The organism is Flavobacterium sp. Root420 (assembly GCF_001427905.1).
GTDB lineage: Bacteria > Bacteroidota > Bacteroidia > Flavobacteriales > Flavobacteriaceae > Flavobacterium.
The window spans coordinates 268394-326064 of sequence record NZ_LMEF01000023.1 but is presented as its reverse complement, the minus strand read 5'-3'; the positions used below and the strand labels follow the sequence as shown (position 1 = coordinate 326064).

56 protein-coding genes and 1 tRNA gene (2 of these 57 running past the window's edge) are annotated in these 57671 nt (G+C 33.3%); 38 read left to right on the top strand and 19 right to left on the bottom strand.

What is annotated here, in order from left to right; translation table 11 throughout:
• Positions 1-185, top strand: partial view of a DGQHR domain-containing protein gene (locus ASC72_RS13480; protein ID WP_056191534.1) — the 3' portion only. Its footprint begins 1018 nt before the window's first position; the window shows 185 of its 1203 coding nt (coding positions 1019-1203); its start codon lies beyond the left edge, outside the window; the stop codon is at positions 183-185.
• Positions 186-267: 82 nt separating this feature from the next.
• On the opposite strand, the gene ASC72_RS13475 is transcribed toward ASC72_RS13480, so the two are convergent.
• The 7 genes from ASC72_RS13475 to ASC72_RS24520 all read right to left on the bottom strand — a co-directional run bounded on the left by ASC72_RS13475 (position 268) and on the right by ASC72_RS24520 (position 10010).
• Positions 268-3096, bottom strand: a complete 2829-nt coding sequence (locus ASC72_RS13475; RefSeq protein ID WP_056191532.1) for an HNH endonuclease signature motif containing protein — start codon at positions 3094-3096, stop codon at positions 268-270.
• A gap of 41 nt (positions 3097-3137) precedes the next feature.
• The gene (locus ASC72_RS13470; protein WP_056191530.1) at positions 3138-3533 is read right to left on the bottom strand and encodes a DndE family protein; all 396 of its coding nucleotides are present in this window, start codon (positions 3531-3533) and stop codon (positions 3138-3140) included.
• Positions 3517-5619: a DNA sulfur modification protein DndD gene (dndD, locus tag ASC72_RS13465; protein WP_056191529.1), complete on the bottom strand. Its 2103-nt coding sequence runs from the start codon at positions 5617-5619 to the stop codon at positions 3517-3519. Before dndD ends, ASC72_RS13470 begins: the two co-directional genes overlap by 17 nt.
• Positions 5616-6980, bottom strand: coding sequence for a DNA phosphorothioation system sulfurtransferase DndC (gene dndC, locus ASC72_RS13460; RefSeq protein WP_198528497.1), 1365 nt, complete (start codon positions 6978-6980; stop codon positions 5616-5618). The genes dndD and dndC overlap by 4 nt, the downstream gene beginning before the upstream one ends.
• Before the next feature lie 227 nt (positions 6981-7207).
• Positions 7208-8266: a hypothetical protein gene (locus ASC72_RS13455; protein WP_056191527.1), complete on the bottom strand. Its 1059-nt coding sequence runs from the start codon at positions 8264-8266 to the stop codon at positions 7208-7210.
• A 65-nt stretch (positions 8267-8331) separates the two neighbouring features.
• Entirely contained in the window at positions 8332-9072 is a 741-nt protein-coding gene (locus tag ASC72_RS24525) for an AraC family transcriptional regulator (protein ID WP_241775699.1), read from the bottom strand.
• Positions 9015-10010 carry a hypothetical protein gene (locus tag ASC72_RS24520; protein WP_241775698.1) on the bottom strand — a complete coding sequence of 332 codons (996 nt, stop codon included), beginning with the start codon at positions 10008-10010 and terminating at the stop codon, positions 9015-9017. Before ASC72_RS24520 ends, ASC72_RS24525 begins: the two co-directional genes overlap by 58 nt.
• A 336-nt stretch (positions 10011-10346) precedes the next feature.
• Here ASC72_RS24520 and ASC72_RS13445 point away from each other — a divergent pair, with 336 nt between their 5' ends.
• From ASC72_RS13445 to ASC72_RS23670, 20 genes are all read left to right on the top strand, one after another.
• On the top strand, positions 10347-11036 hold the full coding sequence (locus ASC72_RS13445) for a hypothetical protein (protein WP_131725815.1): 690 nt from the start codon (positions 10347-10349) through the stop codon (positions 11034-11036).
• 307 nt (positions 11037-11343) lie between these two features.
• Positions 11344-12231, top strand: coding sequence for an AraC family transcriptional regulator (locus ASC72_RS13435; RefSeq protein WP_056191521.1), 888 nt, complete (start codon positions 11344-11346; stop codon positions 12229-12231).
• 36 nt (positions 12232-12267) lie between these two features.
• On the top strand, positions 12268-13464 hold the full coding sequence (locus tag ASC72_RS13430; RefSeq protein ID WP_056191519.1) for a hypothetical protein: 1197 nt from the start codon (positions 12268-12270) through the stop codon (positions 13462-13464).
• 30 nt (positions 13465-13494) lie between these two features.
• Positions 13495-14055, top strand: coding sequence for a hypothetical protein (locus ASC72_RS13425; protein ID WP_056191517.1), 561 nt, complete (start codon positions 13495-13497; stop codon positions 14053-14055).
• Between the two features lie 206 nt (positions 14056-14261).
• Positions 14262-14732, top strand: coding sequence for a hypothetical protein (locus ASC72_RS13420; protein ID WP_131725814.1), 471 nt, complete (start codon positions 14262-14264; stop codon positions 14730-14732).
• Between the two features lie 174 nt (positions 14733-14906).
• The gene (locus tag ASC72_RS13415; RefSeq protein WP_241676577.1) at positions 14907-15197 is read left to right on the top strand and encodes a DUF4134 domain-containing protein; all 291 of its coding nucleotides are present in this window, start codon (positions 14907-14909) and stop codon (positions 15195-15197) included.
• 11 nt (positions 15198-15208) lie between these two features.
• Complete coding sequence (locus tag ASC72_RS13410; RefSeq protein ID WP_056191511.1) at positions 15209-15523, top strand: DUF4133 domain-containing protein; 315 nt, start codon at positions 15209-15211, stop codon at positions 15521-15523.
• Positions 15524-15556: 33 nt separating this feature from the next.
• The gene (locus tag ASC72_RS13405) at positions 15557-18025 is read left to right on the top strand and encodes a TraG family conjugative transposon ATPase (protein WP_056191509.1); all 2469 of its coding nucleotides are present in this window, start codon (positions 15557-15559) and stop codon (positions 18023-18025) included.
• An 11-nt stretch (positions 18026-18036) separates the two neighbouring features.
• Positions 18037-18720, top strand: coding sequence for a hypothetical protein (locus tag ASC72_RS13400; RefSeq protein ID WP_056191507.1), 684 nt, complete (start codon positions 18037-18039; stop codon positions 18718-18720).
• A 15-nt stretch (positions 18721-18735) separates the two neighbouring features.
• Positions 18736-19350, top strand: coding sequence for a hypothetical protein (locus tag ASC72_RS13395; protein ID WP_056191505.1), 615 nt, complete (start codon positions 18736-18738; stop codon positions 19348-19350).
• An 11-nt stretch (positions 19351-19361) separates the two neighbouring features.
• Positions 19362-19997, top strand: a complete 636-nt coding sequence (locus tag ASC72_RS13390; RefSeq protein ID WP_056191503.1) for a hypothetical protein — start codon at positions 19362-19364, stop codon at positions 19995-19997.
• 97 nt (positions 19998-20094) lie between these two features.
• On the top strand, positions 20095-21204 hold the full coding sequence (gene traJ / locus ASC72_RS13385; protein ID WP_241775697.1) for a conjugative transposon protein TraJ: 1110 nt from the start codon (positions 20095-20097) through the stop codon (positions 21202-21204).
• 17 nt (positions 21205-21221) lie between these two features.
• A complete protein-coding gene (traK, locus tag ASC72_RS13380; RefSeq protein WP_056191501.1) occupies positions 21222-21842 on the top strand; it encodes a conjugative transposon protein TraK in 621 nt (206 codons plus the stop codon).
• 6 nt (positions 21843-21848) lie between these two features.
• Positions 21849-22115, top strand: coding sequence for a hypothetical protein (locus ASC72_RS13375; RefSeq protein ID WP_056191500.1), 267 nt, complete (start codon positions 21849-21851; stop codon positions 22113-22115).
• 4 nt (positions 22116-22119) lie between these two features.
• Entirely contained in the window at positions 22120-23415 is a 1296-nt protein-coding gene (traM, locus tag ASC72_RS13370) for a conjugative transposon protein TraM (RefSeq protein WP_056191497.1), read from the top strand.
• Positions 23416-23426: 11 nt separating this feature from the next.
• Positions 23427-24269 carry a conjugative transposon protein TraN gene (traN, locus tag ASC72_RS13365; RefSeq protein ID WP_056191494.1) on the top strand — a complete coding sequence of 281 codons (843 nt, stop codon included), beginning with the start codon at positions 23427-23429 and terminating at the stop codon, positions 24267-24269.
• Positions 24270-24305: 36 nt separating this feature from the next.
• A complete protein-coding gene (locus tag ASC72_RS13360) occupies positions 24306-25451 on the top strand; it encodes a hypothetical protein (protein WP_082564303.1) in 1146 nt (381 codons plus the stop codon).
• A gap of 48 nt (positions 25452-25499) precedes the next feature.
• The gene (locus tag ASC72_RS13355) at positions 25500-25784 is read left to right on the top strand and encodes a hypothetical protein (RefSeq protein WP_056191493.1); all 285 of its coding nucleotides are present in this window, start codon (positions 25500-25502) and stop codon (positions 25782-25784) included.
• 64 nt (positions 25785-25848) lie between these two features.
• Complete coding sequence (locus ASC72_RS24250; RefSeq protein ID WP_198528496.1) at positions 25849-26016, top strand: hypothetical protein; 168 nt, start codon at positions 25849-25851, stop codon at positions 26014-26016.
• A complete protein-coding gene (locus tag ASC72_RS23670; protein ID WP_082564302.1) occupies positions 26013-27560 on the top strand; it encodes a recombinase family protein in 1548 nt (515 codons plus the stop codon). The genes ASC72_RS24250 and ASC72_RS23670 overlap by 4 nt, the downstream gene beginning before the upstream one ends.
• On the opposite strand, the gene ASC72_RS13350 is transcribed toward ASC72_RS23670, so the two are convergent.
• Positions 27526-27599: transfer RNA gene (locus tag ASC72_RS13350), tRNA-Arg, on the bottom strand. The genes ASC72_RS23670 and ASC72_RS13350 overlap by 35 nt on opposite strands.
• Before the next feature lie 114 nt (positions 27600-27713).
• Here ASC72_RS13350 and ASC72_RS13345 point away from each other — a divergent pair.
• Both ASC72_RS13345 and ASC72_RS13340 read left to right on the top strand, forming a co-directional pair.
• Positions 27714-28226: an adenine phosphoribosyltransferase gene (locus ASC72_RS13345; RefSeq protein WP_056191491.1), complete on the top strand. Its 513-nt coding sequence runs from the start codon at positions 27714-27716 to the stop codon at positions 28224-28226.
• 12 nt (positions 28227-28238) lie between these two features.
• A complete protein-coding gene (locus ASC72_RS13340) occupies positions 28239-29012 on the top strand; it encodes a hypothetical protein (protein ID WP_056191489.1) in 774 nt (257 codons plus the stop codon).
• Positions 29013-29033: 21 nt separating this feature from the next.
• Here ASC72_RS13340 and ASC72_RS13335 read toward each other — a convergent pair whose 3' ends face one another.
• The 4 genes from ASC72_RS13335 to ASC72_RS13320 form a co-directional block, all read right to left on the bottom strand.
• Positions 29034-29684, bottom strand: a complete 651-nt coding sequence (locus tag ASC72_RS13335) for a response regulator transcription factor (RefSeq protein ID WP_056191487.1) — start codon at positions 29682-29684, stop codon at positions 29034-29036.
• Positions 29668-30333: a sensor histidine kinase gene (locus ASC72_RS13330; protein ID WP_241775696.1), complete on the bottom strand. Its 666-nt coding sequence runs from the start codon at positions 30331-30333 to the stop codon at positions 29668-29670. The genes ASC72_RS13335 and ASC72_RS13330 overlap by 17 nt, the downstream gene beginning before the upstream one ends.
• A 98-nt stretch (positions 30334-30431) precedes the next feature.
• On the bottom strand, positions 30432-31079 hold the full coding sequence (locus ASC72_RS13325) for a hypothetical protein (RefSeq protein ID WP_056191482.1): 648 nt from the start codon (positions 31077-31079) through the stop codon (positions 30432-30434).
• Positions 31080-31085: 6 nt separating this feature from the next.
• The gene (locus ASC72_RS13320) at positions 31086-31523 is read right to left on the bottom strand and encodes a hypothetical protein (RefSeq protein ID WP_056191480.1); all 438 of its coding nucleotides are present in this window, start codon (positions 31521-31523) and stop codon (positions 31086-31088) included.
• Positions 31524-31805: 282 nt separating this feature from the next.
• Here ASC72_RS13320 and ASC72_RS13315 point away from each other — a divergent pair, with 282 nt between their 5' ends.
• The 7 genes from ASC72_RS13315 to ASC72_RS13285 all read left to right on the top strand — a co-directional run bounded on the left by ASC72_RS13315 (position 31806) and on the right by ASC72_RS13285 (position 37904).
• Positions 31806-32657 (top strand): hypothetical protein, encoded by an 852-nt coding sequence (locus ASC72_RS13315; RefSeq protein WP_056191478.1) that lies wholly within the window; start codon positions 31806-31808, stop codon positions 32655-32657.
• Between the two features lie 18 nt (positions 32658-32675).
• A complete protein-coding gene (locus tag ASC72_RS13310; protein WP_056191476.1) occupies positions 32676-33080 on the top strand; it encodes a hypothetical protein in 405 nt (134 codons plus the stop codon).
• A 19-nt stretch (positions 33081-33099) separates the two neighbouring features.
• Positions 33100-33828, top strand: coding sequence for a hypothetical protein (locus tag ASC72_RS13305; protein WP_056191474.1), 729 nt, complete (start codon positions 33100-33102; stop codon positions 33826-33828).
• Between the two features lie 64 nt (positions 33829-33892).
• Entirely contained in the window at positions 33893-34504 is a 612-nt protein-coding gene (locus ASC72_RS13300; protein WP_056191473.1) for a hypothetical protein, read from the top strand.
• Positions 34501-34968, top strand: a complete 468-nt coding sequence (locus ASC72_RS13295) for a hypothetical protein (protein WP_056191471.1) — start codon at positions 34501-34503, stop codon at positions 34966-34968. The genes ASC72_RS13300 and ASC72_RS13295 overlap by 4 nt, the downstream gene beginning before the upstream one ends.
• An 11-nt stretch (positions 34969-34979) precedes the next feature.
• On the top strand, positions 34980-36653 hold the full coding sequence (locus ASC72_RS13290; RefSeq protein ID WP_056191469.1) for a S8 family serine peptidase: 1674 nt from the start codon (positions 34980-34982) through the stop codon (positions 36651-36653).
• Positions 36654-36665: 12 nt separating this feature from the next.
• Complete coding sequence (locus tag ASC72_RS13285) at positions 36666-37904, top strand: peptidoglycan-binding protein (RefSeq protein ID WP_056191467.1); 1239 nt, start codon at positions 36666-36668, stop codon at positions 37902-37904.
• A gap of 51 nt (positions 37905-37955) precedes the next feature.
• Here ASC72_RS13285 and pheT read toward each other — a convergent pair whose 3' ends face one another.
• The 5 genes from pheT to ASC72_RS13260 all read right to left on the bottom strand — a co-directional run bounded on the left by pheT (position 37956) and on the right by ASC72_RS13260 (position 47078).
• Complete coding sequence (gene pheT, locus ASC72_RS13280; RefSeq protein ID WP_056191465.1) at positions 37956-40376, bottom strand: phenylalanine--tRNA ligase subunit beta; 2421 nt, start codon at positions 40374-40376, stop codon at positions 37956-37958.
• A gap of 174 nt (positions 40377-40550) precedes the next feature.
• Positions 40551-41414 (bottom strand): bestrophin family protein, encoded by an 864-nt coding sequence (locus ASC72_RS13275; RefSeq protein ID WP_056191463.1) that lies wholly within the window; start codon positions 41412-41414, stop codon positions 40551-40553.
• A gap of 28 nt (positions 41415-41442) precedes the next feature.
• On the bottom strand, positions 41443-42750 hold the full coding sequence (locus ASC72_RS13270; RefSeq protein ID WP_056191943.1) for a TolC family protein: 1308 nt from the start codon (positions 42748-42750) through the stop codon (positions 41443-41445).
• A gap of 52 nt (positions 42751-42802) precedes the next feature.
• Positions 42803-45898 carry an efflux RND transporter permease subunit gene (locus tag ASC72_RS13265; protein ID WP_056191461.1) on the bottom strand — a complete coding sequence of 1032 codons (3096 nt, stop codon included), beginning with the start codon at positions 45896-45898 and terminating at the stop codon, positions 42803-42805.
• Between the two features lie 118 nt (positions 45899-46016).
• Positions 46017-47078 carry an efflux RND transporter periplasmic adaptor subunit gene (locus ASC72_RS13260; protein WP_056191459.1) on the bottom strand — a complete coding sequence of 354 codons (1062 nt, stop codon included), beginning with the start codon at positions 47076-47078 and terminating at the stop codon, positions 46017-46019.
• A gap of 527 nt (positions 47079-47605) precedes the next feature.
• On the opposite strand from ASC72_RS13260, the gene ASC72_RS13255 reads away from it, so the two are divergent.
• From ASC72_RS13255 to ASC72_RS13245, 3 genes are all read left to right on the top strand, one after another.
• Entirely contained in the window at positions 47606-48202 is a 597-nt protein-coding gene (locus ASC72_RS13255) for a redoxin domain-containing protein (RefSeq protein ID WP_056191457.1), read from the top strand.
• 26 nt (positions 48203-48228) lie between these two features.
• The gene (locus ASC72_RS13250) at positions 48229-49089 is read left to right on the top strand and encodes a hypothetical protein (RefSeq protein ID WP_056191455.1); all 861 of its coding nucleotides are present in this window, start codon (positions 48229-48231) and stop codon (positions 49087-49089) included.
• A gap of 96 nt (positions 49090-49185) precedes the next feature.
• A complete protein-coding gene (locus ASC72_RS13245) occupies positions 49186-49791 on the top strand; it encodes a PAS domain-containing protein (protein WP_056191453.1) in 606 nt (201 codons plus the stop codon).
• A 263-nt stretch (positions 49792-50054) separates the two neighbouring features.
• Here ASC72_RS13245 and recG read toward each other — a convergent pair whose 3' ends face one another.
• Positions 50055-52163: an ATP-dependent DNA helicase RecG gene (gene recG, locus ASC72_RS13240; RefSeq protein WP_056191451.1), complete on the bottom strand. Its 2109-nt coding sequence runs from the start codon at positions 52161-52163 to the stop codon at positions 50055-50057.
• 382 nt (positions 52164-52545) lie between these two features.
• On the opposite strand from recG, the gene ASC72_RS13235 reads away from it, so the two are divergent.
• The 3 genes from ASC72_RS13235 (at position 52546) to ASC72_RS13225 (ending at position 55028) form a co-directional block, all read left to right on the top strand.
• The gene (locus tag ASC72_RS13235; protein ID WP_082564301.1) at positions 52546-53826 is read left to right on the top strand and encodes a phosphatidylserine decarboxylase family protein; all 1281 of its coding nucleotides are present in this window, start codon (positions 52546-52548) and stop codon (positions 53824-53826) included.
• 144 nt (positions 53827-53970) lie between these two features.
• A complete protein-coding gene (locus ASC72_RS13230; protein WP_131725813.1) occupies positions 53971-54402 on the top strand; it encodes a hypothetical protein in 432 nt (143 codons plus the stop codon).
• Between the two features lie 80 nt (positions 54403-54482).
• On the top strand, positions 54483-55028 hold the full coding sequence (locus ASC72_RS13225) for a DUF1697 domain-containing protein (RefSeq protein ID WP_056191939.1): 546 nt from the start codon (positions 54483-54485) through the stop codon (positions 55026-55028).
• A gap of 87 nt (positions 55029-55115) precedes the next feature.
• Here the strand turns inward: ASC72_RS13225 and ASC72_RS13220 are convergent, their stop codons facing one another.
• The gene (locus ASC72_RS13220) at positions 55116-55859 is read right to left on the bottom strand and encodes a diphthine--ammonia ligase (protein ID WP_056191447.1); all 744 of its coding nucleotides are present in this window, start codon (positions 55857-55859) and stop codon (positions 55116-55118) included.
• Positions 55860-55947: 88 nt separating this feature from the next.
• Between ASC72_RS13220 and ASC72_RS13215 the strand changes: the two genes are divergently transcribed.
• Positions 55948-56619, top strand: a complete 672-nt coding sequence (locus ASC72_RS13215; RefSeq protein ID WP_056191444.1) for a transposase — start codon at positions 55948-55950, stop codon at positions 56617-56619.
• Positions 56616-57671: the 5' portion of a M1 family metallopeptidase gene (locus tag ASC72_RS13210; protein ID WP_056191442.1), read on the top strand. 1014 nt of this gene lie beyond the right edge of the window; 1056 of the gene's 2070 nt are visible here — the first part of the coding sequence; it begins with the start codon at positions 56616-56618; its stop codon lies off the right edge, out of view. Before ASC72_RS13215 ends, ASC72_RS13210 begins: the two co-directional genes overlap by 4 nt.

The window sequence follows — 57671 nt, the reverse complement described above, 5'->3', positions numbered from 1 at the left end:
AAGTATTAAATCCTAGTATTATTGATTCAATATCTAATGTTGATTTTTCAGATAACTATTTTCAAGCTTCAGGTGTAGGAAAGACAAGAATTCGAAATATTATTTTCATTTTAAATAAATTAAAATCAATTGATCAAATAGAAAATGAAAGTGATAAAGTAGCAATTCTAAGATTAATAAAATAAATTTTAACTAAATAAAATACTTATTGAAGGTGAATAAAAAAGGAGGATTTCTCCTTTTTTATTCACCTTCAATCGTTGAAAGTCAATCATTATCTTTCTCGTCCCAATCCTCTTCTTCATAATTATCCCAAAATTCATTTTCTATTTCCGAATACAGTTTTCCTCTACTAATATCTTCAATATTTTTTTCTTTAAGCCATAATGATAACCAGGAAAAAGGCTCTAAAATTTCATGCTCTGCCTCACTTCCATTTAAGTCGCATAAGGACTTTAATTCTTGAAGTTTTTCACTATTATTTTTGTCATTTTCCAACTCATTTGAAACAATTGCAATACTCATAAAAAGATAAGGTAGTGACCATGGAGAAAGACACTTTTTTTCAAGTGTATGGACGAAACTTTTAGACCAATTAGCTAATATCAATGAATGTTCAGATAAAGCTACCACTCCAATTATTTTCCATAGTTTGTCCTCTAAACCAAAACTAACTTTTTCTGTTATTAAAATTTCATATTGAATATCATTTAATCCTGTTATAAGTAAATCTTTGGTAAGGAAAGAATAATCTAAATCTGGATTTGTAACTCTCAATTTTCCTATTTCATACAATGAATTACCAATATATTGCTGTTGTCCATAAAGGATGAACCCTTCAATTGCTTCTCGATAATATTTCAATGACTTTTCAAGAAGACCACTATTAGCATAACAATTTCCAATATGATGAGAATTGCAAAACATATTTGCATAATCTTTCATTTCTCTCTGTATGTGGTACCCTTGTAAATAATAATCTAAAGCGATTTTACTATCATTTAAATATCTTTCATATGTTCTACCTATTTCAGATAAAATAATACCAATATTAGCTTTAGATGCTTCTGCATTTTTATTTTTCCTCAAATCACTTTTGCAGATTGCAATTCCTTCCTCATATTTTTCGATTGCAACTTTAGGATTAGTTGATCTTAAAATTTCCCCTTCAATAATACAAACGCTCGAGAATTTTTCTCCACTTAGTTCTTCGCATTTTCGCATCTCTAAAAGTGCTCTTTCGGTTTCTTTTTTATTGCCAATTCTCCAATTTAGGGTAGCGACTTGTGTTAAATCATCTATAGCTAAATCAAATTCTTTTAATTCTAAGTGGGCTTTTGCTCCCTGCTTATTAATTTCTATACCATAAGAAAACTTACCTCTAGTAAATAAGTACTTATACAATCCTGCAGATAGCCCAGTTATAATTCTCAGATACTTTTCTCTATTGCTATACTTTTTACACTCTTCACAATATGAAGCATGAACAGATTTCTTAAATGCAAAAAGAAAATTTGAAAGTTCCATCTCATAGCGAACAATAGCATATTGTATTTCATCAGAAAGCATATATGTAGTATACAAGTGGATTGCTTCAAAAACTAAGTTTTGAAATGCTATTAATTGAACTTCATGAAGTAATTCTCGTGAACTATTACCTGTTTTTTTTCTAACAAAAACCCGGATTGGATTAAGAATTGACGTTCTCTCGTAGCCTAAATAATCCTCATGAATTTCAATCAAATTATATTGTGAAAGAAATGCTATCGACATTTTTAATTCCGTTTTAGACTTAAAGGAGCAGTCTTTACATACCAAGATTTCTAAAAATGGTATTTTACAACCAGCAGGAAATAGTGAAAGATACATTAACAACCACTTCTGTTTCTCACTCAGACTTGTATACGCTAAATCAAAACTCAATTCTAAGGAAGTTGATTTTTTTTGTTCTTTATTATTTGGATTTTTAATAAAATCAACTCCAGCCTCTTTGATAGATTTCAATACCTCTTCTGGAGATTTTATCATATAGATTAGTCCCGATATAAGGATTAAGGCTAAAGGATGACCACCTGAAAATGAAATTAATCCTAAAACGCTTTTATCATCATTTTTTATGCTTGAGTTTTTTCTTGATAGTAGATTAAAACTGTCTTTTTCACTTAATCCATCTGATAGCTTAAGTATGCCTACACTTGTATCAAATCCAAGAGAATTAAATTGTGTTGTGAAAATAATTTTTGCATTGTCTGCATAATCATTTAATTGCTTTAAAAGAAGCGTCACCTTTTCTTGAAACTCGCTCCATAATGTTTCAATTCCGTCAAAAACTAAAATTGCATTTTCATTATTGATGACCTCTAATAATTGATCAAAATTATTGACGTGAAATCGATGAAATAATTCACTTACAAAATCTTGAAATCCTGTGAAGGTCTCAATACTGAACCAATTAACGTCGAGTTTTTCTTTTTCAATAAATTTTAAGAGTAGTTGAGTCTTTCCCATTCCTCCAACTCCTTCAATACTAATCAAATGATTTTGAGCGTATATATCAGACAATTCATTCAGTTCAATCTCTCTGCCTTTAAAATCAGCAGTCAATTTTGGTAGTCTGTGATTTGACATTTCAATATTAAAAGATGTGTTTTCAGCTTTTAGTTTCTCAATTAATCGTTCTTTTAATTTGAGAATTTCTTCTTTAGAAATTATTCCATCATCATATTTAGTGTGACAATCAGTACAAAGTCTTATTAAGTTATGAGGGTGGTGTGAAAAGGACTCGGCCCATGGGTTGATATGAGCATTATCTAAACGATGCCCACTTCCACATCTTGCGCATTTTCCATTACTTTCAACTTTCAAATATTCTCGAATAGATAAGGGAATATCAGGTCTTTTTTCTATTCCATTTATTAATGGTTCATGTAAAAAAAAATTCCAATTTTGAAGATCATTTATATCAAAAAAGTTATTATTGATATTAGAATTGACTGTCAATTTCTTCCCATTATAACCTTTCTTTACAAAAGAAAATAAAAGTTCTTTTGTAATACCAAGATAAATAGCAGCTTCATCCTCATTAACTAACATCATTTTAAATAATACTTTTGTTAAAACAAATAGGTTTGCTTAAATTACTGTACTTCTTTTAAGCCTGCTGAAATTAATTCTGTAAGAAAATCAAAACCGTCAATGTTAGAGCGTTCATTGACTTCCTTATTTAAGAGTATTAAGCCATCATCAACATGCATTTTTATATAGCGACCAATATCTTTATCCGTTTTGTATAAATTGTAATGAACGCAAACTAATCCAAGATAGATGTCATAATAATCACCAAAAAGAACAGATTTTGAGTACTCTTTACCACCAGCATCTTGTATATTATTTAAATCAAGTTTTCTCTCCTGAGATAAAGAATATGAATATGCAATTCGGGCAATGACATTCTCTGCACCTAGTCCTAATTTTCGTGTTAACGCTACAACAATTTCTTTGTTTTCTTTACTGGTTTTAATTTGCGTAAACATTCTGCTCTTCTTTTAAATGTGTAAATAATTTGTTTACTTCTAGAGATTTAAATCTGGAACCATTGTTTTCATTTTCGATAATATAAACTTTATTTACATTAGGTTTCAAGTAATCATATTCGAATTCAGATAATTCTTTTTCTAATAGTGGAAACAATACAACTTGCTCAGATATCATTGGATAGAATTCCTTAATTATGTTTTTTGAATGATATTTGTCAAATTTTTGAAGAGGACTGTCAATAAATACTGGAAATTTAATTCCTGATTCGTCTACTAAAGCTTTTAATAGAGCAGTGGCATACAATTGCTGTTCTCCTTTCGACAAGCTGTCTTTATCAATTATTTCATTATTTTTATCAAGTAAATCAATATCCATTACATCATCCACAACGTTGACTCTAATGTTATAAATAAAATCGCTTTTATGCATGATTTTTTTTAGTCCAAGCATAATTGATTTTTGCAGGGAATATTTTTTATCATCTTTTATCTTCTGAATTATCAAATTAATTTTATCTAATAAATTTTCAGTAACCTGAAATTTCTTTTTATCGGTTTCAACTAATTTAAAGTTCTTTTCGTATTCTGAAAGAACCTTTTTAATTGATGATAACCTTGTATTCAGGCCATCCAATTCTTCAATCAATTTACCTTTATTAAGCGTCAATACACTAATTCTGTCCTCAGTGTCTTTTTTCTCCTCACGCAATTTTTTCGCCAAAGGATTGTCTTTTCTTACTTCTGCCTGTTTAATTAATTGATATACTTTAGAAAGTAAAATTCGATTGTTTTTTTCTTCTTGTACGACAGCAGTAAACTGGCTTGAAAAGGTACTTTTAATATTATTGTAAACAGCTTCAAAGTTTCTAAACTGTTCAGTTGAATAATCTAAAAGTATTATATTATGGCTATCAGAATTGTAAGCCTGGTTTTCTTTTTCAATTCGTGTTAGTTTTAATACTTCTTCTACTTTAGAATGAGATTCCTTATCCAAATTTAAAGATCCTAATTTCTTTAAAAAAAGAGTCGAAAACATATTAATTTCATCTTGCAATACTATCTTATCAACTAATTTGGTACTAGCATTTTGCTCAGAGAGAAGTTGAGAATGAAGCTGAGTTAATTTTTTCCCGGCTATTACCAATGGTGCGATATCCATTAGTTTTTTTAATTTATTCTTTATTTCTTCTGAGGTGAGTTTTAAATTATCTCTCTCTAATTTTAACTTTTGCAGTTCCTCGACTGTAATTCCATTTCCCTCACGAATTAGCTTTTCCTGCAGATTATCGCTATTGATTTTAAGATTGGTTATTTCACGATCAATATTTAACTGTTTATCGTGATTAATTTCAATTAATCCAAGTGTTTCAGTCTCTGCGTCAGTTAGTTCAAATAACTTTGTCTGTTGAGAAGGAGATGCCCCACTTCTTCGAAGTTTTGTTAATAAGGTTTCAAGATTCTTTTTTAGATCTTCATATTTTTTAATTCCCAAAACTTCTGAATAAGCTTTACTTAAATTTTTTAATTCAGATTTTGATTTAGCTTCAGCAAGAGAAACGATTTTTTCTGCATCAAAAAAGAAAAATTTAGCAATTTCACGAGGCAATATAAAGTCATTGATGAAAACCTCAAAGCCTACCTCTTTAGTTAACTCATTTTCTAAGCCGTCAATGAAAATTTTTAATTCTTCTTTATCAGTTTTTAAATCGTATGATCTTTGTATTACGACAGATTTACAAGGAATTGAAGGAATCAAAATATCTTTTAGTTCTATTTCTACAGAAAGAATAGGAACTACATTACGATTCGCTTCGAACTCAGTTTTGACTTCTCTATTTAAAAGGGTTTTTACAAATTTTTCGTATCCACCAGCATTTTTAATATCCTTCTTGTATTTATCCTCAACCTCACTCATCATTTTTCCGTAGAAAACCCAAATTAGTGAAGTCAAAAATGTAGTTTTTCCAAAACCGTTTTTACCAGCTATTATACTTATATTCTTGCTCGCATGGGGTGCAAGGAGGATTTCATTTTCTCCTTTGTATATTCTAAAGTTTTGAAATTTTATTCTATTAATTTTCATATTGGGCTCTCATTTACAAAACTTTCAATTCTTTTCTCAACGTCATTATGTAGACCATATTTGGAAATCATTAATGTTTTTGTTTCTTGTAATGCAATTAAATTATCTATTAGTTGATAATAATCTGGTTCATCTTTACAAACTTCTCTTAAAATTCTTCTTTCAGTATCGTCTAAAGTTTTTATGTTGTTTGTACTGATCTCTTTATTGAAGATTTCTTTGTACAGGTCACCTACACTTAAATCAAAAATTCCATCTCTATTCCAAGTAACTTGAATAGCAATCAATTCTTGATTGTTAATTAAAGTGATATGAGGTCTTTCATTTTGAATCTCTTTCTGAACAATTAGCAAATCTCTTAATATTTGATATCTATAATGAGCAGTATAATTACCATTGAAAGTTCCATCTTCTCTAATAGCCTCCTGACCATTTCTTCTTGTTTCAGATCTGTTCTCAGTAAGATTTCTGTTTTCAACCAATTTATTTCTGAAATCCAACAATGGCTGCATCCAATTTTGTCCATTGTCAACAAGTGCAGTCATAGATTTATCATTTTTAACTACAGTACATGTCCAGCAACCAAATCTGCTTTGACCACATGAACTATGTTCTCTATTAACTACAACAGTTGGACATTCGTAATCATCGGCACTTGCGTCAGCATATATCTTAAATAAGATCGAATTATCAAAGCCCCATGGTGATGGTACAGCATTGATTATATACCATACCTCTTCAAGCATCAAGTCGCGAATAGGAGGGTAAACATATGTATTAGCAGTGCTATTATGCTTTGATAATCTATTTCCCGTTACCTCGTGTTTTTTCATGGAACGTTCTCTTGAGGCACTTTCTTCGTATCGGGTCCCTAGTAAAACTATAGCTTCACCTTTTTCATCTATCTGTTCCAAAAGAAAATTAGAAGTAGGTCTTATTTTTAATTTATCTGTACACCATCGAAAGGCATTATTAGGCACAGGATATCCTTTTCCAATTACATTTATCCAAAAAGTTTCCTCAAGTTTTGGAACTGTTTTTTTTACAAAAATTGGTAAATCCTGATTTCTGGCTTCTTCACTTATTTTTGATAGAACGTCGTCAACATAATTCGAAATAATAGGATTTTCAACCATTGTATCATTACAAACGACATAAACCGGTCTGCGTAATTGGTATGGAAATGGAAGATTTTGTCTGATACGTAATAATGCGATCCAGACAAGTGTTAGTAAAACTGTTGAATCCTTTCCTCCGCTAAATCCGATAATCCATGGCCTATCTGACTGATCTGCATAGGCATACTGATCAATGATTTCATCTATTACAGCTTCAATTCTTTTGCTTCTTATAGGAGTCATTTTTTATTTTTTATTGTCTTTAAAAGTACAGAAATTTAAGATAGTATTTTCTGCAAATTTAGGCTTAATATAAACAAATTTCTATGCTATAAAATATTTTTATTAATTCTGCCTTCATTTGAATTTGCTGGGATTACACTTATTTTACTAATGGCCTCTGTTGAAAACTATTAAATAGATACTGTCTTTATTTTGTTCTTTGTTGCATTAATCAGATATACAGGTTATTAAGTAATTTTAAACTCTATCAGAAGTTCGTTAGAAGGAGAATGTGTTATATTGACTGCAAGCCACCCACAAAGTCCACTTGCAGCTCTAACTATTGTTTGGAAATTCAAATTTGAATCTATTTTGTTCTTAAGCGTAAAAGAATTTTCAGAGAATTCGATTTGTATTTTATTTAGAATTTCGTCTGGTTTGTGCCCTTCACGGGTGTATATTTTAATTGGATCAATTGAATCAACAAGTCCGAACAGAAATAATAAAGGAAAATTATTTATTGAAATTTCCTTAAAATCAGGAACTATGAGATCATGAAGTTCAAATTTTATATAGTCCGCTTCATAAGATGACATTTTAGCTACAGTCCAAATGTTGTGACAAGCAATCGCAGTTGCAGCAAGACAGTAATGCTTTTCGAGAGATACATTCCAATTTAATTCAGAATCTGCCACTTTGGCCTTTTTCTTTCTTATTTTAACCAGTCTATCATAAAAATAGATTCCTGCCAATATTCCATGATCTATTTTCTTTGAAGAATACCTTCGATGATGAAAGTAATTAGAGATTAATTCACTAAATTGATTACTTGCTATGTTTTTTAATTCGAAGAGTTTATATTTAATATCAAATACTTTGTAGACATCTTGTATGCTTTTAATTTGATTTAAATAATCTTTGGAGTTATCTTCTATACCCATAGCATGATCATGGAATAAAATAGATAAAAACCATATAAAAGGAAATAAAGGATAATCTCTTTGTGATCTCGCATCGTTAAATAATTTCTTTTTTAAAATGGTATTTTCGCGTAGGAGAATACCAAAGAAAAAAACAGAATTTGTGTGAATTGATCTTTCATTATCATTAGGAAAGTACTGTTTGAAATCGTTTAATATTTCTCTTTTTCCTGAACAACCAAAATAATTTTTTATAAAATTTTTATGGTCTATAAGATTATTACCAGCTGAAAACGGATTGTTTAAATTTGTATGCGGATCAACGGATTTGTAATAATCCCAAATCTCTTCGTCCAGATCAGTATACAATTCTAGTAATGTTTTCATTGCGGATTTATTTTTAAATAATAAATAGAAGTTTAAATAAACACAATTATTCTCGATTTAACATTCTATTTTTCTTTTTTTATTTGCCCAATAAAATAGGCTGTGGGCATTTCTGTTTTTGCTTTAAAAGCATTTGCAAATCTTTGAGTACTGCTAAAACCAGCTTCTTGTGCCAGCGCCTTATTTGTGAAGTTGCGAGCTCTCTTGTCTGAGTATAATAACTCTATAATATAATCAATTTTAAGATCATTAATATAATCGCTGAAGCGTTTCTCTTTATAATGATGAATTATTGATGACAGGTAAGTCGGGTTTGAATTTAAAGCTATAGATAATTTTGAAAGACTCCAATCTTTTTCTAGAAATTTTTGATCATTTTCAAATTTATCCAGTTGCTTTAAAATAATAGAAATAGTTTCCGGATTAATGTCTAAAATTACAGGCTGTTCAGCTCGTAATTTTGGTTTAGTCTTATCTCTTACATGACCATTTTTTAGCGTCAACTCATCAAATTTTTGCTTATAAAACCTTCTTTTTTTAAAATATCTGTATGTCAACAATATGAAACCTGTGAATAAGATTGAGGTGAAGACAATCAATGCAGTATAGTTTTGATTTTTTTTAAGGAGTTGTTTCTTTAGTTTTTCCTTCTCAATTAATAATTCCTGTGTATTATATTCTTTATTTATTTTTCCAACTAAATATTTGAAGGTTTCATTTAATACAGTATCGGCTTTCAGTAACTGCTCTATGTAATATAATTGAAGTTTTGGGTTATTTGTAGTTTTATAATAATTAATAAGCAATCAAACACTTCTCTTTGATCTGGTCTGAGATAACCTTTGCTATTAAATAACTCATCAACTTTTGCAAAATACGGGATAGCTTTTTCGTATTTTTTTACCTGCCAATAACTCTTTCCAATATAAAAATATCCTACTGATTCATTTCCAAAATCTTTTTTTTCTTTTAAATCATCAATGGACGACTCAATATTTTTTATCGCTGATGCATAATTTTCCTTGAAGTAATCATTAATTCCTTCAGAATGAACGAAATAAACCTCCATTTCATTAATTTCTAGTCTCTTGCATTCCTGAAGGCCCAAAGCATTAGTTTCGGTACAGAGACCATAATTACCGGCTCTATTGTAACATAAGCCTAAAGAATGTAAAGAATTCAAATAAGGTCTAGGTTCTTTACTCTTAAAATAAGATATACATTCTTTTAATAATGAGATCGCTTCATCATAGTAACCTAAATAATATTTAACCAGAGCAATATGGTATTTCAGTTTATAAATTAGATATTGGTCATCGGTTTGAGATATATAGTTGTTAGCTATAATATAATTATCCAGTGCAAAATTTTGCTGTTTTTGTCTATAGTGTTCTATCCCTTTTGACAGATAGGCCGAACCTATCAAAGCATTGTCGTGGGATTCTTTAGCAGCAGAAACCATGCTGTCAGCATATATAAAACGTAATTTATCGGGAGATTGATGCAGTAGATTTTGGTAACCGTTGACCATTTCCTTCCAATTCTGCTCATTTTTTGCTTTTTGAAGATATGCATAAAGATAGACTGCTGCTTTTGAGGAGTCTTTTTTCAATTCATAAGCTTTATCATCTAGGTAGTTGTAGCTCTTATTTTTTAAAAAGTCAGGAATTTTATTTGTTATTTTTTGACCTGCCGTAAATTGAGAAATAAAAAGAATTAATAGGACTAAATGATTTTGATTCATAATACAAAAGTTTTGGGGACTAATTACCTTCTATAGTATACTAGTATCACTTCAAAATAGCCGTCACACTAATTTTACCATTACTTATCTCAAATTTAATATAAACAATTGAATTGTAGTGTTTTATTGATAAAAAAGAGGTATGGATTTATTATAAATCCATACCTAAAATACGTGAAACCCACAATACTATGGTTGCAAGAAGTTTTTCAAGCCGATAGCTTTGTCATGAATTCAAAAGCGAAGAAGTCTGGCATGGTGCCAGATAAAAGTTCCGCTTATCCGGATGAAATGAACTGAGAAGCAATTCTCATTCACATTCAAACAACTTTAATCATGAAAAATTTATTATTATGTAGTATTCTATTATTTCAATTGAGTTCTTGTTCAACGGATTCCGATTTTAATTCCTCGGAACTGAAAGGAACTGTCATAAAATCATATGGAAATTTATCACTTGCAGAAAATAAATCTAATCCTTTTGACTACAAAGGAAAACAGTACTTTGATGCATTAGCCCTTTACCAAGAGGAAAATCATCTGCCTCATTCTATTTCTGAAATTTCAAATCAAATAAGATTTATTGCATCACAAATTGGAAAACGTCCTATCACTGGTAAAAATAGTATAATTTTTAATGATGAAATAGTGCAGGCCATCATGGCAGATCCTGATAACAGTATGATAATTATAGTTCAAAACAGTACACTTAGTTCTGTTGCGAAAACAAGTTTAATGAATTTTCTTCAGGGTCTTATAACCCAACGTCTATTAGAATTTTCAATTACTTATAATTATATTGTAGATTACGAGGATACTATATTAGCTTGTAGTACATGGACTCAAGACGACCGAGATACAATTTTAACGGTTGCTTCAATTTCCAGATATTCTTTGTATTCGGAGTCTGAACGTAAAGACAGGGATTGGGAGTCGTCAGCGGGCAACAAACCCGGTAAAGCATTCTTTTCTACTAATGAAGCTTCTATTATTTCCATTATAGCACTTCTTGATAAGATCATCTAATTTTTTCGATTATCCATATTCTTTTAAGATGAATCCACGAATTATCCTTTATATATTACTGGTTATTTTTAATCTTTTGAGCCTTTATTTCATCATAGCGCTTTTTAGCTATGATGAAATTGTAGGCTATCTTATCAGCGGTGGAACGAAAGTCACAGATCCCAAAAAACTGGCTTACTTATTATTTTTAACATGCCTGTTAAATCTTTATTTTTTATCATTTATTCTGATAGAAAAATCATTTAAAAATAAGACATGATACCAACAAGTGTTTTATTTTTTACTTCTACCATGAAACTATAGCAATATGATCAAAGACTTAATCAATATAGAATTGAAGGATCTTGCCATAAAAGGTCTTGACATAAATATCATCAAAAAGTATGTGATTAAAACAGCAGATGACGAATCATTTTTAGTTAAAAACTACTCAATTATTTTAATTAAATCAGGACAGTTTAAAATTAGATTGAAGGACATTACGCAAGAACTGGCATCTCATGATCTAATTATAATACCTAAGAATTCATTTTGCACATTCCTTGAAGTAAAGGGCAAACTTCAGTTGTTTCTGATTTCTTTCACTTCTGAATTTGCTTTCGAAAATTGTTTAAAAAAAGAATTGGTTGATTCCTTTACCTTCTTAGTTGGTGTACCATCACCAAAAATTACCCTCGAAGAAAAGGACTTTTTAGTATTGTCGCTAATTTATAAACTAATTCATTATGTGAATAAGGATGTTCAGCAGAATGGCCAAGATGCAGAACTGCAGCGCATAAGTTTTAATCTGTTCTTATATGAGCTTAAATTTATATTTAACCGATACAATTCGGAACTGACCAGTAATTTTAGCCGTCAAGAAAGTCTAACGATACAATTTCTTACGATACTGACAATTCACTGCAAAAAACATCGAGGAGTTCAATTTTATGCAGGTGCTTTATTTGTGACAAGAGGGTATCTCAACAAGACTGTCAAGGAGATTACTGGAAAAACTGTCAAAAACCTTATAGATCAGACAGTGATTAATGAGATTAAAAACCTTCTTGAAAATTCACATTCTTCTATAGCTTTTATAGCCGAAGATTTTGAATTTAGTACCCCATCTAATTTTAGTGCCTTTTTTAGAAAACATACTTCTATTACACCATCTGAATATCGACATAATATATTTGGAAGATTTAAAAGCAGCTAGTTTCATTACATCATATGAAAATTAAACCATACTATCATGATTACTATATATCCTTTAGAGTGGATAGATTCATTGATATTGCAGACCTTAAATCCAAAGAAAACAAATATCAGCGATCTTTCCCAGAATGATTTAGCCTTAATCGCCGACAACCTTTCAAAAGAATCTCACAAGATTCAAATACAACTGAAAAATGAAATATTTGCTTTGCAGAAAAAGAGGCAAATCCGACTATTGGTTCGAAAGTATCACTCCACGTTGGTTTATCTTCTGGATAATGTGATAGAGCAACAAAAGGATCCAGATCTTCAAAAAGAAACTTTTTCCGGAATAATTGAATCCATCATTAGTACACTGGATGATTTACTCACTTTTGTCGAAAATCGCTATTCTTCCTATTTGAGCCTAGATGAGAGAGTTCCAATTCCTTATCTGGCAGTTTCAAGAAAAGAGATGCTATTAAAATTGGAAAGAATTAAAAGAAAAAAGATCTATTCTACAACTGATACTGAGATCATGAAAATCGTGACAGATGCTTTATCATCTTCTATTGAAAACAAGTCCGGATACAAAGTCACTTATAGAGAAATATTGTATCAAAAAGAACTTTTAAAACAATTAGATTTAGTGAAGTTTGATGAACTTAAAAAAAGTATGTATTCTGAAATTGAGGAAATGCTAATTGAGCTAAATTTTAACTACCAGTCTTATGTTAACTATATTATTACACATATCGAGAATCATCTAAATTTGCAGGAAACTTCAACTGAAAAGCTTAGTGAAATTTTACTCTACTATAAAGCGTTTAGTCAGTTATTATCTACAGAACAAACTTCGTTTGATCCTACTAAGCAACATATAAGCTACGTTCTTGGTAATTGGTTCCAGCATGAAATTCGTTATTTGGAAAGAAAAATTGCTCTAAATCCAGATCTTGACAGCATTTATAATAAATCGGAGCAAAATTTTAACTTAGGAGAGAATAAAGTTGAATGTGTATTATCTACTGATCAGATAGGACTAATTCTGCGGGCAGGTGATGAGGCTAGGATTTTAAAAGCCAAATCAATGAACCAGGTCTTCAGAACGATCGTACCCTATCTTTCAACGACGCGGAAAAAGGTTTTATCATACGATTCTATGCGAAGTAAATCCTATACAGCTGAGGAAAGAGATAAGCAAATTGCCATTCAAACACTTGAACGAATTATTAAGCATATTAGGGAATTTTAGCTGTTAATTATAATCTTAAAAATTACTATCATGAAAAACTTAAAACACATTATTATTGCAATGAGTATTTTCATTGCAGGATGCACAAATAAAAAACTGGATGCAGAAAAAGCAACAGAACTTATAAAAAATCTAAATCATTATCCAAAAAATCTGGAGTATGAAATTTTTTGCGGTGATCCTGTGCATGCTAAGAGAATGCTCGATGCAGGATTTGAAGAAAAAGGATTTGTCTCTATTGTTAAAGTTCAGGAGACAAAAGATATAGGAAAACCATTTATTGTTTTCAAAGATGCCTCAAAACCATTTTTTTTGCCAACTTCTCTCGAAGACAGAAAACATAAAATTCAAAAAGTAAAGATTGGTGATGAAGTATTTGACAGGATTATTGATTTAACGATCAGTAGTGAAGGAAAGAGCGCGATTGCGACATACATCACAATTTGGAACACTAATATCTTTGCAGTATTAGCACCATGGAAGAAAAGAACATATGAATACAAGGCGTATTTTTTGCTTATTGAAAATGAGTGGAAGATTGTAGATCGGAAAGATTTTGAAATACTCGAATTAAAACACTTATTACATTAATTGAAACAGCCTTCTTTACGAAGGCTGTTTTATTTTTCATACCGTTTAATTGGAGTTTTGGAAGGGTACAACTGGGGTACAAAAAAGTTGTACTTGTAGCAGACTTATCTTAATCGTTCCTTTGACTTGTAGAATAAATCATATCCAATTTTAAGATAATGATTTACATAGACGAGATGAATGTTGAATGATAAATGATGATGACTATGTTTACAAATGTTTCATGGGGCAGCTATCTCGCTGCTGTAGGTGTACTTTTATTAATCTGGTATTTAGTACTAATACTAAAATATTACAGTAAAGATTTACGGGAACTTTTCTCGGGAGAGAAGAAACTCAATTTTCCTATATTAAAAAAAACTTCTAACAAACTTGAAAGCCAAAGATACCAAAAGTCTTTGTCTTCCTCTTTTTCAGAATCGTTTGATACTTTAGAAGATGCTGAGGAACTTTCCACTCGTATAGTGCAGGCAGTAGAAGAAAGTTCTCAAATGAACTTATCAAAAGAACAATTTCAAAATTACCTTAAAATGGTATTGGAAGAGTACCCATACTTGAAGATCTCCTCTTTACGTGAAAACATAAATAATCTAATAGTCTCTGAAAGCGAAAAGCATCCGCAGTTCTATTTAACGTTTGCCGAAGCGGATACGCTGTGGGAAGAGACTATTTCTTAAAATTCAGCGGAGGAATAATCCCTGTTCTCTCTGGTGCGGTATGGCTTTATGTGACAGGAAATAGAGTTGCAACGGCGATATTCCTCTGCTTTTTAAAATTGATATAAACTTTAAAAATGATGTGTGATGAGAAAATGCTGGTGGAAATTAAAGGAATTAGACGAAGAAAAAGTAATGTCATATTGCATTCTTGCCTTGATGTTAGTGTACGAGACGAGAATTTATGCGCAGGATGGTGTAGCAGGAATTAATGAAGCTAACCAAAAAGTAAGGAGTTATTTTGATGCAGGTACAGAACTTATGTATGCTGTTGGTGCTATACTGGGTCTTATAGGAGCGGTTAAGGTTTATCAGAAATGGAATGCAGGAGATCCTGATACAGGTAAAGTAGCCGCCGCCTGGTTCGGCAGCTGTGTGTTTTTAGTTGTGGTAGCGACAGTAATTAAATCCTTTTTCGGGGTTTAGGCATAGATCTTATGAGTAACAGTGTTTACCACATCAACAAAGGAATCAATCAGAGTATAGAATTTAAAGGCTTAAAAGCTCAGTACATCTGGTATTTGGGAGGAGGTGTTGTATCACTTATGATACTTTTTGCAGTCATGTATATTATTGGTGTTCCATCATTATTGTGTGTTGGCCTCGTTGGGACAGCTGGTGCTTTTCTTGTTTTTAAAATATACAAAATGAGCAATCAGTACGGAGAATACGGCATGATGAAGGCGCTGGCCAAAAAGCAGGTTCCAAAATGTATTAAAGTTTACAGCAGGGGTATTTTTTTAAAGATATAGCCATAGAATGTTAATAATGAAAATGAAGAGGAGATGGAGAAGAGGATGGAAGATTTACTGCCGATTATGGCAGTGGAGCATGACTGTATTTTATCAAAACAGGGCGATGTAACAATTATTTTCAAGGCTGAGTTGCCAGAGATTTTTACTTTGTCAGATCAGGAGTATGAAGCTTTTCATCAGTCCTGGATAAAAGCTATAAAGGTGCTTCCCAAATTCTGTGTTTTTCATAAGCAGGACTGGTTTTTAGAAAAGAGTCACAAAGCTAATTTTACAAGTGACGACAGCAGTTTTTTAACCCGGAGCAGTGAGCGGTTTTTTAATGAAAGACCTTTTTTGGATCATTCCTGTTACATTATGCTGACCAAGAAACCACAGGGAAGGAAGAATTCAAGCTCCCTTTTTTCAAATCTTTTGCGACGTTCAATTGTGCCGGAAGAAACTGTAAAAGCACAGCTGTTACAAGATTTTATTGACATTACCGGACAGTTTAAAAGAATCATGGAAGACAGCGGTTTTGTCAAGCTTACCCGAATGAAAAATGATTCACTTAAAAGTGAAAGCAGAAAATTGGGACTGATTGAAAAGTACTGTTTTTTATCAGAGAGGGAGGATTCATTTGTTTTTAAGGATATCAAATTTGATGAAGGTTTAGCGGTCGGCGATAAACACTGCCAGCTTTTTACGCTGGGAGATGCTGCTGATCTGCCGGCGTTGTGCGGTTCGAGAATCAATTTTGATCGTTATTCAACAGATAAAACCAAATTCAGTATTGGATTTGCATCGACTCTGGGACAGCTTTTATCCTGCAATCATATTTATAATCAATATCTGTTTATAGAAGACGCCCAGAAGACTATTCAAAAATTAGAAAGCAAAAGATTAAGGCTTCAGTCTCTGTCAGCATATAGCAGGGAAAATATGATTGCCAGAGATGCAACGAATGATTTTCTGAATGAAGCGCTATCCCAGCAGAGACTTCCGGTTAAGGCACATTTTAATGTCCTGGCTTGGAGCACAGATAAAGAAGAACTGAAGGATATTAAAAACAAAGTATCATCAGCATTGGCTCAGATGGATGCGGCAGCCAAGCAGGAAACTGTCGGCGCTCCGCAGATTTTCTGGGCAGGAATTCCGGGCAATGCGGCAGATTTTCCCATGAATGATACTTTTGACACCTTCACAGAGCAGGCCGTATGTTTCCTGAATATGGAAACAGGTTATAGGTCATCTTTAAGTCCGACTGGAATAAGACTCGGTGACCGTCTAACGGGAAAGCCTGTTCATGTGGATATCAGCGATGAGCCTGTGAAAATGGGAATCTGCACCAACCGAAATAAATTTATACTCGGACCCTCGGGAAGCGGTAAATCATTTTTTACAAATCATATGGTCAGAAGCTATTATGAGCAAGGGACACATATTGTTCTGGTGGATGTCGGTCACAGTTACAAGGGACTTTGCGATATGGTTAACGGATATTATTTCACTTACGACGAGAAGAACCCGATCCGCTTTAATCCTTTTTATATTTCAGAAGGAGATACTCTGGATACCGAGAAAAAAGAAAGTATTAAAACACTGCTGCTGGCACTGTGGAAAAAAGACGATGAAACCTTTAATCGGAGCGAGTATGTAGCTTTATCAAATGCGCTTCAGCTATATTATGAGAAGTTGGTGATAAACACTAATCTTTTTCCCTGTTTCAACAGCTTTTATGAATTCCTGAAAGATGATTTTGTAAAGATACTGGAAGGCGATAAGGTAAAAGAAAAGGATTTCGACGTAAACAATTTTCTATATGTACTACGGCCATATTACAAAGGAGGAGAGTTTGATTATCTATTAAATGCCACAGAGAATCTGGAACTTTTAAAGGAAAGGTTTATTGTATTTGAACTGGATAATATAAAGGATCATCCGATTCTATTTCCTGTGGTAACAATCATTATCATGGAGGTTTTTATAAGTAAAATGAGAAAGCTCAAAGGCATTCGTAAGATGATCCTGATTGAAGAAGCATGGAAAGCGATTGCCAAAGAAGGGATGTCCGAATATATTAAGTATTTGTTCAAGACTGTGCGGAAATTCTTTGGAGAAGCGATTGTAGTCACTCAGGAGGTTGAAGATATTATTTCATCGCCAGTTGTCAAACAGGCCATTATCAATAACAGTGACTGCAAAATCCTGCTGGATCAAAGCAAATATCAAAACAAGTTTGATCAAATACAGGAATTGCTGGGGCTGACCGAAAAAGAAAAGGCACTTTTGTTATCGGTTAATAAAGCTAATGATCCTGATAAGAAATATAAAGAAGTGTTTATTTCACTGGGAAGTATGCTTTCAAAAGTGTACCGAACAGAAGTTTCACTGGAGGAGTATTTAGCCTATACAACCGAGGAAAGCGAGAAAGTGAAAATGAATGCCTATGCCCAAAAGTTTGGAGGTGACATCAAAAAAGGAATCGCAGCTATGGCGCAGGATATGAGGAATGGAAACTAATTAAATGAAAAATGAAAGCAAAAATAATTACGTGCATAATCTGTCTATTGCTTATCAGCACTCCGGCCAGACCAGCGGAAAAGACAGCTGCACTGCCAATACTGGAAATTGTAAAAGCGGTCACCAAAAAAGTTATTAAAGCAATTGACCTTAGGATTCAGAAACTTCAGAATAAAACTATCTGGCTTCAGAATGCCCAGAAACAGATTGAAAATGTACTTTCTAAATTAAAGCTGGATGAAATTTCGGATTGGACTAAGAAACAGAAAGAGTTGTATAAGGGCTATTATGAAGAACTGGCAAAGGTGAAATCGATTATAACCTATTACCAAAGGATAAAAGATATTACTAAGAAGCAGACAAAACTGGTAGTGGAATATGAAAGAGCATGGAATTTGTTCAAAGAGGATACTCATTTTAAAAAGAATGAAATCCAATATATGGAACGTGTTTATTCGGGTATTTTGGAAGAAAGCGTGAAGAATATTGACCTGATATTTTTAATACTTGATTCTTTCAGCACGCAGATGAGCGATCTGAAAAGACTCGAAATCATTAATGAAGCTGCAGATCAGATTGATGCCAATTATGATGATCTCACGCTTTTTAATCAGCAGAATGTAATGCTCAGTCTTCAGAGGGCCAAAACAGAGGCAGAGGTAAATCAGGTCAAACAATTTTACGGAATTCCGTAATTCAATAAAAATATCATGAAAAAACTAATTCTAGTATTGTTGGTAGTGTTCGTTTCCCAACAAGGAATTCAGGCACAGGCCAAGCAGAGAAAGGAGCTGCTTTTGCAGATCGCTGCTCTTCAGGTTTATATTGATTACGCTAAAAAAGGATATTCAGTTGTATCGAAAGGACTGAATTTTATTGGCGATGCAAAAAGGGGAGAAGTGAATCTTCATGGTGATTATTTTACTTCTTTACTGAAGATTAATCCCAAGGTTAAAAATTATTATAAGACAGCCGAAATTCTCTCCATGCAGTTTAAAATAATGAAAATCTGTAAAAGAACTTATAGTGATCTTAAGTCAAGTGATTTATTTCACGGAAATGAACTGGATTATATAGAGCGTTCTTTTGAAAGACTGCTTGAGAACTGCAACGATACCCTTGACCAACTTTTGATTATTACTACCGATTCCAAACTCGAGCTTAAAGATGACCAGAGGATCGAGCGTATTGATGCGCTGCACAAAATGATGCTGGAGGATTATAATTTCTGTTTGTCTTTCAGTAATGAAGCGAAACTTCTGTCTTTATCAAAGAGTCGTGAAAAAGGAGATGCTGAGAATGTAGAGGATATCTATGGATTATAAAATAAAAAGCTATGAAAAAAATATTGATTTTGATATTGACAGTCTCAATGACAATTGTTTCCCACAAAACAAATGCACAGTCAGCAGAGATTCAGCAGCTCATCTTAAACATTGAAAAACTCTCCCAGTTTAAAAAGATCTTAAGCGATATGAAAAAGGGTTATGAACTGCTCTCGGGAGGCTATAAAACAGTCAAGGATATGTCGGAGGGAAATTTCAGCCTGCATAAAACTTTTCTGGATGCCCTTATGCAGGTGAGCCCTGTTGTAAAAAATTACAAAAGAGTAGGGGACATCATAAATTTTCAGCTGCTACTGATGAAGGAAAGTAAAAATGGACTGAATCGCTTCGTAAAGAGTGGCAACTTTAGCGAAAAAGAAATTAGCTATTTTGAAAAGGTTTATGGAAATCTTCTGAGCCAGAGTTTAAGGAATCTCGATGAACTTACAATGGTTGTAACAGCAGATAAACTAAGGATGTCGGATGACGAGAGGCTCCAAGCGGTAGATGATATTTATCTGCAGATGCAGGATAAGCTTTTGTTTCTCAGAAACTTAAATGCAACATCAAATGTGCTGGCACTGCAAAGAGCAAAAGAAGCGAAGGATGTTTATGCTTCCAAAGAACTTCAGGAACTAAAAAACTAAAGCGATGAACATTTTTAAATCTTGCAAAACGGTTCTTTTTATTACCGTCGCATTTTTAATGCCTTTTTTTATCCATGCACAAGGACTTGGAGATAATATGCAGAGCCTTCACTCTGTTTTGGAACAGTTGTATGATGAAATGATGCCGTTATGCAGTAATCTTTTAGCGGTTGGACAGGGTATAGCCGGATTCGGAACGATTTGGTATATAGCTTCGAGAGTATGGAGACATATTGCCAACGCCGAACCCATTGATTTTTATCCGCTATTCAGACCATTTGTGATTGGATTTTGTATTATGATTTTTCCATCAGTACTGGCGCTAATTAACGGGGTTATGAAACCAACGGTTACAGCAACTGCCGCTATGGTTACCGGTTCCAATAATGCTGTTGCAGTCCTTCTCAAAGAGAAAGAAAAAGCCATCAAAGAAACTGATCCATGGAAAATGTATGTCGGTACGACAGGAACAGGGGATAGGGATAAATGGTATAAGTACACCCATGATGAAGATCCGTCCAATGAGAGCATGCTGGCAGGAATCGGCAACGATGTCAAATTTGCAATGGAAAAAGCTTCCTATAATTTTCGAAATTCTGTCAAGGAATTTATGAGTGAAGTGCTGAGGGTTTTATTTGAAGCTGCTTCACTGTGTATTGATACGCTCAGGACATTTCAATTGGTGGTGCTTTCTATTTTGGGACCTCTTGTCTTTGGAATAGCTGTCTTTGATGGTTTTCAGCATACACTCACGGTATGGCTGGCAAGATATATCAACATTTACCTGTGGCTTCCTGTTGCCAATATCTTCGGAAGTATTATAGGGAAAATTCAGGAACTGATGCTAAAACTGGATCTGTCCCAGGTGCAGGCAACAGGGGACACCTTTTTCAGCAGAACCGATATCTCATACTTGATTTTTATGATTATCGGAATAATAGGATATTTTACGGTTCCATCGGTTGCCAACTATATAGTCCACGCTGCTGGAGGAGGCGCCTTAGGTCAGAAAGTTACCGGACTCTTCAGTAATTCAACCAGTTCAGTAGTTTCCAAAACATCAATGGGAGCTGGTATGGTGCTGGATTCAATGGGAAATGCAGCAGGGCGGATGTCCCAAAGCATGTCATCATCGACCGGAAGTGCTCCTTATTTTGAGGAGAAAGGAAACTATATGAGCGACAGGCTTAAAGGGAATTCAAAATAATCAAAAAAAATCTGCTCATGTTTACCAAAATGAAAAATATAGATACTGCTTTTAGATATGTAAGAGGGTTTACGATGCTGGTTATTGTGGGATGTATTATGATATGCTGTTATACACTTTACAAAAGTTTTGAGTCTGTAACCCAGATGCAGGATAAGGTTTATATACTGGCAAATGGAAAAGCGCTTGAAGCTTACGCGTCGGAGAGAAAAGATAATGTACCGGTGGAAGCAAGAGATCACGTAAAGACCTTTCACAAGTTTTTCTTTACCCTTGATCCCGATGATAAAGTCATTAAAACCAATGTTACAAAAGCGCTTTATCTGGCTGATGACAGTGCCAAACGGATTTATGATGACCTGAAAGAAAATGGCTTTTACTCCGGAATTATATCGGGGAATATCAGCCAGACCATTCAGATTGACAGTATCGTGATTGATACACATGAATATCCATACCGCTTTAAATGTTTTGCAAAACAGAACATTATACGAACAACCAGCATTTTGAAAAGAAAACTTGTAACAGAAGGGTCTCTTCGCAATGTCTCAAGAAGCGATAATAATCCCCACGGTTTTTTAATTGAACGCTTCAATACCATCGAAAACAAAGATCTAACAGTTGAGAATAGAAAATAGACGTTGATGAAATCACTATTCCAAAAACAGAAAACGCCTTTTGTGTATCACAGGTATTATCATTCTGCACAGACAAAATGGGCTCAGAAAATGGATGTACTAATCAATGGCCTTTCCAGAAGAAAGCTTATCTGCCTGCTGATTTCATTTACCATTCTAACAGGAAGTTACTTTATCTATAACATTTACACAGCATTTTCAGAAAGTGATTTTCCAACCGCTCAAAAGACAGCTGTCATTTCAAAAATTAAAACTATCAATTTTAAAAAGTAAAATTATGGAACATAAATCAATATCACCTAAAGAATCCAAAAAGCGAAAAATGCTTTTGGCTCTGCCCCTTATAACACTTCCTTTCATCACTATTCTCTTTTACACTTTGGGAGGAGGAAAAATGGAAGCGATGGGAGGAAAAGATGAAATTAAAAAGGGATTTAATTTTAATCTGCCTCTTCCAAAATTTAAAGAAGATTCAGCACTTGATAAAATGAGTTATTATGATCAGGCAGCAGTAGATTCTATTAAACTTCAGGAACAGATCAAAAAGGATCCTAATTATTCCAATCAAAAAATAGTACAAGAATCTATAGGAGAGTTTTCAGATACGGATTTTGAAGTTCAACGATTTCAAAAAGACAAAACAGGTTTTAATTCGTCATCATTTCAAAACAGGAACGAACAGAAAGTTTACCAAAAACTGCAGGCCCTTCAAAAAGCAATCAGCCAGCCCGCTGTAACTGAAAATTACGATCAGGACATGAGAGAGTTTGAAAACTACGGCTCATCAAAAGGAGTTTCCGATGAGATAAAGAACTTAGAGCATATGATGAGTACGATGGGAGAATCACAGGAGCCTGACCCGGAACTCAAACAGCTTGGAGGAATGCTTGAGAACATACTGGATATTCAACACCCATCGCGTGTGCAGGAAAGACTAAAAGAGTCTTCAGATAATAAAAAAGGAAAAATCTTTACGGTTAACCGTAAAAAAGAAGAAGATAATACAACATCGCTTCAGAAGGACAATTCTATCTCAAGTTCTTTAAAGAGTAATTCCTTTTATAAAGCTGATGAGAGCCTGGAGCACGAGGAAAAACAGCAAAATTCAATAGGGGCTGTGATCCATGAGACTCAGACTATTGTCAACGGGTCTGTGGTCAAGCTCAGACTAAGTAATGATGTATCTGTGCAAGGTACTTTGATTCCAAAAAATACATTTTTATACGGAATAGCATCTTTAAAAGGGGAGAGGCTGGAAGTAAAAATCAACAACATTCAGTTTCGAAATTCAATTTTTCCGGTGGAATTAACGGTGTATGATATGGATGGTATTGACGGGATTTATATTCCAGGTGCTATCAACAGGGATGTCGCCAAGACTTCGGCTGACCGGTCTATTCAGACCCTAGGACTGACCGGAGTTACGGATTCTTGGGGAGCGCAGGCAGCTGGAATGGGAATTGAGGCGGCGAAAAGCCTGATGAGTAAAAAAGTAAAACTGATTAAAGTGGTTGTTAAAGCCGGGTATCAGGTGCTGCTGTATGATGAGAAACAAAAGAATTTGAATAATTAAAAAATAAAAAGATGAAAATTAGAAATTGGACTTTTTTGTTATGCTGTTTGCTGACAATGCTGTCAGGCTATGCGCAGTTTGTGAATGAAAAAATTAGTTTGAATCAACAAGAGTTTAAAAATCTTCAGATAGGATATTCGAAAACTACCAGTATCGTTTTTCCATATGCTATTAAAAGTATCGATAAAGGAAGTCAGGATGTTTTAATGCAGAAAGCTAAAGGAGTTGAGAATATTTTACTGGTCAAAGCGGCAAAGGAGAATTTCATTCAGACCAACCTCACTGTAGTGACAGCTGACAATAGGCTATATGTATTTGTTCTTAACTATGATGAAGCATGTCCTGATTTAAATATTAAAGCCGATAACACAGCTGCTGTAAGTGGGAATATTTTGTTTTCAATGGAGAACGATAATCAAAAAAAAATAGAACAGTTTGCCTCACTTGCTTTATTAAAAAAGAAAAAGATCAGCGGTTTGAAAAAGTCAAAGTTTCATATCAGTCTGGAGGTAAACGGTATTTTTATCCATGAGGATGTTTTTTATTTGAGAGTAGTATTACGAAATAAGTCCAAGATCAATTACGATATAGATCAATTTCGTTTTTTTATTAGAGACCAGAGAAAATCAAAACGCACGGCATCACAGGAAATTGAAATTCAGCCCATTTTTACCACTTCATCATCTGACGTGATTCCTTATGAATCTGAAGTAATAAAAGTATATGCACTGGAGAAATTTACTATCGCTGAGAATAAGTACCTGACAATTCAGCTTATGGAAACGAGCGGAGGAAGGCATTTAGAGGTTAATATTAATAATAATCTGACTGATAAAGTAATTCCAATCAAATAATCCACGATGATACTTTTTAAACTTTAAATAAATTATATGTTAATAAATACAGCTGACGCTGAAATTCTGTTGTCGTTAGCTCAGGAAATGGCATCTTACAAATATCGCTACATAGCATATCCTTTAACTCTGCTAAGCGACAGCGATACTATTCAGTTTTTTAAAACATCAATGGGCGCAGAGGATTACTGTCTTGTTGGACTTAATGATATCGACTACTTTAAAAGTATGCCGATCGATTCGCTTATAAATAACTTAAAGATAGTTATACACAGTGGAATTCACACGTACTGCGACAAGGAGCTTGATCTTAATGGATTTGCCAGACAGCAAATGGAAAGTAGGGAAAAATTAGAAAATAACTTAAATTTAAACACAATGAATCAGAAAAACTTAGAGTTCTTAAAAGACCAGCTGAAATATACTGGCTTTGGAGAAACGTTCGATCAGGACTTGAAAGAGAAAATGCTTAATGGAGAGAAAGAATTTAAGCTTATGAAAGAAGGTGTCTACGGAACAGATTCCATGACTGCAGTGCTAAATTTTAAAAAATCAGATCAGAGCGATTTATACTTTTTTAATTCCTATCATGTGAACCTTAAAAAAGAGGATTCCAAAGAAGGGCTCGAACAGACTTTTTACATTAGTAATAACAGCAGTAACATTACACTCAAAGAAGCTTACAATTTGATGGAAGGCCGATCAGTGAATAAAGACCTGAAAACCAGAGAAGGAGAAGCCTATAATTCGTGGTTGAAAATCGATTTCAAGGTAACCGACGACAATGGAAACTTCAAATTAGATCACTACCACCAAAATTACGGTTACGACCTGGAAGCAAGTCTTGAGAAACATTCAATTAAAGAACTAAATACTTCAAAATACAAAGAAGATCTTTTAAACTCGCTAAAAAAAGGAAACCTGCAGTCTGCTACTTTTGTTGTAGCTGGCGTGGAAAGTAAAATGTATGTAGAGGCAAATCCGCAATTCAAAACTGTGAATGTGTACGACGATAATTTTCAGCGAATTAATCATCGTGAAAGCAAGGATCAGAAGAAATCTGAATTAGAAGGTAAATCGATAAGCCAAGATTCGAAGGAGAAGCATGATGTCGCTGATGAAGCATCAGAAAATGGCGAGAAGGGAAAGAAGCAAAAAAGAAAACAGACAAATTCAATTTAAGTAAAAGTTAATTATTAAATTTTTTGAAAGTCACTTAATTTATAAATTATGGAACATTTAAAGCCTTTGTCAGATTTCTTTTTTGCAATTGAAAATGACTTTCGTATCAGTACTACGCATATTGCTATTTATGCTGCATTATTACAGTACCGTGTTTGCAAAGGTTTTGTAAATCCAATAGAAGTATATAGATATGATATTACTCCAATTGCGAAAATAGCGTCTGCTTATACTTACCATAAATGTATACGCGAATTGAGCGATTATGGATATTTGAAATATGAAGCATCCTCAAAAAAGACGCAAGGGAGCAAAATATATTTTTTAGAGTAAAAAACATGGAAATGAAACAAAAAAGCCCCTTAAGGGCTTTTTTTATTATTTAAAATTTGATGCAATGGAAAATGAAATTGATGACTTTAGAGAGAAGATCACTCCCGAAAAAGCACAAAAGATGTTAAAGGATGAGGGAATGAATGTAACATTGGAAGAGGCAAAAGAGATATTGCATTTTTTGAGAAAATTAGCTAATATAGCGGTGCTCAAATACTTAGATAAAAAATGAAAACAGCAGATTTATATATACGTGTCAGCACGGATGAACAGGCAGATAAAGGTTATTCTCAAAGAAATCAAGAAGAGATGCTGAGAAAGTTTTGCGGATTAAATGACATACAAATTAGAGATGTAATCTATGAAGATTATTCTGCAAAAACTTTTAATAGACCACAATGGAAGAGAATCCTCTTAAATTTAAAAAGATTTAAAAACAAGACTGATTTGGTATTATTCACAAAATGGGACCGCTTCAGCAGAAATGCTGGAGACGCATATCAGATGATTAATCTTCTTAGAAAATTAGGTGTTGAGCCTCAAGCTATAGAGCAGCCACTTGATCTCAGTATTCCAGAGAACAAAATGATGTTAGCTTTTTATCTTGCTGCACCTGAAGTTGAGAATGACCGCAGAGCGTTAAATACAATGCATGGTATGAGAAGGGCCAGAAAAGAAGGAAGATACATGGGTACCGCACCATTTGGCTACATGAACAAAACGAAGGATGACGGACGAAAATTTATAATGATAAATGAGAACCAAGCTATACTTGTTAGATGGGCTTTCCATGAAATTGCAAAGCAGTTATTTAACACTGAATCTGTATATTTTTTAGCAAAGAAAAAAGGAATTACATTGACTAAAAGTGGCTTTTGGATAATGCTCAAAAATCCTCTGTATTGTGGTAAAATTTATGTTCCTAAGTATAAGGATGAAAATAGTTGTTTTGTTACTGGACAGCATGATGCAATTATTTCAGAAGATTTATTTTATAAGGTGCAAGATGTCCTGGAAGGCAGGGCAAGAGTTTATCGGCCTAAAGTACAAACTATAGAAGAATTTCCTCTAAGGGGCTTCTTTTTATGCCCGAAATGCTCAAAAAAACTTACAGCTAGTAAATGTAAAGGACGAAGTAAATATTATTACTATTATCACTGTGAAAATAGCTGTGGCTATAGAATCAATTCTGAAAATGCCAACGAAATGTTCATTGACAATTTAAAAAAGTTCGCACCAGAACCGGCGGTAAAGAAATTGTACACCTCCTTGATTTTGGAATCTTACAAAAATAATACAAATGCAGCTAAAAATGAAAAAGGAGAATTATTAACACAAATAAGTAATTACGAAAAGAGATTATCTAACGCAAGAGAACTTCTTGTAACCTCACAGATAGATGTAGATGATTACCAAAAGATGAAAACGGAGTATGGACAAATTTTAAACCGTTTAGAGATTCAGCTCAAAAATATTTCTGATGACAAACAAAGCATTGAAGGGCTACTAAAAATGGGAATTGACAGATTAATGCAGGTTAATTTTGCCTATACAAATACTAATTTATCAGAGGCGAGAGAGATAATTGGTTTAATCTATCCCGAAAATTTCACATTCCGAAATAACCATTTTCAAACCGCTCGAGTTAATGAAATAGCCAGTCGTATTTACCTGATTAACAACGAATTAGAAGATAAAAAAAACGGGACAAAAGAAGATTTTTCTTCCTTGTCCCGTAGAGTGACCTCGACTGGATTCAAACCAGTAACCTCTTGAGCCGTAATCAAGTGCGCTATTCAGTTGCGCCACGAGGCCTTTTGTTTTCAATTACACTAATATTTCGTAGCTTTGTTGAACGCTGTTTGCGGGTGCAAAGATAGAGATAAATGTGATATATACAAGCGAAAAATAACATAAAAATGAAAAAAAATGAAGATTGAAAATTATATACGTGATATTCAGGGTTTTCCTAAAGAAGGAATTTTGTTTAAAGATATAACGCCGTTGCTAAATGACCCTATTGCCCGAACTGAATGCCTCGCGATATTGCTTGAATCTCTAAAAGGACAAAAAATAGATAAGGTAGTAGGAGCGGAGAGTCGTGGTTTTTTCTTTGGAATGTTATTGGCAGATCGATTAAATGCTGGTTTTGTGCCAGTTCGTAAACCAAAAAAACTGCCTTTTACAACAATTTCAGCACTCTATGAATTAGAATACGGAACAGATTCATTAGAAATCCATATAGATTCTATTCAAAAAGGTGATAAAGTTCTCATTCATGATGATGTTTTGGCAACTGGCGGGACAGCAAAAGCTCTTGGCGATTTAGTAAAAGAATTAGGCGGCGAAATCGTTCAGTTTAATTTTTTAATGGAACTTTCTTTTTTAAACGGAAGAAATAAAATAAACGATAATTCTATATTTGCTGCAATTACCTATTAATAAACCCTACTTATGAAGCAATTGTATTGTTTAGCCTTACTTACAGTATTATTTTCCTGTAAAGAGAATAAGGAAACGACATCTGAAAATTTAAATAAAGATATTCCTAAAGATACCATAAAGGTAAGAGAAACAACAGATAAATCTTCAAATTTAAATCTCGTAAGTGATTTAAGACCAGATGAAAAACTAAAACTTGAAGAAGTTTATCATGATGAAGTTGAGTTTGTCAATTTTGATGGCAACGGTGATTACGCTTTATTCACAGTTCAAAAAAACAAAAAATTAATTTCGTTTTATACAGATTTCGCAAACGCTGGTCAATTTAAAAGAGGAGATGTACTTAACGCAGCCTGGAAAATGGATACCATTTACGTAGCGGGCGAGGGAGAAAAACAAGAATTTGCAGAATGGCTTGTAAATGCCAAAAAAGTAAAAGACGGAAATGTAAGTCTGTTTCGAAAAAAACATCCAAAACCAATAAAATGTTACACAGACAAAGAAGATTATACAACCGATTTTAAAGATTATTTATACGAACAAGTTGAATTTTATTTGGCAAATTCTAAAAACGAACTTGTAAAAACTGCGATAAAAAACCCGAATGCTGATTTAAGTTATTCTATTGAAGAAAAAGACAGGGAAGGGCATTCATATATTGTTTTAGGAATTTCAAATGATTTCGAGCATCATACCAATATAATTCAGTGGTTATATCTGGATAATGAAAACAGAGAATTATATGAATATGATTTACCAAATGATAAATTGATTCAGTTTGATTAAAAATTTAAAAATTGTTTTAGTTTATACTAAGACAATTTTGTTTTTAATGGCATATAAAACCAAGCCTATTCGGGTTTTGATTTCGAGTTTATCAAAAAGACATTCCCGATAGCCATCAATTGTTTTGGGACTTAAACACATTTCGGAAGCTATTTCCTTATAGGTTTTTTCAGTACAGGCATGTTTTATAAAAACGATTTCTTTTTCTTTTAAATTAACCTTTTTAGAATCATCATTGGCTTTTTTAATCAGCATTCCCGAAACCATTTCTGTAAAATAAAAGCCTTTTTCAATGACGGATATCATGGCATCCTTAAAAATCTCGGGTGAAGTATCTTTTAGCAAATAACCTTTGGCTCCATTAGTAATCATCTTTATAATGATTTCTTCATCGTCATTGACTGAAAGGGCTATGACTTTTAAATCAGGTCTGTTTTCTTTAATCCATTTCATTGTACTTACTCCATCCAAAACGGGCATATTGACATCCAATAAAATCAGGTCGATTTCTGTATCAGGATATTCCTGTAAATGCGAAAGAAAAACTTTTCCATTTTCAAAGCGGTTAATGACCTCAAAATCTTTAAAACTATTGATTAAAAGTTCCAGAGATTGCGAAAAAAGCTGATGGTCATCTACAATAATAATTTTGTTTTTAGTATTTGGTTTCATTGTTTTTAATTAAGGGGTATTCTAAAAGTACTCTTGTTCCTGATGGATCTGAATCCATATTTAACCTGGCTCCAATTAACTTGGCTCTTAATTTCATGTTGTTTAAACCTAATCCTGAATTGGTCTGGTTTGTATCATATCCAACTCCAAAATCTTTCATTTCTAAACGAAAAACGGTATCAGTTGTATTGATATTTACTTCAAATAAATCACTATGCGAATGTTTTAGGCTATTATGTAATGCTTCCTGAAAAATTCTATAAATGAACAAATCGTGTTCCTGGCTAATATTCGGAATTTCGCCCGTAAGATGATAATGGTATTGTATATTTTTTAGCTTTTTTATACGCTCTAAATCTTGTTGTATGGCTTCGATAAAATTGCTTTGCAGTAAATTGTCTTTATTGATGATTCGTGATAAAATCCTTATTTCATCTAATGATTTGGCTAATACTTCTTTTAAATCATTAAGTTCATTTTGCTGAACAGGTATTCCGCTATTGAGGTACATGTTAAGCTGCATGATACCAACAGAAATAATTTGGCCTATATTATCATGAAGTTCTTTACTGATTTCGCTCAGCGTCTGATCTTTGATCTCTATTCTGGTTTTGACTAATTCTGATTGAAAGTAGAGTTCTGATTCCATTTTTTCAACCAGATAGTTGTTTTTCTTTTTCAAAAAATAAAAGAATATAACAAGCAGAATGATAAGTAAAGTTAAGAAAACGATACCTAATGAAATGACTAATAATTGTATTTCTTTTCGCTCCATAAAAATCCGATAATATAGCAACTATGTGCCAGGACATTTAAAATAAAAACTACTAAACTAAAAATAGATTCATCATGTTTGATCAAAAACCAGTTTAGCGCCAGCATAAAAGGCAAAAACGGTACATGAAAAACTAAAATTCCTAATATGTACCAAAAAAAGACGGATCTTTTAAAATTTAATATTTTGTCTGAATTAAAAATTTCAACCAAATATAAACAGGCTAATATCATAATTAATATAACTCCAATAGCAAAACTATAAGTATAGGAGTGGTTTATATCTTCTTTAAAATATAAAATATTCAAAAAATAGGAGATAATAAACACCATAAAACAAAGAATCGCTATTAATCTATGATTTACTTTTGACAATAAACTCCTCAAAAGCAATATATAGGCAGAGAAACTAACGAGCATATAAAAATTGAAAACATAGTAATTTAATAACCCGGTCCATTCTGTAAAATAATATCCAACCTTTTCAATTACAACAGAAAACCAAATTAAAATTACTAAAAATTTAGCTCTATTACCAGGAAGTTTGTGCATTGAAATCAATCCAATAATTCCAGAGAATAAAGCTAAATAAAAAGTATAAAATCGTAAAAATTCAAACATAATTTTTTAGTATAATAGGCTAGGCGGTCTTCCAATACTGCCATAATTCATTGGTTCAATACTTGATATGTCGCCATCACCATTGTCCATAACTAACGCTAAAGTTTGTACTTCTCCTTCTTTAGCAGCTTTTCTGATTTTTTTTCCGGTAGCTTGTAAAAATACGGTCATTAAACCTGCTTTTTCGGCATATTTTCTCTGTTCAGGATATACTCCAAAGTAAATACGAATTCCGTTTACGTCATATCCGGTTTTTTCACCTTTAGATTTGATGTAATGAATGTAATTTTCCAGTTCTTCTACAGAAAACCAAACCGCATTTGCATCTTCTTTTTTAATGTATTTAGCAATAATGCTGGCTCGGTACTTCATAAAATTCGAGTGTAATTCTTTAGCGAATTTTCTAGTAATTAATTGGGTCGGTCTTCCGGTTTCTTTTTTCATAATGTTAAAATTGAATCTTTAATAGTTAATGGTTTAATTGATTGTTAAATATGTTTTAAATAAATATTAGGAGCAAAATTATTTTAAAGCCTTACAACGGACAAGGGGAAATATACCCTTTTTTGTAAGGGTAAATTTATTTAAAAAATTGGGTTAAAGTACTGTTTTGTAGTAATTTATAAAAAATCAATTTTACATCGTTCCTTTTTGTGCACAAAATGGATAGGCGAAATCTGAAAAGCCTGTTTAAAAGAGTAGGAGTTAATAGTAATACTAAAAATTATGAGTTTATATCACGAAGTTTTTCAGGGAGAATCATTCAGCGAAGACAATTATTTTGAAGCTGTACGATATGTTTTAGGACCAGAATATTCTAATTTGAGCGAAAGTGAGCTCGAGGATGTCCTTTTATCAAGAGTAGACCAAATGTCTGAAAGTGAAGCAGAAGGTTTTTGGTCAAGTTTAGGAAACGTAGCCAGCAGTATTGGTTCCGGAGTTTTACGTGGCGTATCGGCCGTTGCTCCAATAGTAGGAACTGCTGTTGGGACTTATTTTGGGGCACCACAGATTGGGGGAGCTGTTGGCGGACTAGTAAGTAATCTTGCAGGAGCGGGAAGCGATGCCTTAGACAATAGTCGCCAACAACAACGCAGACCTGCACCCCAACGCAGACAAGCACCTCCACAACAACGCAGACAGGTTCCTTCGCCAGTAAGACAAGCCTGGGGTAACACAACCCGATATCTTGCTGATGCAGGTAGAGCAGCTCTTCCGGCAATTCAGCAATACGTACAAGATAATCCGGTGCAATTGCGTCCGCAGGCTGCTCAGGATATTGGCAGAGTGCAGGGTTTGTACAATCAATTAGGAGGTATAATCAATAACCCTCAATTTCAGGCGGGTCAGGCACAACAAAGTTTAGGAACCGCAAGTCCAAACTCACCAATTGAAAGCCACTCTTTTGCAGAATTGATCGAAAGCGTTAATTATCTGACCGAAAATATTCTGTATGAATATTACAACGGTGGATTAATTCCGACGGAAGATTATTATGTTGACCAATACGGCCAGTTTGTTGGTACAAATACCCCTAACAGAATCAATAGACTTGAAAATTCTATTGCCAGTTTATAAAACCTAAAAGTTATAACAATGGATGCTTATTTAGAATATTTGAAAGAACATAATCCTGAAATGGCTAAATATTTTGAGCTGATGCAACCCATGATGGAAAAAAAAGAACCTGAAGAGGAAAAAGAAATTCCAAAAATTGATCCAGCGCTTGAAGAACGAATCAGGAAGCTTAAAAAAATCAATCATAAACTTTTTACCATTATCGAAGGACTGAAATTTCAGCTTGAATTTGAATTAAATCAAAATGATGATTTAGCAAAAGCTATTGGAGCCTGTACGGAATGTTTCGGGGAAAATGGGGATTGCCCGGAATGTTTTGGAACAGGCAAACCAGGCAACAGCATTCCTGATTTTATTCTTTTCAATAAATATATTCAGCCTGCAATCCAGAAATATAACAAACATTATTTCAATAAAAATTAACCATTAAAAATTTAAAATTATGAGCTATTTCGAAAGTTATTTAGACGAAGATTTATTAAATGAAGATTATTTCAACGAAGACCTTTTAGGCGAAGATTTATTAGAAAGTTATGACGAAAGTTATGATGAAGCCGCAAAAAAAAGACCTTCTATAAAAGGGATTAGACCAAATGTAAGTTCAGCGGTAAAACAAAGATCAAACTTTGGAAAAGCCCTGAGCGGAAGAGCTAATGATTATGCTACAAAAAGCGAATTAAAAAAATCATTAGATGCCATTTCCAATCAGGTAAATGAGCTTAAAAAGACTTCATTAGCTACTAATAAAACTTTGGTTGCCTTAGATCAAAAACATACAGAACTTGCCAAGTTAGATGCCCGTAAAGGTGATAATCAAACTAAGGTTTTAAAAAATATGCAAATGATGAGCATGATGGGATCATTGCTGAATCAACCAAAATTAAAGCCTGAAAATTTAGAATTCATTCCTGCAAAAGCAGCTGATACTACTGGACCTGCACACGAGGCAAAAATAATTGAGAAGCCAAATACAAGTGCTATCTACGTAGATCAGACAATGTCTTTATTATTGCCAATGATGACTACAATGGGCGATTCAGGTTCTGGAAAATCTGATAATTCGAACATGATGTTACCATTAGTTTTGATCATGTCACAACAAAATCAGGGTAATACCAATAACAACAATACAATGTTGCCTATTGCCATGATGATGATGATGAATAAGTAAATGTAAAAAGGGCAGTTGATACCCAATTGCCCTTTTATTTCTATTAACCTTAAAATGCGAAATGATGAATCCATTTAATTTATTAATCAATTATGTAATAGCCAACAGCAGAGCGACTTTTTATAATGTCCCGGGCAATCAGGAAATTACCAATACGGCACTTTTGACTGGTATGGTTTCTGAAAATCCGTTGCTGAGCTATTTAATTATCGATAACAAAGCCAAAATTGAAGGTGAAAAAACTGTTGTCCCAGTGGTTATAAAAATTCCTGCCGGAACAGACACTAAAGGTTCGCCAGCTTCTGGCCCTTCTACAACTGGAAAAGATGATCCAAAAAACACAAATGAAACACCTAAAGGAACTCCAACTGGAGAAACTGCTCCTACAAATGTTGTAACCTTAGAAAATGTAAAAGCAGAAATTTCAAAAAGTACTAAAGACCTAAAAGAAGAAATTGCAAAGATTTCAGAAACAGTGTTGCAGAAAATTGTTGCAGAAACTTTAAATCCAAAAATTGAAGGATTAGAAAAGACCAATACAGCTTTAAATGCAGCTATTATTGAAATTAAAGAAAGATTAGATGAAATTTCAAGAGGTGCACCAGCTCCAGATAAGATAGTGTCAAATAAAGATGTTTCTGATCAAAGAACTTTAACTAAAAAGAGCTCAAAATGAAAACAGTAACATCTAACACCGAAACGGGCAGTTTTGATCAGGTTGAAAAAAAATTAGTGCAAATTATGGATGCAATAAACAGTATTCGCCCTATTTTTTTTAAAAATGAACTGAAGTTTTCAAAGAAAGCGAAAGAAGAGAAACTGTTTCTTTACAAGAAGTTATTCCCTGAAAGAGTTTTGGGTATTAATAAAATCCAATCAGATTACAACAAAATTTTAGATGATACGAATTTATCTAAATTAGAAAAAACTGATCTGGATTTTATCTTAGATCTGGAGAAAATTGGGTTTAAAAAAAGCCAATATGTAAATGAAATGAATGTTTTGGCACAAAAAGAAGAAAATCTAAATGATGCTTTTTTTAATTTTTTTATCGGAGAAAGTATTTATTTCAATTTTCTAAGTTCTGAATTGCGAAATATCCAATATAAACTAGATGATATTCGTCGTTTAAATCCTTAATAAATAAGCTCATGGATCCAAGACTCAAAATTATCTTATATGGTAATCCTGATGAAGAATTATCGTTACTAATGCGTTTAGAAAAGGAAAAGGAATATCCGGAACATTGTAAAATTATTTCGGAATTTGGAACGATTGTAAGCATTCGAACAGAGCGTCGTTATTTATGCCGAATATACAATAGTAAAAAGGTAAAAAGCTTAAAAGCACCTAGGGTGGTTCCCGCTAATATGGCAATAGAGCAAAATTCATCAAATGAAATTTTAGATAAGAAAAACGATATTCCAGACGAAAATACATCGAATGTTGTTTTTGGAATCATAGACTTTGGTTTTGATTTTACACATCCGGATTTTATCAAAAATGATAAGACTCGTTTTGACAAAATTTGGGTTCAGTCTGATCGTTATGAAGAGAATAAATTTGGCTACGGAAGAATTATTTCTAAAGCCCAGATTAATGAGGCGTTGCTTGATGAATTTCCGTTTAAAAAGTTGGGGTACCATCCGGGAAAATCAGATTTGTTTGGAAACGGCACGCATGGCACGCACGTTCTCGGAATTGCCTGCGGGAATGGTGCTGTAGCTCAAAAGAGTTTCGCGCCAAATGTTGAGATTTTAGCCGTAGATATGGGGACAAATCTTGTTAACGGCTGTAATTTATCTCTTGGCGATTCGGTGAAATTAATCGAAGGAATTGATTTTTTATTGACAGAAGCAGGAGATCGTCCAATTGTAATAAATATGAGTCTTGGTGGGCATGGAGACGCACACACTGGAGAAACTGTAGTCGAACAGGCTATTGACCATATTTTGGCAACCAGAAAAGGAACTGCTATTGTACAAAGTACAGGAAATTATCATCAGGCAAATGTGCATACTTATGGGGACATTAAAAACAATCAAAAAATTAAAATACCGTGGATGTTTAAAAAATACGATCGCACCGCAAACGAAATGGAAATTTGGTATCATGGAGACGATATTTTGAGCATGAACGTGTATGATGACAATCACAAAATATTGCTTTCGTCAACCCCCTTTAAAGATGAACTGATTTTAAAAGATGGCGATGAAGTTGGTATTTGCCTTCACAGATGCAAAGAACCCAATACAGGTAAAAACCAAATTAATATTCTGGTCAACGGCAAATTAAACTCTAAATTCTGGACCATTGAATTGGTTGGAAATAAGGTGAAAAATGGGCGTTATCATTGTTATATAGAACGCGATGACGGTGGACAATCTATCTTTTTACCTAAAATTGCCAATAAAACCCATACGACGAATTCTATTTGTAATTCAAAATATAGCATTGTGGTTGGGGCTTACAATCAAAATGATGATGCAAAACCTATTTTATCTTTTAGCAGTTCAGGCCCTACTGTCGATGGGCGCATGAAACCTGAAGTTGTAGCACCAGGTTTTAAAATAAGATCCTCCTGTTCTTCTTCCAGCAAAGAAAACAGGGCATCAAATAAACTGACTTCTAAAAGCGGAAGCAGTATGGCAGCTCCTTATGTAGCTTCTCTGGTAATGAAAATTCTTGAAAAAGAGCCACAACTTGATATTATTTCCATCAGGAAAAAGCTTTTTAAAGCTTGTGATACTGCCTCTTTTAAAGAAAATAGTATTGAAATATTCAGAGCCGGACATGGTTATATCAATCCGAATAAAATAATGTAAACATCAAATGTTATGGAAAATTTAGTTTCTAATTCAACAATTATAAATCAGAATCCTGCAACGATTTCACCTCCACAATTATTGGGGAACAGCGTGGGATTAAATGCCATGAATAATCCGCAGGATGTTCTTCAAATTCAAAATTATCTTAAAGAGTTAGGTTATCCGGTTACTGTAAGCGGAAATATTGCTAATAGTCAGACCGACAGCACTATTATTTCAATTTTGAACTTTCAGGCCAATAACAATATACAGGTCACTGGAATCATTAATCCGAATGATGCCACTTATATTGCTTTGAAACAATTGCCCAGAGTGATTACAGCACTGACAGAAAGTGAAGACGAATCACTGCACCAACCTTTTCTGACCAATTCATTTTTCTTCAGAAGAAATGCGGGAAATGCCAATACATTAAATGTTATTTTTGAGGGAGATTCGTGGTTAGATTATCCTGTGCCGAGAGTTTTGGATTTGTACGATACGATTACAGATCATAATCAAAGGCTTAATTTAAATTGCCTTCATCTGGCAAAATTTGGAGAAACCACTTCACAAATGTATGCTGACAAAACTCATTTTGTGCAATATGTGAGCGGTTATCGAATTGACCGAATTTATTTTAGCGGAGGCGGAAATGATGTTTTTCCACAACTTGGCAGAATATTAAATGCCGGAGTAACTACATTTAATCCCGGTTTCTTTACTGACACAACAAAATTAAGTGAACTAAGAAGCTTGTCCGGAGATGCTTTATATCAAAAATGTATTGTATACAAAAGATATTTAAATACCACTACTTTTGATAGTGCGCTTTTTAATTCCGCCAATCTCAATTCTATTTTTACTACCATTATGCGCAATTATCTGGGATTTGGAAGCATTGTAAACGCACATTGCACGCCAAACACCATATTTTATATGCATACTTATGATTATCCGTTATTCAAACTTGGTGTACAGCCTTCAGTTGCCGGATTAAGTTTGCCTTTAGGACCGTGGATAAAACCTGTTTTTGACCGCTTGGGGATTACAGATGAAATTTTGAGATGTTATATCATAATCCGATTATTGGATCGTTTTTATGCGCTTTTATGGCAAATAAAAAATCATTTCAATTATTACGGTTATCGTTTTCAAAGCAGAATAATAGATTATCGTGGCCTTTTAAATTCATCTGAATATTGGAGAGACGAAATCCATCCAAATTCGGTAGGAGCAAGAAGATTATCAACCCGCGTTACTTTTTAAAATAGAAAAACCCGACTTGTTATGGTCGGGTTTTTTATGAATTAAACTTTTTTATCTTAAACTTGCTCCAAGTTCAGTTTCAAAAGTTTGTTGCAGTTTAGACATGATTTTATCAATCTGACTGTCTGTAAGCGTTTTGGAATTGTCCTGAATGGTAAAACTTAGCGCGTATGATTTTTTGCCTTCCGGAAGATTTTTTCCTTCATACACATCAAACAAATTAATGTCTTTTAAAAGGGCTTTCTCTGTTTGTTTAGCCAAATTGAAAATACTTTCATATGTTGTACTTTGGTCAATTAGCAAAGCCAAATCCCTGCGAACTTCAGGATATTTAGGAATCTCAGAATATTTGATTTTTCCTGTAATAATTTTAAGAACTAAATCCCAATTGAAATCAGCATAATAAACATCTTGTTTGATTCCAAAATGTTTTAGAATAGATTTCTTAACAACACCCATTTCTACTAAAGTATCATTGTTGTAGCAAATCGCAGTTCCTTCTGAAAAAATGTCAGATTGAACCGGGGCATTTGAGATTTTATCAATCCCCAAACGGGTAACAATTCCTTTAACAAATCCTTTTAATAAAAAGAAATCGGTGGTTTTTTGAGGATTTGTCCAGCTTTCTTTATTTCTGTTTCCTGAAATTAATAAAGAAAGATGTTTATGTTCCTCATATCCGTTAAGATATTTATGATATGTTTTTCCGAATTCAAATAATTTTAAATCCGCATTTTTTCTATTGATGTTATACGATATTGCTTCTAAACCAGAAAACAGTAAAGACTGACGCATAGTTGATAAATCACTACTTAACGGATTTAGCATAGTTACATTGTGCTCTTCTTTTAATGAAGCAGATAATTTTGCATAGGCTGCAGTAGTCAACGAATTGGCCATCATTTCATGAAAACCCTGGGAATTCAGTTGTGAAGCAATAACATTTTGTACTTTATAATCTTCTGTTCTTGGTGAATTGGCAACAGTTGCATTGAATTTCTTAGAAAAATTAATGTTATTGTAACCGTAAACTCTTAAGATTTCCTCGATTACGTCAATTTCACGTTGCACATCAACGCGGTAAGCCGGAATAGTCAACCCTAAGCCAGAATCAGAAACACTGTTTACTTTAATGTCTAAAGAAACCAGGATTTTCTTGATAGTATCTTTTGGAATTTCCTGTCCAATAATTTTATAAACATGGCTGAAATTCAATAAAACAGAGAAATCCTCTATTTTTTTAGGATAAACTTCCACAACATCAGAGGTAAGTTTTCCGCCCGCAACTTCCAAAATCAAAATGGCAGCACGTTTTAAAGCATATTCTGTAATAGTCGGATCAATTCCTCTTTCAAACCTGAAAGAAGCATCTGTGTTTAAACCGTGTCTTTTAGCTGTTTTACGAATACTTACAGCATCAAAATAAGCACTTTCCAAGAATATAGAAGTGGTACCATCTGTAACGCCTGATTTTTTTCCTCCAAAAACACCCGCAATACATAACGGACCTTTTTCGTCGCAAATCATCAAATCTTCTTTATGCAATGTTCTTTCGACATCGTCCAGAGTTGTAAATTTAGTCCCTTCAGGAAGTGTTTTTACAATTATTTTTCCGTTGATTTTTGCAGCATCAAAGGCATGCAAAGGCTGTCCTAATTCATGTAATACATAATTAGTAACGTCAACAATATTATTTTTAGGAGTTAACCCAATAGCTTTCAAACGATCTTGCAACCAGGCCGGAGATTCCTGAACGGTGATTCCTGAAATCGTTACACCACAATATCTTGGTGCTAATTGCGGTTCTTCAACATTAACGTCAATTTTTAAAGTACGCATATCGACTCTGAAATTGGTCACAGATGGCGTAATCAATTCTACGTTTACACCACGTTGCAGCATTCCTGCTCTTAAATCACGAGCAGTTCCATAATGACTCATGGCATCAGCACGGTTTGGAGTCAATCCAATCTCGAATACTTCGTCATTTGCAACTTTAAATACAACTGCAGCAGGAGTTCCAGGTTCTAAGGCATCATCAAGAACCATAATTCCGTCGTGGCTTGTACCTAAACCTAATTCATCTTCGGCACAAATCATTCCGTGACTTTCCTGTCCGCGAATTTTTCCTTTTTTTATAGTAAATTCAGCGCCTTCTTTATCATATAAAACCGTTCCGATGGTAGCAACAGGAACTTTTTGTCCGGCAGCAACATTAGCAGCACCACAAACAATTTGTACAGGAGCCTCTAAACCAATATTTACAGTTGTAACTTTTAATCTGTCGGCATCAGGATGTTTTTCGCAAGTAAGTACGTGTCCTACAACAACTCCTTCTAAACCACCTTTTATAGATTGGTATTTTTCGACAACTTCGACTTCCAGACCCAAATCTGTTAGTAATTCTGAAGTTTGCTCAGATGTCCAATCTGTTTTAATAAATTGTTTTAACCAGTTGTAAGATATTTTCATTTTTAACTATATTATTCTTGTATAAGGATACAAATATAAGGATTGCGGGTTGGAGTAAGAAACAATTTATTTGGTTTTTTCTGACTGTTTTTAATTTCCTGAAAACCAAATAATTGTTTAAGTATGTCTTATTTTGCAGTTCAGGTTATTTAATGGAATTTTTGAAGCTATTTTTTAAATCAGTTCCTCAACATGTTTTTTGATATTTTCAGAAATCTTTTTAATAGGTAAATCGTTTTCATCATCTCCAAAAGGATCTTCGATTTCCTCTGCAATTAATTCTAAACTTGCCAGTACGTAAAAGATAAAAACCACTACAGGAACAACGTAATAACCCAGACTTAAAGAATAGCCAAAAGGTAAAGTCATTGTGTAAAAGAAAATGAATTTTTTGATGAAAGCGCTGTAAGAGTAGGGAATAGGTGTGTTTTTTATTCGCTCGCACGCACCACAAATATCAGTAAAAGCAACCAGCTCGTTATTTAAAATAATAAGCTGATCGCCTGTAATTTTCTTCGCTTCGTATAGATCATTAATTTTATGCGACATCATACGTTTCACCTGATTCGGTTTGTGTTTATGATGATCAAGTTCTAAATCAACATCGTCAAAAAGCTGTTTGGCTGTATCAGAATTGTTTAAATGTTTGTATAAAATCGAGGCATAACCCGGAATAAATTTTCTGAAGAATTTACGATCGTTCTCATCTTTTAAAATAGCAGAAAGTTTAATTGCAAAATTGCGGCTGTTATTGACTAATCCGCCCCAAAGTTTTCTTGCCTCCCACCAACGATCGTAAGCAGTATTTGTTCTAAACACTAATAAAAGCGAAATTACAAATCCCAATATTCCATGCATTAACGGAATGTTTTTGATGTAATGATTGGTATCAATCCCTAAATAAACAACCTCTAAATAACCTACAATTCCGGAATAAATTCCGATTGCAATCATTATCGGAAATAACTTTCGGACAGTGTCCGATTTATGAAAATGAAATATAAAAGTGAACCACTCCTTAGTATTGTATGCAATCATTTATAACTAGTTTTTGAAACAAATTTACTTAAAAATTCATATTTCCGGCTAATTCTTTTAATGCAATTTCAGATAATTTAGCTTCGTATTGAGCATTACTGTAACGCACTTTTGCATTAACATAATTAAGCTGAGCCGTTCTGAAATCAAGCGTAGTGATAGTTCCAATTTTAAATTTATCCAAAGTGATTTCTAAATTTTGTCTGGCAATAGCTTCGTTATCTTCTTCAAGGTCAATTAATTCTAAATTGGTTAGATATGTTTGAAAAGCAGTGCTTAATTGCGTATTCAGAATCATATTTTGTTGCTCGATTGCAATTTGAGAATTTTCGATTTGCAGTTTTGCTACTTTTTCATTTCGATGCTGATTAAAACCATCAAATATATTTAATGTTGCATTAAAACCGTAGTTTAAACCTCTTGCCGATGACTGGCTTGTAAATCCTAAACTAGATTGGTTTTCTGAAAAATTGTAGCCAGAGGTCAAATTTACAACCGGATATCGGTCTGCTTTTACTTGTTTTAGTTGCAATTCGGCAATTCGTTTATTGATGATCTGAGCTTCTAAACCTGGGTTTTGTTTTTGTGCCAAATTTATTAAATCGGCTAAAACCAGCGAATTATCAACGGTAACCAAGTCAGTTACTTTAAAATCAATTTTTGGATCACGGGCTAAATATTGATTCAGTAAAATTTTAGCATTTGCATATGACTCTTTTTGTCTTAGCAAGGCAACCTGATCTGAATTTAAATCTACCTGTGCATTTAAAACTTCTAATTTTGAAGCTTTTCCAATGCTAAAACGGTTTTGCGCTAATGTTAAACGTTGTTTTGAAATAACGATTGTTGTATCTAAAGCGGCCAATTGCTGCTGTTGCTGAACCAAATCATAATAAGCAGAATTAACCTGACCAATCTTGATTAAAATTGTTTGTTTTAACTGAGAATCACCCAATTTTTGAAGTTCTTTTAACTGATCAAGTCTGGCAAACATTTTCATACCATCAAAAACAGTCCAGCCCAAACTTACTCCATAGTTCAAACTGTTGTTTTTTGCATTATCCAAAGAGGTTGAAGTACCATCCTGACGTGTTTGCGACGAATTCTGAATACTGTTATTATCTGTTATTGAAGCAGTAGCGACAGGTAACATTCCTGCATTTCCAATAGTAACATTGGTCTCATTTATCTTTGTATTATTTTTGGCAATCTTAATTTCAAAATTATTTTCTAAAGCTATTTTCATAGCATCTCCAATAGTCAGAACTTCCTGAGCATTTATATTTGTAATGCAAAAGAAGAATATTAAACTGCGGAACAAAATTTTAGTATTCATATTTGTTTTCTTTTGCCATGAATTCAATTGACTTAAATTCGCGGCTAATAAATTATTTACTTTCTTTTTCGTATTCATCAATGTGATCGAATTCCGGATAATGTTTTCTGGCTTTAGACCACATCAAATAAATCGCCGGAATAACAAAAAGTGTTAATGCTAAAGAGAAAATAGTTCCTCCAACAATTACAACTCCCATCCCGATTCTACTTGTAGATGCGGCTCCAAGTGACATTGCAATTGGCAACGCACCTAAGGCAATCGCTAAACTCGTCATTAAAATTGGACGTAAACGTGCTTCTGAAGCTTCTAAAATGGCCTCTAATTTTGGTTTTCCCTGTTCACGAAGCTGGTTCGCAAACTCTACGATCAAAATTCCATTTTTAGTTACCAGTCCAATAAGCATTACAGTTCCAATCTGGCTGAAAATATTCCATGTCTGATTAAATAACCATAAAGAGAATAATGCTCCGGCAACCGCCATTGGTACCGTTAAAATGATGATAAACGGATCAATAAAACTTTCAAATTGTGCGGCAAGAATTAAAAAGATTAATAATAAAGCCAATCCGAAAGCGAAAGAAGTATTCGAACTACTTTCAACAAAATCTCTCGATTCTCCACTTAAATCGGTGGTGAAACTTTCGTCTAAAACTTTCGATTTAATCCTATCCATTTCCTGAATACCATCGCTGATACTTTTTCCAGGTGCTAAACCTGCAGAAACAGTAGCCGACATGTATCTGTTGTTGTGATACAATTGTGGCGGATTACTTTGTTCTTCAACTTTAACAACGTTGTCCATCTGAATTAATTCTCCACTTTTGCTTTTTACAAACATCGATGTTAAATCCAAAGGTTTAGATCGGTCTTTTTGATCAAACTGACCAATTACCTGATATTGTTTTCCGTTTTTAATGAAATAACCAAAACGTTGCCCGCTTAATGAAAGTTGCAGTGTCTGAGCAATATCAATGATAGAAATCCCTAAACTTTCTGCTTTTTCACGATCGATACTAACGTTGATTTCAGGTTTATTAAATTTTAGATTAACATCCGAAATAGAGAAAATATCACTTTTACCTACTTCATCCATAAAAACCGGAATTTTTTCTCTTAGTTTTTCAAAATTCGGAGCCTGGATAATATACTGAATTGGCAAACCGCCACGTCTGTTAACGGCGATGGTGGGTTGTTGAATCACAGATGTTTTAGCATCTGGGTATTGTTTTGTCCATTTTGTTAGTTGATCGGCAATATCTTTTTGAGATTTTTTTCTTTCGTCCGGTTCTTTAAGAGAAAGCCTGATAAAACCGGTATTTGTTGCTGAAGCACCAAAGCCTGGAGCCGTAATAACCAAACTTACTTTTTTCTCCGGAATTGAATCATCTACCAATCTTGAAATTTCCTGCATGAAACGATCTGTATATTCATAAGATGAACCTTCAGGAGTTGTCATACGCATAGTTACCGAACTACGGTCATCATAAGGAGCGGTTTCTTTTGGAAGAATGGTAAAAAATAGATAAATCAATCCAAAACAAGCAATTAAAATAGGAAAACTGATCCATTTTCTATCCATAAAACGATTTAAGGCGTCAGCGTAGCCACTATTTAATTTTTCAAAGAACGGTTCTGTTTTAATGTAGAATTTAGATTTTTTCTGTTCGCCGCCTTTCATTAAATAGGCATTTAACATTGGCGTTAAGGTCAGGGATACAAAGGCAGAAATTAATACTGCGGCACCAATTACAACACCAAATTCCCTAAAGAGTCGCCCCACGAAACCTTCTAAGAAAATTACCGGTAGGAATACGGCAGCCAATGTTACTGAAATCGAAATTACAGCATAAAAAATTTCATTAGAACCTTTTATAGCTGCTTCGATTGGTGACATACCTTCTTCGACTTTCTTAAAAATGTTCTCCGTTACAACAATACCGTCATCTACGACCAGACCTGTGGCTAAAACAATTGCCAATAAGGTTAAAACGTTGATTGAGAATCCAAAAAGCCACATAATAAAAAACGTAGCAATTAACGAAACCGGAATATCAATTAAAGGTCTGAACGCAATTGCCCAGTCTCTAAAAAACAAATAGATAATGATTATTACCAAAATGATAGAAATCCCTAAGGTTTCAGCAACTTCTAAAACTGATTTTTTTACAAAAATAGTATTGTCAAGGGCAATGTTTAATTTAATATCCTTTGGAAGATCTTTCTTTAAAGCTTCGTACTTTTTATAAAATTCAGCTGAAATATCCAGATAATTCGCACCAGGCATCGGAACGATGGCTAAACCAATCATAGGAAGTCCGGATTGACTCAGTTTAGTTTCAATGTTCTCAGGACCTAATTCAGCTCCGCCAACATCACTTAAACGAACAATTTTGTCTCCATCGGTACGAACAATAATATTGTTGAATTCCTCCGGTTTAGAAAGGTTTCCAACTGTTTTTACTGTTAATTCGGTGTTGTTTCCTGTTAGTTTTCCAGATGGTAATTCTACGTTTTGCGCATTAAGGGCATTACGAACATCAGCAACAGTACAACGGTATGCAGTCAATTTTACAGGATCAATCCACAGACGCATGGCGTAACGTTTTTGTCCCCAGATTTGGACACCGCTTACTCCGGGAATCGTTTCTAAACGCTGCGAAATTACGTTTTCTGCATAATCACTTAATTCTAACGAACTTCGGCTGTCACTTTGAACAGTCATCGAAATAATGGCATCACTATCAGCATCAGCTTTAGATACAACAGGTGGCGCATCAATATCTTGTGGCAAGCTTCTAATAGCCTGCGAAACTTTATCACGAACATCATTCGCAGCTTCTTCCAGATTTTTATCTAAATTAAACTCGATGGTAATATTACTGCTTCCCTGATTACTTGATGAAGTAATATTTCGAATTCCGTCAATGGCATTTACTGCTTTTTCTAAGGGTTCAGTAATTTGTGATTCAATAATATCAGAATTGGCTCCGGTATAGTTTGTTCTGATAGAAACCTGCGCCGGATCAATTGAGGGAAATTCCCGAACACCCAAAAATGTATAACCAATGAAACCGAATAAAATGATCAAAAGATTCAGTACAATGGTTAAAACAGGTCTTCTTATACTTGTAGTTGATAAACTCATGTTAAGTTTTAAATTTTAGTCCCGAAGCGTCGGGATTGATTTTAGATTTTTAGAATAAAGAAAATAGAATATAGAGAATGGGTTGAAAAACTCATAACTCAAAATTCATAACTCAAAACTATTTTTTAACCTGAACTTTTATAGGTGCTTCATTTTTCAATGACATAACTCCACTTGTAATCAGGGTGTCACCTGCTTTTAATCCTGAAAGAATTAAAATTGAAGCATCTGTTCTTGTTGTTGCATCAACCATAACTTCTTTAGCTTTTCCCATATTGGCGATATACACCTTTTTCCCGTCTTGTACAGGAACTATAGCTTCTGAAGGAACTACAATTGCATCCTTAATAATATTTAAAGGTAGTTTTACATCAGCAAAAGTTCCAGGAAAAAGTTTTCCATCTATATTATCTGCAATAGCGCGAATTTGTAAAGTACGGGTTGCTACTTCTACCTCTGGTTCAATAGCATATATTTTTGCTGAATACACTTTATCAGATCCTGAAACTGAAAAATCTATAGTTGAACCTGATTTTACTTGCGAGGCATATTTTTCAGGAATAGAGAACGTTATTTTTAATTTTCCGGTATTGACTAATTTTGCTACCAAAACAGTTGGCGTTATATAAGTTCCTGGCGAAATAGAGCGTAAACCAATTTTTCCTGAAAATGGTGCTTTTACAGAAGTTTTGGCAATTTGAGCCTTAATTAATTGCGTCTGTGCTTTCATAGAAGCATAGTCTGCATTTGCAACATCAAATTCTTCCTGACTAATAGCTTCTTTTTGAAGTAATAATTTTGCTCTTCTTTCATTTTCAGCTGCCAAACCTTCTTTAGTTTGGGCTTGTCTTAGTTGTGCTCTTAATTCAATATCATTTACCTTAAATAGTACCTGGCCTTTATTTACATATGTGCCTTCAGTAAAATAAATACCTTCAACAATTCCTGAAACTTCACTGTGAATTTCTATTTGCTCATTGGCTTCCACAGATCCGGATAATGACAGGTTATTATCAAATGTGGAAGTTTTAACCACAATACCTGTTACAGTTGTAGGGCGGTCTTTATCGCCGGACTTTTTAGACTCGTCGTTTTTACTTTTGTTAGAAACAACTCTGTAGGCAATAAACCCTCCGAGTACTATAATTAACAGGGCATAAACTAGATTTTTTACTTTCATAAAATTGAGGTAAATGTTTTTTGGGATTGTTTTTAGTAGCTTACAAATTTAACTTTTTGAACCGTAATCGAAAGAGGTTGGGCCATTATTTAACATTTGTATGTACAAGTTTTTAAATTAGATTCTATATAAGACTGTTTCTGTTTACAAAGGTTTAATGTAGTGGCAAAAAAAGTTTTTTATACTTAAATAATTGATGTAAAAAAGTGAAGAAACAGTATTTATAAATACAATTTTATTAAGTTTTTACTTAAAAAAAAAGTAAAATTACGCGTTTGTAAAGTAAGAAAAAACGTATATAATGTTTTTTTGCTGTATTTTGTCTGATTTATTTTGTTGTTTATCGATTTTATTTGTAACATTGATAACGTTAAACAATATTATGATTTTTTTGTGAGAATATTAATGATTTTGCATGTTAAACGTTAATATGTGTAGGTTTTTTATTTCTATTGAGTTAATTTTTTTGTTTTTACAGGTCAATAAATTAACAACTGTTTATATTTTAAATTAAAAATCGTCTATTTATGAAGAAAAAATTACTTCTTGGTTTATGGTTTACTTTTTTACTTGTTGCAATTTCTTATTTGTTTTGGCAAAATGAATTTAAATACAGTTTGCCTACACCAGTTCCTAAAGGTTACTATGAGATAGCCATGGGGAGTAAAATTGATTTAAAATGTTGTGTGACAGATCAAAGACCTGTTTTTATCCATTTTTTTAATCCTGATTGTCCGTGTTCACGTTTTAATATACCCCACGTTAGTGGCCTGATTAAAAAATACGGAGACAGAATCAATTTTAAAATTGTGGTTCTAAACAAAGAAAAAACTTTTACAATAGAAGAAATTCAGAACAAATTTGACGCAAAAATCCCTGTTTATTTTGATGAAGAAATAGCAAAAAATTGTGGTGTTTTCTCAACGCCTCAGGCAGTTCTCGTCGATGCTTCTCAAAACTTATATTATCGCGGCAATTACAATAAAACCAGATATTGCACCAATGCCGATAGTAATTATGCCCAGCAGGCAATAGATTCTTTATTAAGTCATACAAATGCCCCTTCATTTGATGCGTTAGCCCTCCGGGCTTATGGATGTTCGTTACCAAAATGCACTAAATAAATCTAACCTTAACATTACCTAAAATTATGAAAGTAAAAGCTAGTTTGAATGAACAGGATTACCTGTACAATTTTATGTCTACAATGACACAAAAATCAGATACGATTATTAATTATGTTCTTGCCATTTATTTTCTACTCGGGATCGCTCTGGCTTTTAAATATGATACCTGGGAGATTGGAGCAGGAGTGGGAACATTAAATCTATTAGCGTATTATTCGGCAAAATTTTTTCTTAAAAAATCCAAATTTTATCAATATGTATTATCGGTTGTGCTTGCCATTTTTATGGCGCAATATATTTATCAGATGCATGGTTTGTTCGAAATGCACTTTACGGTTTTTATTGCCAGCACAATCCTGATTATTTATCAAAACTGGAAATTACAAATTCCACTTACGCTTTTAGTTGTCTTGCATCATGGAGTTTTGGCTTATATGCAAAACTTTATTTACACAGATCCAAAAGGAATACAATTGTATTTTTCGCAAGTGAATTTCGATATGGAAACGTTTATTATTCATGTAATATTAGCTGCTGTCGTTTTCTTTATGAACGGATATTGGGCTTACTATTTTAAAGCGCATAGCCAAAACCATATTTCTAAAATATCTGATGAATATGAATTGGAAAATATGAAATTGGCATCGGCAAAATATAGTTCATTATCTGCCACTAAAGAATATAATGATTTTGTACACAGAACCACATTAGATCTGAAATTGCCAGTAAGTTCAGTGTTAAAACTTATTGATGTATCAAAAGACCATACGGATAACGATCAGCTTTTAAGTTATTTAGATATGATGCGTGAAAGTGCCAAAAAAATTGATGATATGGTTAATGATATTCATGTTAAGTCAATCAATAGTAGACCATCACACTAAAGATTTCTAACTTATTGTAATCAAATAATTTATACTTTATGCAATTGAATACTATACTCAGAATGTAATTACATATTAATTTTAAATACAAAATTTATGGATACCAGAATTACCCGCCCGATCCCATCAGACAGAGAAGTTGATTGGAATAAGAATAAAGTACTACTCAGTAAAACAGATACAAAAGGAACCATTTTATACGCCAATGAAGATTTTATTGACGTTTCCGGTTATGATGAATTTGAGCTTATTGGACAGCCTCATAATTTAATTCGCCATCCTGACATGCCTAAAGTGATTTTTAAATTGCTATGGGATAGTATTAAATCGGGTAAAAACATTCATGCCATCATCAAGAATATGTCTAAAACGGGTAGATATTATTGGGTAATTACCGATTTTAAAATCGTAGCCGATTCTGATGGTGAGATCGTGGGATATTTTGGAACAAGAAAATCCGTTTCAGAGGATATTATTGTAAAGTTCATCGAACCTCTGTATAAAAAGCTTTTACATATCGAAGAAGCCAGTGGAATGTTAGCAGCTGAAGACTATTTGACTGGCTTTTTAGAGGAACGCAAAAAAACATATATGGAATATATTGATCATCTTGTTGCAACAGGAAAAGATGATAAAAACAAAGTGAGTAAAGGTCTTTTTAATGGTCTCTTTGAAAAGAAAGAAGCGCCTAAAAAGAAATAATTTTTAAGTTCCTAAGTCTCTAAGATTCTAAGTCACTAAGATTAAAGCTTAGTGACTTAGAATCTTAGAGACTTAGGAACTTAACTAATATAATTCCAAAAAAGAGATAATTAAAATTGATAGCTTCATTGTATCGAAGAAAATATTCAAATCAAAAATTTGCACCCAGTCTAACCACTCTTGCCAAAGACAATTACACTGAGTTTTTTTAGCTTTAGGTTTTCAAAAACCTCTGTCCCTTTGAGCCCTTATAGCTTTGAACCTTAAGAAATATAATTCCAAATGTTTTTCTTCTTCGTCAATTCTATAAATACAGCTTTTAGTACAGCATGTTCTGGTTTTTGGAGAGGGCCGTCTTCTTTTAGAATTTTCATTGCATAATTTCGGGCTAAACTTAAAATATCACGATCTCTGACTATATCCGCAATCTGAAGGTTTAAAACACCGCTTTGTTGTGTTCCCATTAAATCTCCGGGACCACGTAGTTTCAGGTCGACTTCTGCAATTTCAAAACCATCATTCGTTTGAACCATAGTTTCCATACGGGTTTTACTATCAGCACTTAATTTGTGACTCGTCATTAAAATGCAATAACTTTGTTCGGCGCCACGACCAACACGGCCACGTAATTGGTGTAACTGTGACAATCCAAAACGTTCAGCACTTTCAATAATCATTACACTCGCATTCGGAACATTTACACCAACTTCAATTACGGTTGTAGCCACCATAATATTGGTTTTTCCTTCAGAAAAGCGTTTCATTTCAGCATCTTTATCTGCTGGTTTCATTTTTCCATGCAAAATTGAAATGGAATATTGAGGCAGCGGAAAATCACGCGAGATACTTTCGTAACCGTCCATCAAATCTTTATAATCCATTTTTTCAGATTCCTGAATCAACGGATAAACGATATAAATTTGCCTTCCTAAAGCAATTTCGTCACGAAGGAATTTCCAAACTTTCAAACGATTACTGTCAAAACGATGTACAGTCTGAATTGGTTTTCTGCCAGGTGGCAATTCATCAATTACAGATATATCTAAATCTCCGTATAAACTCATCGCCAAAGTTCTGGGGATAGGAGTAGCGGTCATTACTAAAACGTGTGGCGGAATATCATTTTTCTTCCATAATTTCGAACGTTGTTCTACACCAAAACGATGTTGCTCATCAATTACAGCCAAACCTAAATTTTGAAATTGTACTTTATCTTCCAGTAAAGCGTGAGTACCTATTAAAATGTGTAAACTGCCATTTTCAAGTTCTTCGTGAATTACTTTTCTAGCCGCAGTTTTGGTTGATCCTGTCAGTATTTTGATAGTAAGATTTAATGTTTTAGCCAATTCAGATAAACCAATAAAATGCTGATTTGCCAGAATTTCTGTCGGAGCCATTAAACATGCCTGAAAACCATTATCAATAGCCAACAGCATGCTCATAAAAGCCACAATAGTTTTTCCGGAACCCACATCTCCTTGTAATAATCGGTTCATTTGGGCATTGCTTCCCATGTCTGCACGAATTTCTTTTATTACTCTTTTTTGAGCATTCGTAAGTTCAAATGGCAAGTGATTTTGATAAAATTCATTAAAAAGTTCACCCACTTTGGTAAAGGGATGCCCTTTTATTTTATGTTTCCGAATTAGGTTCTTAGTAATTAATTGAAGCTGAATAAAAAACAATTCTTCAAATTTTAATCGAAATTGGGCTTTCGCCAAAGCATCAGTGCTTTTTGGAAAATGAATATTAAATAAGGCCGCTCTTTTTGGAATTAATTTTAATTCTTCAATTAAATAAGGCGGAAAAGTTTCAGTAAACAAGGCTTGGGTTTCCAAAAACAATTGCTCCATCATTTTATTAATAGTTCGGTTTGAAATCCCTCTGTTTGCAAGTGTTTCTGTAGAAGGATAGATCGGTTGCATGGCTGAACGAAGGCTTTTTTCGTGTTCGCTTAATAACTCAATTTCCGGATGCGCCATACTAAATTGGCTTCCATACAAAGCACATTTTCCAAAAATCACACAAACTTCATTCAGTTTTAAACTTTCACGAATCCATTTATGGCCCTGAAACCAATTCAAATCAATTTGGCCTGTATCATCCACGAAAGTGGCAACCAAACGCTTCTTGTTTTTCGCAAATTCAACTGTTTTTATGTTGATGATTTTTCCAATAATCTGAACTTCGGTTCCAGTATTTTGAAGCTCATTTATTTTATAATAACGAGTCCTGTCAATATACCTATTCGGAAAAAAATTAACTAAATCTCCGTATTTATGAATGCCCAATTCCTTACGAAGCAACTGGCCACGACTCGGACCAACGCCTTTTAAGTATTCGATCGGGGTTTCAAGGAGATTGTTAGACATTAATTATTTTAGATTTTAGAAACGATTTAGATTTTAGAAAATAGAGCATAGAATAAAGAACATAGGCAGAATCTATTCTCTTTATTCTATACTCTATTTTCTTTCATCTTTGGAAAAGCGAAGATAGATTTTAATTGGGAAATTTGAAAATCAATATTTTTTAGAATTTATACTGTGACAAAAAGAAGTACTTTGCTTTGGGTTGAAAATTAAAATGTTTTTTGTACGTATAAATACCTGATTTTTAAATAATTCTATATTTAAAACTAAAAATTATCCTACATAATAGTATCTTTGTTTATGAGTTTTAGTTAAAGATAAATAAATTGATTTCTAAAATCTCTGCCAAAAACATTAAATCTAACATTAAACTTTCTTTATTATGGAAACAATCAAATTTACAGAAACAATCGAAAACAACCATGTTCAGGCACCTTTTAGAGTAGGAGAATGGCTTCCTTCTGATAAAAAGATTCTTCAGGAGTGGATGAATGTTTTAATTGAGGAAACGGATAAAAATCCAAAACAATTATTGCCTGTTATTGCTGAATTTAAGTCTTTTATAGAAAACGACCCCGAAGTATTTATGTATTTTAATTTGATGTTTAGTCAGGTTCCAAAGAAGTACAGAAAAGATCCTGCCGGAAATAAACAGGTTCGTGATTATCATCATATGCTGCAATTGTTTAATACTATTATGACGAATGCTCCTGAATTTAATACAACGGGAGTTGTTGGTTTCCCTATTAATGCCATTTTAGACTGGTCAATGGGAACTGAAGCTGGCTACGCTGCATTTTTAAGTGAAAAAGTAAATAAGCAATTCAAAAAAATGTTGAACGAATGGGGGATTTTCCTAAAATCAGCTGATTCTTGTGCTGTTTTAAATAAAGATCCTAAAAAAGGCTGGTTTGGAGCAGCTGCGATGAAAGCGATGCCTAATTTTGATACCGAATTTATTTGCCAGCCTGAATTAGAACATCATGGATTTACATCCTGGGATAATTTTTTTACTCGTGAATTTAGACCGGGACGGAGACCTTTGGCAAGTCCGGACGATAATAATGTAATTACTAACGCCTGCGAATCTGCTCCTTACAGAATTGCTGAAAAAGTAAATGGCAGGGATAAATTTTGGATAAAAGCACAGCCATATTCTGTTGAACATATGATGGCTGGAGATTCTTTTACAGAAAAATTTATTGGCGGAACTATCTATCAGGCTTTTTTGAGTGCTTTAAGTTACCATCGCTGGCATAGCCCGGTGAGTGGCACCATCGTTAAAGCATATACTGTTGACGGAACTTATTATGCAGAAGCAATTTCTGAAGGGTTTGACGATGCGGGGCCAAATGATTCTCAAGGTTATATTACTGAACTAGCCACAAGAGCACTTATTTTTATACAAGCTGACAATCCAAAAATAGGATTAATGTGTTTTATGCCGGTTGGAATGGCCGAAGTTTCTTCCTGCGAAATAACCGTTTATGAAGGTCAACATGTCAAAAAAGGAGATCAACTTGGAATGTTTCATTTTGGAGGTTCAACACACTGTCTATTTTTTGGTCCTCAGGTAAAGCTTGCGTTTGATATGCATGGTCAAAAGCCAGGCTTAAATTCCAGTAATATTCCTTTAAAATCTAAAATTGCAACTGTATTATAAATTAAATTTTATAGTAAAATTATATAAAAACTCTGCTTTTAAATAGTAGAGTTTTTTCGTTTAATAAATAATTTTAACAAATAAAAGCAACCTTTTAACGAAACCTTTATCTAGTAAGTAAATCAAAAAACTTAAAAAATAGTTATGAAGAAGTTTGGAGTTGTTTTTATATTAATGTTTTGCCATATTTCTTGTTCTAATAATGAGGTTGATCGTGTGGTCGCACCAAATTATTACGGAAAATGGAAACTGACTAAAATGACAGGAGTCTTTATTCCGTCATTTTATATTAACGGGAATCCCCAATGGCAGGAATTTTATGATTTTAAAAAAGATAGTACTTTTATAAAAATAAGAATAGAAGAAACAACAAAAACTTATGCGTCTGGAAAATTTGAGATTATAAAAAATCAAAATAAGACACATATAAAATTGACTTACAAGGAAGACAATGACATCATTGGAAGCTGTTTTGGAGATTTAAGCGAAGATCTATATGTAAATTCAGAAGGTTTATTAACAAGTACATGGCGAATGTTTGACGGACCGGGTTTGTTTTATAAAAAAATGAGATAAAAAAATGTAAATTTGCAATAACTTATAAAAACTATTCAGTAATTAAATTGAATAGTTTTTTGTTTTTAAAAACTTTAAAGATGACAACACATTTAGCACTTTTACGCGGTATCAACGTTTCAGGTCATAACATGATGAAAATGGAAGCTTTGAAAACAATGTTAGAGAATATTGGTTTTACAAATGTGAGAACCTATTTACAATCTGGGAATGTTTTTGTTGATACTGAAGAAGAAAGCGCATCAAAAGTGGGATTTATAATCAAACAGGAAATTTTTAAAGTCTTTGGACATGAAGTTCCGACGATTGTTATTACTAAAGAAGATCTGGAATTGTGTTTTAAAAACAGTCCATATCTAAAAGGGAAAGATATTGATACTAAAAAATTATATGTTGCTTTTGTATCGACTGCATTGAAAAGCGAAAATATAAATGATTTAAAAATCAGTCAGTTTAAACCTGACGAAGCGAGCATCGACGGAAACAGAATTTTTATTAAATATGCTATAGGAGCCGGAAAAACCAGATTAGAAGGCAAGTATATTGAGAAAAAATTAAATGTAATCGTTACAATGCGGAATTGGAATACGGTAACTAATCTGCTTAAAATGTACTCGGAAGATTAATTTTTTTAAAAAAAATAAGCCACGAATTCACGAATTGAGTTTACTTTTCGGCATTAATAATTCGTGAATTCGTGGCGATTGTTTAATTTATTTAGGAATCAAATCACAATACCAAAAGCCATAATCAAAAGCATCGCTGGCACTTGTATCGCAAGCGGTATCTGATGAATCTTCATTTTTAGGTTTTTCATATTTTCTATAAACGATTTCTCCAATTTCAAAGTCAATTGGTTTTGAAAAAATTGGACCATCAAAAGCAAAGGTGTGAAATTCTCCGTTTTCACCGCAAACATCAACGTTCTCTGGTAAGTCATTAATAAAATCCTGATCGATAATTCGGCCCACAAAACTTTTGTCTAAATAACGTTCGTTTACACAAACGACGATAGTTTTAAATCCTAAAGAAATAAATTCCTGAATTAAATCTTTTGTTGGAATTTTCCAAATTGGGAAAACGCCTTCAAAACCAATTTTTGCCAATTGGTCTTCACGATATTTGCGTAAATCTTCCAGAAAAATATCTCCAAAAACAGAATGTGTAATACCTTGTTTTTTTATTTCGGTTAAGGTTTCAGTCATAACATTTTCATAGACTTCCATCGTTGGCATTTCTGGAACCTGTAAAATTTTTAAAGGCAATCCTATACTTTTTGCTTGCTCTTCTAAAAGCTCCACACGAACACCGTGCATTGAAATACGCTGAAATTGCTGATTGACACTCGTCAATAAACATTCAATCTTATAATCAGGATTTTGTAGAATTTTGTATAAGGCAAGAGCAGAATCTTTTCCGCTGCTCCAGCTAAATAAGGCTTTTTTTGGTGTTGGCACGCTGTTATTATTTTATGTGGTAAACTTACAAATTTCATTCGATTTGTTGGTGAAACCTTTGTAACTTTGGATTCTTATACGCCAATAAATGACATTATTTCAGGATAAATATAAAATTGATTCCAAAAGACTGAAAAATTGGGATTATTCCAGCGAAGCGATTTATTTCATAACAATAGTTGCTCAAAATCGAGAATGTATTTTTGGATCTATCGAGAATGAGAAAATGATTTTAAATGAAAATGGTCAAATTGTAGAGAATGAGCTTCTGAAATCTATTAGAATTCGTAAAAACTGGTTTTTCCATAATTGGATTGTGATGCCAAATCATGTGCATTTGTTGATAGAAATTCAAAATATAAATGATGTTTTATCCACAATGCATATCGTAGAGGCGCACAGCAGTGCGTCTACGCCCGGCATATCGACAAAGATTGGGTCAAACGTTGCCGAGACGCACTGCTGTGCGCCTCTACGTGATAATCGAGACGGGAATAGGAGTCAAAATCATTTGGAAATTAAATTATCCCGTACACCCAAATCAATTTCATCATTTGTGACGTTATTCAAATCAGTCACAACAATGCAAATTAATAATATTCGTGAAGTGAAAAACGAAGCCAATTCCACAAAAATATGGCAATCTAATTATCACGATCATATTGTTCGTAATTACAAAAGATTTGAAACGATTTATAATTATATAAAAAGTAATCCAAGGTCTTGGGAAATGGATTCCATAAATTCTAATTTTCAATGAAATACATCTTTTTAATATTTACCACTTTTATTTTTGCACAGCAAACCAAATTTGTAGATTTCAAAACCGTTTCGGGGCAATTATCTTTAAATGCAAAGGAAAAATCTGTTTCAGGTTCTGTTGATTATCAATTTGAGGTTTTAAATCCAATTGATACTATTAAGATCGATGCCAAAAACATGGAGTTTACTAAAGTTCAACTCAATAATAAAGAGGCTGTTTTTGTAAATACTGGCAAGCAATTGCAAATCGTAAATAATTTCCAGAAAGGAGAAAATCATTTAACTTTTGAATATTCTGTTAAACCCAAACAGGCTTTGTATTTTGTTGCTATTGAAAATCATGAAGTACAAATCTGGACGCAGGGACAGGGAAGATACACGAGTAATTGGTTTCCGAGTTTTGATGATGTCAACGAAAAGGTGATTTTTAATTTGGGGATTACATACGATGCATCATATCAGGTCGTTTCGAATGGAATTTTAAAAGAGAAAAACTCAACTGGAAATTTGATTCATTGGCAATATGAAATGGAAAAACCAATGAGTTCTTATTTAGTAATGTTATCCGTTGGAAAATATGATAAAAAAGAATTTACGGCAAAATCTAAAACTCCGCTAGAATATTATTTAGAACACAAAGATGCCAATCGTTTTGAACCAACCTATCGTTATTCAAAACGTATTTTTGATTTTTTGGAGAAAGAAATTGGAGTACAATATCCTTGGGAAATTTACAGACAAATTCCGGTTCGCGATTTCCTTTATGCCGGAATGGAAAATACAACTTCAACGCTTTTTGCCACGCGATATGTGGTAGATTCAATTGGTTTTGAAGATAGAAATTATACTAATGTCGACGCGCACGAATTGGCTCATCATTGGTTTGGTGATTTAATTACAGCCGAAAGCAGTACACATCACTGGCTTCAGGAAGGTTTTGCAACTTATTACGCGGCTTTGGCTGAAAGAGAAATTTACGGCGACGATTATTTCTATTCGAAGTTATACGATACAGCACAACAGATAAAATTTGCCTCAAGAACAGATACA

Coding starts and splice junctions, on each gene's coding strand:
- ASC72_RS13310 (WP_056191476.1), top strand. CDS start 32,676: ATGGATGCTTATTTAGAATATTTGAAAGAACATAATCCTGAAATGGCT.
- ASC72_RS13390 (WP_056191503.1), top strand. CDS start 19,362: ATGAAAAAAATATTGATTTTGATATTGACAGTCTCAATGACAATTGTT.
- ASC72_RS13215 (WP_056191444.1), top strand. CDS start 55,948: ATGACATTATTTCAGGATAAATATAAAATTGATTCCAAAAGACTGAAA.
- ASC72_RS13245 (WP_056191453.1), top strand. CDS start 49,186: ATGGATACCAGAATTACCCGCCCGATCCCATCAGACAGAGAAGTTGAT.
- recG (WP_056191451.1), bottom strand. CDS start 52,163: ATGTCTAACAATCTCCTTGAAACCCCGATCGAATACTTAAAAGGCGTT.
- dndC (WP_198528497.1), bottom strand. CDS start 6,980: ATGACTCCTATAAGAAGCAAAAGAATTGAAGCTGTAATAGATGAAATC.
- ASC72_RS13430 (WP_056191519.1), top strand. CDS start 12,268: ATGATTACTATATATCCTTTAGAGTGGATAGATTCATTGATATTGCAG.
- ASC72_RS13305 (WP_056191474.1), top strand. CDS start 33,100: ATGAGCTATTTCGAAAGTTATTTAGACGAAGATTTATTAAATGAAGAT.
- ASC72_RS13445 (WP_131725815.1), top strand. CDS start 10,347: ATGAAAAATTTATTATTATGTAGTATTCTATTATTTCAATTGAGTTCT.
- traM (WP_056191497.1), top strand. CDS start 22,120: ATGGAACATAAATCAATATCACCTAAAGAATCCAAAAAGCGAAAAATG.
- ASC72_RS13425 (WP_056191517.1), top strand. CDS start 13,495: ATGAAAAACTTAAAACACATTATTATTGCAATGAGTATTTTCATTGCA.
- ASC72_RS13410 (WP_056191511.1), top strand. CDS start 15,209: ATGAGTAACAGTGTTTACCACATCAACAAAGGAATCAATCAGAGTATA.
- ASC72_RS24250 (WP_198528496.1), top strand. CDS start 25,849: ATGGAAAATGAAATTGATGACTTTAGAGAGAAGATCACTCCCGAAAAA.
- ASC72_RS13295 (WP_056191471.1), top strand. CDS start 34,501: ATGAAAACAGTAACATCTAACACCGAAACGGGCAGTTTTGATCAGGTT.
- ASC72_RS23670 (WP_082564302.1), top strand. CDS start 26,013: ATGAAAACAGCAGATTTATATATACGTGTCAGCACGGATGAACAGGCA.
- pheT (WP_056191465.1), bottom strand. CDS start 40,376: ATGAAAATATCTTACAACTGGTTAAAACAATTTATTAAAACAGATTGG.
- dndD (WP_056191529.1), bottom strand. CDS start 5,619: ATGAAAATTAATAGAATAAAATTTCAAAACTTTAGAATATACAAAGGA.
- ASC72_RS13420 (WP_131725814.1), top strand. CDS start 14,262: ATGTTTACAAATGTTTCATGGGGCAGCTATCTCGCTGCTGTAGGTGTA.
- ASC72_RS13275 (WP_056191463.1), bottom strand. CDS start 41,414: ATGATTGCATACAATACTAAGGAGTGGTTCACTTTTATATTTCATTTT.
- ASC72_RS13375 (WP_056191500.1), top strand. CDS start 21,849: ATGAAATCACTATTCCAAAAACAGAAAACGCCTTTTGTGTATCACAGG.
- ASC72_RS13360 (WP_082564303.1), top strand. CDS start 24,306: ATGTTAATAAATACAGCTGACGCTGAAATTCTGTTGTCGTTAGCTCAG.
- ASC72_RS13415 (WP_241676577.1), top strand. CDS start 14,907: ATGTCATATTGCATTCTTGCCTTGATGTTAGTGTACGAGACGAGAATT.
- ASC72_RS13285 (WP_056191467.1), top strand. CDS start 36,666: ATGGAAAATTTAGTTTCTAATTCAACAATTATAAATCAGAATCCTGCA.
- ASC72_RS13255 (WP_056191457.1), top strand. CDS start 47,606: ATGAAGAAAAAATTACTTCTTGGTTTATGGTTTACTTTTTTACTTGTT.
- ASC72_RS13270 (WP_056191943.1), bottom strand. CDS start 42,750: ATGAATACTAAAATTTTGTTCCGCAGTTTAATATTCTTCTTTTGCATT.
- ASC72_RS13455 (WP_056191527.1), bottom strand. CDS start 8,266: ATGAAAACATTACTAGAATTGTATACTGATCTGGACGAAGAGATTTGG.
- ASC72_RS13340 (WP_056191489.1), top strand. CDS start 28,239: ATGAAGCAATTGTATTGTTTAGCCTTACTTACAGTATTATTTTCCTGT.
- ASC72_RS13315 (WP_056191478.1), top strand. CDS start 31,806: ATGAGTTTATATCACGAAGTTTTTCAGGGAGAATCATTCAGCGAAGAC.
- ASC72_RS13330 (WP_241775696.1), bottom strand. CDS start 30,333: ATGGAATCAGAACTCTACTTTCAATCAGAATTAGTCAAAACCAGAATA.
- ASC72_RS13395 (WP_056191505.1), top strand. CDS start 18,736: ATGAAAAAACTAATTCTAGTATTGTTGGTAGTGTTCGTTTCCCAACAA.
- ASC72_RS13355 (WP_056191493.1), top strand. CDS start 25,500: ATGGAACATTTAAAGCCTTTGTCAGATTTCTTTTTTGCAATTGAAAAT.
- ASC72_RS13290 (WP_056191469.1), top strand. CDS start 34,980: ATGGATCCAAGACTCAAAATTATCTTATATGGTAATCCTGATGAAGAA.
- ASC72_RS13345 (WP_056191491.1), top strand. CDS start 27,714: ATGAAGATTGAAAATTATATACGTGATATTCAGGGTTTTCCTAAAGAA.
- ASC72_RS13335 (WP_056191487.1), bottom strand. CDS start 29,684: ATGAAACCAAATACTAAAAACAAAATTATTATTGTAGATGACCATCAG.
- traJ (WP_241775697.1), top strand. CDS start 20,095: ATGCAGAGCCTTCACTCTGTTTTGGAACAGTTGTATGATGAAATGATG.
- ASC72_RS13475 (WP_056191532.1), bottom strand. CDS start 3,096: ATGATGTTAGTTAATGAGGATGAAGCTGCTATTTATCTTGGTATTACA.
- ASC72_RS13260 (WP_056191459.1), bottom strand. CDS start 47,078: ATGAAAGTAAAAAATCTAGTTTATGCCCTGTTAATTATAGTACTCGGA.
- ASC72_RS13235 (WP_082564301.1), top strand. CDS start 52,546: ATGGAAACAATCAAATTTACAGAAACAATCGAAAACAACCATGTTCAG.
- ASC72_RS13470 (WP_056191530.1), bottom strand. CDS start 3,533: ATGTTTACGCAAATTAAAACCAGTAAAGAAAACAAAGAAATTGTTGTA.
- ASC72_RS13300 (WP_056191473.1), top strand. CDS start 33,893: ATGAATCCATTTAATTTATTAATCAATTATGTAATAGCCAACAGCAGA.
- ASC72_RS13265 (WP_056191461.1), bottom strand. CDS start 45,898: ATGAGTTTATCAACTACAAGTATAAGAAGACCTGTTTTAACCATTGTA.
- ASC72_RS13325 (WP_056191482.1), bottom strand. CDS start 31,079: ATGTTTGAATTTTTACGATTTTATACTTTTTATTTAGCTTTATTCTCT.
- ASC72_RS24520 (WP_241775698.1), bottom strand. CDS start 10,010: ATGAATCAAAATCATTTAGTCCTATTAATTCTTTTTATTTCTCAATTT.
- ASC72_RS13250 (WP_056191455.1), top strand. CDS start 48,229: ATGAAAGTAAAAGCTAGTTTGAATGAACAGGATTACCTGTACAATTTT.
- ASC72_RS13435 (WP_056191521.1), top strand. CDS start 11,344: ATGATCAAAGACTTAATCAATATAGAATTGAAGGATCTTGCCATAAAA.
- ASC72_RS13320 (WP_056191480.1), bottom strand. CDS start 31,523: ATGAAAAAAGAAACCGGAAGACCGACCCAATTAATTACTAGAAAATTC.
- traK (WP_056191501.1), top strand. CDS start 21,222: ATGTTTACCAAAATGAAAAATATAGATACTGCTTTTAGATATGTAAGA.
- ASC72_RS13230 (WP_131725813.1), top strand. CDS start 53,971: ATGAAGAAGTTTGGAGTTGTTTTTATATTAATGTTTTGCCATATTTCT.
- ASC72_RS13225 (WP_056191939.1), top strand. CDS start 54,483: ATGACAACACATTTAGCACTTTTACGCGGTATCAACGTTTCAGGTCAT.
- ASC72_RS13400 (WP_056191507.1), top strand. CDS start 18,037: ATGAAAGCAAAAATAATTACGTGCATAATCTGTCTATTGCTTATCAGC.
- ASC72_RS13405 (WP_056191509.1), top strand. CDS start 15,557: ATGGAGAAGAGGATGGAAGATTTACTGCCGATTATGGCAGTGGAGCAT.
- traN (WP_056191494.1), top strand. CDS start 23,427: ATGAAAATTAGAAATTGGACTTTTTTGTTATGCTGTTTGCTGACAATG.